Here is a 50,584-nt window from a genome sequence, read left to right as displayed (position 1 = left end):
AACAGCACGATCTGGAGCAGCTTGCGCTTTTCGGTCTCGAGGTTGGTCAGCAGGCGCAGCGCCTCGAGGCTCTCGACCGGGATCGCCTGCGCCTCGTCGAGGCACAGCAGCACGCGCTTGCCGGCCGCGGCCAGCTCGAGCAGGCGCTTGTTGATCGCCTTGAGCAACTGGTGCTGGTTGACGTTGCGGGTGAATACCACCTCGAGCTCGTCGGCCAGCGCCATCATCAGCGTGCGCGGCTCGAGGAAGGGATTGGGGATGTAGGCGGTGACGAAGCCGTCGTCGAGGGTGGCCATGAACTTGCGGCACAGCAGCGTCTTGCCGGTGCCGACCTCGCCGGTGATCTTGATGAAGCCCTCGCCGTTGCGGGCGGCCACGAGCAGGGTGTTGAGCGCCTCCTGCGAGTGCGGGCTGGTGAAGAAATACGAGGTGTCCGGCGTGATGCCGAACGGAATCTCACGCAAGCCAAAGTGCGCCGTGTACATGGCCGGACCCCGCGAAGTAGATGCGCCGTGCGGCGCGCGCGCGCATCAACGCGGCTCCGTCGCCGCGCGCGGATTGAGTTGGTCGATGCGCCGGCTGGCGTCGTCGAGTTCGGTGCCATAGGCGTTGGCGCCGGTGCCGTCGACGATGGTCGGCTTGATCAGCACCACCAGCTCGCGCTTCTGGCTGACCCTGCCCGTGTTGCGGAACAGCGCGCCGAGCCCCGGGATACCGCCCACGCCGGGCACCTGCGACTGGTCGCCGGTGGCGGCCTGGCGCATCAGGCCGCCGATGGCGATCACGCGCCCGTTCTGGCCGCGCACCATGCTGTCCATCTCGGAGGTGCTCGAGGCGGCCAGCGGCAGCGACACCGAGCCGCCCGCGCCGAGGTTGATGCCCTTGTTGACGGTCGAGACCTGGCTCACCGACGGGTGCACGTGCAGCAGCACGTTGCCCTCGCCGTCGATCTGCGGCGTGACGTCGAGCACCACGCCCGAGAAGAACGGCTGCAAGGTCACGCTCGGGGTGTTGGTGATGGCGCCGGCCAGGCTGCTGTTGACGTTGTTGGTGACGCCGGTGACGTAGAACTCGTCGGTGCCGATCTTGAGCACGGCCTTCTGGTTGTTCATGGTCGCGATGCGCGGGCTCGAGAGCACATGCACCGTGCCCTGCGACTCGAGGAACGAGATCAGCGAGGCGAAATTGGACGTTTGCAGGGCCAGCCCGAACAGCGAGCCGGCCGCGCCGGCCGCCGCGCCGATCGCGCGCCCGGTGACGGCGTTGAAGGCGGCCTCGCCGGTGCTGCTCAGCGCGCCCGGGGTGCAACAGGCGCCGGGGGCGGCCGGTTGCAGCGCCACGCCGGGCTGCATGAAGCCGCTTGAAACGCGCGCGCCGTTGTGGGAGGTCGAGAAGGCGGCCCAGTTGATGCCCATCTGGTAACTGTCGTTGAGTTCGACCTCGAGGATCTTGGCCTCGAGGATGACCTGGCGGTTGACCGACAACTGGGTCGCCTTCAGGTAGGCGTCGACGTTGCGCAGGTCGTCGGGCATGCCGCGCACCACCACCACGCCCGACTGCGGGCTGACCACGACCGTGCGTCCGGTCTTGTCCTTCTCGCCGGCGCCCATGATGGCTTCGAGCGCGAGCTTGAGCTCCTCCCAGAAGGCGCTGCTGGTGTTGGTGCTGACGTTGCTGCTGGCGCCGCCGCCGTTGTTGCCGTTGTTGCCGTTGTTGTTGCCGTTGTTGTTGCCGTTGTTGTTGCCGTTGTTGTTGCCGTTGTTGCCGTTGTTGCCGTTGTTGTTGCCGCCGCTGTTGTTGCCGTTGTTGTTGTTGCCGTTCTGCCCGTTCTGGTTGCCGCCCGCGCTAGAGACCGAGGTCGAGGACACCATCAGGCTCGAGCTGCCGGCGCGGTTGCCGAGCAGATAGTTGACCTGGAACACCCGCGTTTGCAGCGTCAGCGGCTTGATCGACACGCGCGTGCCCTCGATCTTGAAGTCGTAGCCGTACATCTCGCGCATCGCGTCGAGCGCCTCGGCCATGGTCACGTCCTTGAGGTTGGCCGAGACGGTGCCACTGACCTCGGGATGGACCAGCATGTTGTAGCGGGTGCCGACCACCAGCGAGTTGTAGAACTGCTGGACCGGCACGTTGTTGAAGGCCACATTGAAGCGCTCCTCGAGCGCCGCGCGCGCACGCGGCAGGCCCCTGCTGATCGATGCGACCGGCGGCAGCAGCGCGTTGGCCACCGCCTCGTTCGGGCGCGCCGCCGGCTGGGCCGCGCGCGCCGCCTCGGCGCGGATGTCCTTGCTGATGGCGTCGTAGGTGGCGTGCTTGGGCGGGGCGACGGCGGAGCACGCGCCGAGCGCGGCCGCGGTTCCGATCCAACCGGCAATCCTGATAAATTTTTGCATACGTTGTCGGTCTCTATGGTTGAACAGTTGCAATCGTGGCGGCCGGACGGTAAAGCTTGATCGTTTCCAGTTTGCCGCCGCGGCGCAGCACCACGTGGGTGCTTTCGATGCGGGCCAGCACGGCGCCGCCGACCCGGTCGCCCTGGCGCACGGTCTTGCCGTCGATCACGGCGACACGGCGCCCGCCGGGGCGCAGCGAAATGAGCAGGGACTGCAGTTGCGGGGTGCCGGCCGGCGCGGCGGCGGCGCCCGCGCCCGCGGGCAGGTAGAACAGCGGCGGCGGCCGGGTCGGGTCGTTCATCGGCTGCGCCCGCGCCGGCAGCGCCAGCGCGGCGCACAGCGCCGCGAGCGGGGCGGCGGCGCGCATCAAAGCTTGAGCCATTTTTTGTCCAGGTTGATGGTGTACAGGCTAAGCGTCAGGGTCGCGTTAGGATACTCGTCGACCCGCATCGCCGCGCTGGCCCAGAACACCTGGCCTTGCATGCGCTCGAGCGAGGCCATGTAGGCGACCATGTCGGAATAGCTCCCCTGCACCACCAGTTCGACGCCGTGCTGGTGCAGCAGCGCCGACGCCGCGCCCGCCGTCGCGGGCGCCGCGGCCGCCGCGTCGGTGGCGGCGGCCTCGCCGAGCGTGCGCAGCGACTTGAGCTTCAAGCCGCCATGCGCGCGCAGCATCTGTCCGAGCAGGGGGATCACGCGCTCGGGCGGCACCATGCCCTGCTGCAAAGCCATCAGCGAGGCCGACAGCTTGTCGGCCTCGCCCGTGATCTGTTCGAGCCTGGCGCGGTCGACCGCGTCCGGGTCGACCGTGTGGGCCTGGATCTTGAGCACGATCTCGGCCTCGACGCCGGCGATCTGGTCCTGGTTGTGCGCCATCTGGCTCAGCAGCGCCTTCTGTTTGGCGTACTGCGGATTGAGGTAGAAGAAAAACACCATGAACACGAGCAGCGCCGCGGTCGTGCCGAACAGGATCGCGCGCTCGCGCAGGGTCAGGCCGTCGATGCGCGCGCTCGCCAGCAGCCAGTATTTCTTCATGGCGCGCCCGCCGTGCGCGCCCCGGCGCCGTAGGCGTCAAGTTTGAAGCTCAGGTAGCGCCGCGGCGTCGCGCCGCCCTCCGCCGGGGCCGCCTCGGGCGCCTGCGCGATGTTGAGCGCCGAAAAACTCTTACCCTTCATCACGGGCTCCCGCGCCAGCTCGGCCATGAAGGCGGGGACCAGTTCGGCGCGCAGCGTGTTGCCCTTTACGCCGATCTGGGCGTTGGCGCCGCTGACGGTCAGCTCGGTGAGCCACAAACCGGAGACGGTGCGCCGCGCGAACGCCCGGAAGTACTCCGAAAAGCCGTTCGCGTTGCCGAAGTCGCCGCGCCGCAGGACGGCCGAGGCGCCCTGCAGCGCCGCCAGCCGCGCCGTCGCCTCGGCGATCTGGGCGCCGATCACGGGATCCCTCTTGCGTGGTGGAAATTGCACCTTCGCCAGCTCGCGCCGCCGTTCGGTCTCGGCCAGCAGCGTGGCGCTGGCGGCGGCCTGGATCTGGAGTCCGCGCACGCGGCGCGCGGCGTCGGCCGCCAGCAGCGCGCAGGCGACGCAGATGATGGCCAGCCCCTGCAGCATGGTGACACTGGAAAAGTATTTTTTCTGCTTCCGGAAAATCGGATTGAAGAGGTTGATTTGCTGGCTCACAGCACCCTCTCCTCGATCCGCAGCGCCGCGCCGAGGCTGCGGAAGAAGCGCTGCTGGTGCGCGACCTCGTTCAGTTCGGGCACCAGCGACAGGTCGAACACCTTGGCCAGGTCGAGCTCCTCGACCTGCATGTAGAGGTTGGTGGCGAGGTGGGCGTGCAGGCCGCACGGCGGCATCGGCCCGAGCACGAGCTTGGCGACGGTGATGAAATGGAATTGGCGGTCGAAGTGGTCGAGCGAGCGCTGCAGCTCGAGCATGATGCGCTCGAAGGCGCGCTCGCGCCGCTCGAGGTCGACCTCGTGCACCTGCTCGAGCGTGACGTCGATCCGGCGCGAAAGGTACAGTTCGCCGTTGTAGGTGACCGTGAGCAGCCCGCCTTCGTCCGTGAACGCGAGCATGGCCACGCCGCGCCCCTCGGGCGCGAGCAGGGCCGAGATGTTGCGCTGGGCCGTGTCCGGGATGTCGATCGCGTCGAGTTCGACGCCGGCGCCGACGAACAGGGCCTGGCGCGCCTCGATCACGCTGTTGCGCGCCGCCACGGCGAACATGGAATGGGTGCGTCCGGCCACGCTGGCGTCGGGCGGGATGTCTAGCACGTCGATGGTGGCGTCGTCGACATGGAAGTCGAGCATGTCCTTGAGGCGCCAGCGCACCGCGACCTTGAGCTCCTCGGGCTGGACGTTGGGGGCCTCGACCGCGAGCATCTGGTATTCGGCCACCGACAGGAAGGTCGAGCAGCGAAAGCGCGCCGCCTGCACCTCGCGCGCGAGCTTCTCGAGCGCGTCGACCGACTTGCCGGCGGCGCTCGGGTAGAACTTGGCCACCGTCACCTGCGGCGCCTTGGCGTCGGCGTGGCGCAGGCTGGCCGCGTGGACGCCGTCGGCGTCGAAGCCGATCGCCAACCACCCTGCGCCCTTCACCTTTTTACCGAATAATCCCATGCGCGCAATCCGTTACTGAATGTTTTGTAAGCAATCCGCCCTAGCTTGTTGATTATATTCACATTTAGTCCAAATTCGTCTGAATTTTTTCAATTGAGCAACCATTTAGTAACAAATTCGCGCGCAGGAGGAGGTCGGGCTTGGGGAGTCGAAGCGAAAAAAGTGCCGGGCGAGGACAGATTTTGACGATTTCGTGGTGCCGATGGCGAGCTATTGGAAGCGAGAACGGGTGGTTCGTCCAGCGCTTTTTGCGGCCGACGCGCCTAAAAGTATGACAGTCTCCTAGTAGGTCTCGCGGACATAGATAACCGGCCCTGACTTGTACACCCCGAAGGTGGCGCGCCCTTGTCCGGGCAGATAGTCGCGGCTCGACTTGAGCGTGACACTGCCTTTTTTGGTCGGGCGCAGGTTCGCCGGCGCCGCCGTCATCGGCCGGCGCAGGACAATCTTGCCCACCCCGCCGACGAGCTCGGCGCCGTCGAGGAAGTTTTCGCCAATGCTCATATTGTCCGCGTTGATGCCGTTGGGTCCCGAGCCGTCGTGGATCATCGTGAAATCGGTCCCATCGAGCCCGCTGCAATTGTCCAGTCCGTTGGTGAGGTAGCTGCCGCCCGCCCAGTACTGCGCCGTCATCTTGACGCCCATGTCGAGCAATTCGGAACCATAGGTGTTGGCGATGTTGAGGCGTCCGTGGCGCAGGATGGCCGGGGTCGCGCCAAGCTTCGCATGCGTGGCCGCGGCGGCGGCCGCGTTGACCGGGTCGAGCGTGAGGTCGGCCGCCTTGAGGGCGACATTGTCGCTGTCGACCGGCTTGACGCCGACCTTGAACGCGGCGAACGGCCCGACCGGGGCGAGCGGACGGAAAACGGTGATCGGCAGCCGGATCGCGCTCGCCACGCCATTGGTGAAGCTGCCGGTGACGGTATCGGCGCTGATGCAGGGATGGGCCTTTAGCGCCGCGCAGGCGGGGAACGGGGTGCGGGTCGGGGCCGCGTCGTCGATGGCGCGCAGGTTCATTTGCGCCGCCGGCGCGAACCGCGCGAACGTGCCCGTGTAATTGAAAGTGGTCCCGCCCGCGGCGTTGCGCGCCGTCAGCGTCAGGGTCGGCGCCATCGCCTCGCCCATGTAGGTGAAGGTCGAGGCAACCGGGCACGACAGGCTGCTGCGGTTGACCACCGCCGCGGCGCTGAGGGCGAAATGATCGGGAACGAAGCGGCCCACATACGGCGAGGCGGCATTATTGCCGAAATAGCAGCCGAATTTATTGCTGACCAGAACATTCGGATCGGCCGGGTCAAGGGTCGAATTCAACCTCGCGTCGCTGTAGCATTCGGGCGTGGCCTTGAGCCGGTCCACGTCGGCAAACGTGCCTTGGTCGTAGACCCCCCAGGGCTGGAAGCGGAAGTACCCCACCTCCGAATACGTGAACGCGTCGCCGCGCGCGGCCCAGCTGCCGCCGCTCAGGCTGCCCGCCGCGAAAACGCCGGCGACGCTGCCCTGGGTCGCGCCCGATGGCTGCACGCGGTTCTGGTTGATCAGGGGCACGCCATTGTAGCCGGTCACGGCCGTCACGGGACCGGCCGGCGAAGGTACGAACGAGGTCGGCGCGGCGGCCAGGCTGAACGCTTCCGAGCCGGCGCTGAAGACGTTGCCCGCCACGGTCGCGCTCGCGCTCACCCCCGCGGCGTCGGCGGTGGCGGGATAGGCGCCGGCCGACGTGACGCTCAGATTGCGCGGCCGCAGCGCGAAATTGTCCGACGAGCATGAGGTCACGCCATTGCTCGTGAGTATTTTTATGCGCGCGTTCCTGGCCGCCTGGAAATAGGGTGTCAATGTGATGGTGGCGCGGCCCGTGCTGCCGTTAAAGGCGAAATTTTGTCCCGGCGACAAGGCCGTGGTGCCGCACGGCTCAGCCGTGCTGACGGCGCTCGCGTCCATCACGGTCGCCGTCCCCGTCGCCGTCGACGAGGGCGCCGGCGCGCCGCTTGCGAGCGCGAGCACGTCGAGCGAGAAGGCGTTGCCGGAGAGCTTGGTATAGATCGACGAGTTGGCGTTCAGGGTCGGCTCGACCGCGTCGAACGTGCACGAATTGGTATTGAACACGAGCGCGCAATCGCCCACCGTCGCGCCGTTCTGGCACGTCAGGCTGGTGCCGGCCGGCGCCGTCACCGTGCCGCCCAACGTGAGCGTGCCGGTCGCGCTTCTGCGCACGGTGGCGGTGGCCGAACCGTTGTTGAAGGCGATCGGATTGGGCGACCAGGTGACGCCGGTGACCACCGTCGGCGTCACCGACACGGCGCCGATGTACAGGCTCGAGCAGGCCGCGTTGGCGCAGGCCTTGATCGTCACGGTCTCGGGCAGGCATGTCAGGGCGGTGCCGTCGTGCACGATGCGCACATGGTTGAGGGCGGGGGCGATCTGCACCGTGTAGGTGTTCGAAAGGCTCGCGCTCGTCGCCGTGGCCGCGTTGCCGACCAAGTCGAGCAGCGTCCCCAGGTTCTGCGTCAGGTTCAGCGCCAGCGTGCCCGAGACGCTGGTATTGGCCGTGACCAGGTAGGTCGTGCCGCTGCCCGTGACCGAGGTGATCGCCGAGCCGGCCGTGCCGGTGCCCGAGAGTGCGAATTTGGCGGCATCGACACCCGTGACGGCCTCGGAGAATACGACCTGCCAGGTCACCGAGGTGGCCGCGGTGGGGTTGGACGTCCCGCACAGGGCAGGGGTTTGGCAACTGATCGTGCCCACCGGCGCGGTGCGGTCGATGGTCAGCACCGCGCCGGTACGGCTGCCGTTGCCCGCGCCGGCGCCGCCCAGGGGAACCCCGCCGAGGTTGACGATGGTGTCGGAATCGGTCACGTTCAATCCGATCGTGCCACTGCCGGTTCCCGTGCTCACCGTCACCGTGTAGACCGTGCCATAGCGCGCGCTCCCGGTGGTGCCGATGGCAAAGGCGCCGCTGCCGTCGCTGCTGGTCACGGAAACGATCTCCGAGGTCCCGCCGATGCCGGTCTTGACCAGGCCGAAGTCGCCCAGCCTGACACCGTTCACAGGCTCGCTGAAACTGACGGTCCAGGTGACGCTGCCCGTGGTGTTGGTCGGGTTGGCCCCGTTGACGGCGATCGTGAGCACGTTTGGCGTGAGCGCGTAGCGGATGCCCGTGCAGTTCGGGTCGCGCGTGCCCTGGACCAGCAACTGCTGGCCGACCAGGGTCGGCAGGTTCATGTTGTAGGTCCAGTTATGCGTGCCATTGTACCGGTAGTTCGGCTGTATGCTGCTGTGGTGGCACGAAATGCCGCTGGTCGAGGTCGAAAAAATCGTCGAGCGCCACCACCAGCCCTCGGTGAGCGTCACATTGACCGTGACGGAGAAGGTGCCCGCCGGGATGGTGCGGGTCGCGACGCCGTTGATGGTGATGTAATTGACCGTGAAGGCGGCCAGCGCCGCCGGCGCCACGCACAGCCACAGCAGCAGGGCCGCGAGCGCGGCGCGCAGGCCGGGCAGGCGCCGCGGGCGGCGCGCCGGTTTGTCCCGGTCCTGTTCGGTAAGCATCGGAATCATCCCCGTCCCCTTCAGTTGAGCTCGGCCTGCAGGCGGCGTTGCGTGTAATCGCTGCTTGGACTGGCATTCGGGCAACCCGCCGCGCCCGGTTCGTTGCACGCGGTCGCGGTCAGGGTCCAGCGGTTGGTCGTGTTGCCGGCCGCGTTGCCCGGGTGGGCGGCGCAGGTGACCGTCACCGTCAGCGCCGCCAGGCTGGCGTCGGCGGGCAGGCGGAACGTGCTCGGCGAGGCGAAGCAGGCGATCGAAGGCGGCTGCACCCGCAATTGCTGGTACAGGCCCCATTGCATGCCCGCGCGCGCGGCCTGGTAGGTGCGCGCGCCGAGCACGTCGAGCCCGCTGCTGGCCTGCTGCACCGTGAACAGGCTCACCAGCGCCGCGGCCAACCCGGCCAGCACCACCAGCAGGAACACGGCGGCAATCATGCTCAGACCCCGTTGGCGCCGCGGCGCGCTTCCAGACTTCTTCGATCGGTTCATGGCGTGTTCTCGACGTGTACCTGCTGCAACAGCGTCATAGGCGGCGCGTTGTTGCCGTCATCGACCTTTTGCATCAGTTTGATACCCACCAGCCCGCTGTGCACATTGGCCAGCCCGGCATAGGTGAACTCGCAAGATGACAGATTACTTGCGAGCAAGGCGCCTTGCCCGAGCACGGCCGGCGCGGTCGGTTGCGCCGGCGCGATCGCGTAGTCCCAGTGACGGGTCAGTCTGCCGGTGGCGCCGTCGCAGGCGTAGGTCACGGGCGAACTGACAATATGGAAGCGGCGGCCCGGCGACCTCAGGCTCACCCCGGCGGCCGAGCTGGCCTGGGCGGCGAACGGATTGCTCTTGAGCGTGATCGTGCCGGCCGCGCTGTCGACCGATTCGATCGGGGCCCGGTTGCAGCCGAGCGCGGCCGCGCAGTCGGCATAGGCGTTGGCGGGCTCCTGGTCGGGCCCGAGGTTGTAGACGACGACCCAGTCGCCGGCGATCGGCGCCCGGCGGTCGGTCGGCACGCCGCCGACGACGGTGAATGCGTAGGCCGTCGTGTCGCTCCAACTGAGCACGGTGCCGGCGGTGCCGACATCGTCGTCGCCGAGGTAGCGCAGGCCGGCCTTGGTGAGCAGGAACTCGAGGTAGACGGTACTGCCGCTGGTCGTCACACGCACCGAATTGGGCAGCGCCAGCCTGATCTCGCGCGCCATGCGGCGCATCGCGTAGTCGGCCATGTCGGTCGCCTCGGCGCGCGCGACCGACTCAACGTAGCTCTTGACCGGCACCCTGACGAACACGGCGACGAAGCTGGCCACGATGCCGGTGATCACGATTACGACGATGGCCTCGACCAGCGTGAATCCGCGCGCGCGGCGCCGGGGCATGGGGCTGTGGGAAATGCGGGGCCCGATCATGGGACGCTGTTCGGCGCATGGCGCGTGCGGTAGCCGTCGAGCTCGATGGTGGGCCGCGCGCCGCCGTTGACGGCCACGCCGTAGGTGACCACGACCTTGATGCGCAACACGTCGGTGTTGGCGTCGTTGGCGCCCGCCGCCAGCGCCGGAATCGGCGCGCCGACCGGCCCGAGTTTCGGTTCGCTGTTGATCGTCACCTTGGCGGTGTAGTCGCCGCTGTAGTCCACCGCGGTGGTGCTGGCGACATCGGTGATGATGCCCGTTGAATCGCCGGCGGTGAACGAGGTGGAGGTGTTGAAACTGGCCACGTAGTCGTTGATGTTGTAAAACGGGCGCACCTCGCCGGGCAGCGGGCCGACCGCCTCGGGTATGGTGCAGTCGCCCACGTCGGCGGCGGTTTCGGCGGCCGAATCGTCCGGGTGGCAATAGGTGAAGCGCGCCAACTGGACCTCCTCGAGCAGACCCTCGGCGATCAGCAGCGCCTGCTTGCGCTGGAGCGGGTCGGCGCCCGCGCCGCTGGTGAGCTGGAACACGGCCATCAAGCCGAGCACGCCGACGCCGACGACCACGATGAAAATGATCAGCTCGATGATGGTCAGGCCGCCCTCGCCGCGCCTGCGGGCCGCGTTAGTGGACATAGCCGGTCTCCCGTTCCACGGTGGTGTCGCGGTTGCTGCCGCCGGCGCTCACGCGCACCGTCAGCGTGGTGAAACTCGACACCGTCGTCGGCGAGACGTCGGTGGAGGCGAACGGTTTTCCGATGGGGTCGAAGTAGAACGCGGTGATCCCGGGCAGCGTGGTCAGCGTTATATTGGTCGGCGGCGCCTCGCAATGCCAGGTGCTGTCGCCGCAGGCCGCTTTGGTGGCCGCGCTGTCCGAATTGGCGCCACCGGGGGCGCGCACGCGCGCGCCGGCCGGGCAGCCCGCGCCTGGCTGGTAGCACAGTGAGATCGAAGCGCCGTCGAGGCGCACATGGACGTCGCGGTTTTGTGCCACCGCCACTTTTTGCGCGTAGCGCAGCATCGCCCTGCCCTGTTCCGCGAAGACGGCGCTGTCGGTGACGCCGCGGTCCATGATGCGCGCGGCGGCCACCGCGCTGAGGATGCCAACGATGACGATCACCAGCACCATTTCGACGAGCGTGAAAGCGCGCGCGCGCCGTTTGGCGGCGGTTCTGATGGCGGCGTGTGGTCGGGTCTGTCGCATGGCGCCTCGATGCCCTTGTGGAAGGTTAGGCCCGCTTGGAGCGCAAAGCAAAACAGGCCAATCGCTTGGCCTGTCCGGTGCTGCACTAGCGAACGATCAGTTGATCGGAAGGCTTAGCAATTGGTTTCGTTGATGGCGCTCTGGACGATTGCAGGCACCGCCGTCACGGTTGGCGTGGTGTCCGCCACGTCGGCGCTCTGGGTCGCCTCGGTATAGGTGAACACGCACTTCGGATGCGCTGCGTCGGCCGACACCCACAGCGTGGTCGTGCTCGGTACGATCGGCGTGATGCTCGGATCATTGGTGGCGACGACATAGTCGTTGGTGTCCAGATTGGCCGCCGCCGCGATGCCGCCGGACGCCGTCGCCGATTGCGCCGCGCCGTCGCCGCCGACGTCGGGATAGCCGCCGAAGGTTGGCACGTTCGTGCCTTCGGCCGCGATCAGGGTCGGTGCCACCACCGCGCCGGCTGGGCCGCAGGCGGCGCAACCGAGCTTGCCGCCGGCGACGAGCCATTGCGCGTGCGCGGTAGCGCTGGCCGCCTTGACGCTGCCGACGGCGGCGTTCATCTTGGCCATGCGGGCCTGGGTCGACATATCAAACATGCGCGGCAGGGCCGTCGCTGCAAGAATGCCGAGGATGACGATCACAACGATTAACTCGATGATGGTGAAACCGGCCTGGGCGCGGTTGCGGATTGGCATTTGATATGTCTTCATTGTCGATCTCCTACAAACAGTTGTACTACGGAAAGAATTCAGCCTGAGCTTACTCGTTTATTTGACTTAGGGCAACACCCTCAATCGTATCGTGCGCGGGGTTCTCGGCATGTTCTGGGCCTTCGGCGTCCCCCGCCAACAGCACGCGAATCTTGAATCGAAGCTGCTTGGGTTGGTCGGTCTGGAGCTCTCCTCCAGACTTCATAATATACACGAGAAGCAATTTTTGGCGATCAAAATACCAGTTCCCGGGAGTAATTGTGAAACTCTGTGGCGAAAAATACTCACCAATATAATTAGATGGTTTTTCCGCCAACAGATCCATGGGGTTTCTGTCAACGAAGCTTGTCAATTCTTCAGTGCGGCCCTTGGCGATCAATTGCGCCGCCTTCATGTGGAGGGCGCCGCGCAGCGCGCCGAGCACCGTTTGCATCGCCGCCAACTCGGCTTGTTCGTTGTAAAAACTGACGCGTTTTAACAACGCCCCCGCCAGGATGGCGACGATCGCGACCACCACGGCCAGCTCGAGCAAGGTGAAGCCGGAGCGGCGCGCGCGCCCGGCATGCGCGGCGCCGCTCATTTCTTGAGCGCCGCTTTGCCGAGGTCCCAGATCGGCAGAAAAATGCCCAGCGCCAGGATCAACACCATGATGCCGAGGAACACGATCAGGATAGGCTCGATCTGCGCCGACAGCGACTTGAGCTCGTAGTCGACCTCGCGCTCGTACATGCGCGCGATCTCGTCCATGAGTTCGTCGAGCGAGCCGGTCTCCTCGCCGACGGCGATCATCTGCAGCACCACCGGGGTGAACACGCCGGCGGCGACGGCCGTGCGCAGGATGCTCTCGCCGCGCTCGACGCCGTCGCGCATCTGCTCGATGCGGGCGCACAGGTAGGCGTTGTCGACCGTCTGCGACACCGTCGTGAGCGCCTGCACGATCGGCACCCCGCTCCTGGTGGCGAGCGCGAAACTGCGCGCGAAGCGCGCCAGCGTCGCCTTCATGACGATCTTGCCGGCGATCGGCAGGCGCAGCTTGGTGCGGTCCCAGTTGTAGCGACCCTTGACGGTGCCCAGATAGCTGCGCGCGAAGATCGCCGCGCCGATGGCCACGGCGAAAAACAGCGGCCAGTAGGTGACGGTGAAATTGGAGAAATTGATCAAAATGCGCGTCATCAACGGCAGCTCGGTGTGGAAGCTGTCGAACACCTTCTTGAACGCAGGGATCACGAACGCGTTCACGATCGCCATCGCCACGCCCATCGCCACCACCACGAAGCTCGGATAGCGCATCGCCGACTTGACCCGCTCGCGCATCTCGCGGTCGAACTCGAGGTGGTCGAACAAGCGCAGGAACACGTCCTCCATGCGGCCGGTCATCTCGCCGACCCGCACCATACTCAGGTAGAAGTTCGAGAACACGGTCGGATGGCGCCGCATCGCCGTCGACAGCTCGCGCCCGGCGTCGAGCGAGTCGCGCAGGTCGCGCAGCACGGTGGCGAAGGCCTTGCTGGTGGCCGACTCCTGCAGCCCGGCCAGAGCGCGCATGATCGGCACGCCCGCCTTGAGCAGGGTGTACAACTGGCGGCTGAACAACTGCACGTCCATCGAGGTGACCTTGCGCTCGGTGAGCGCGTCCCACCAGCCGTGGCCGGCATCGCCGGTCGAGGCCGGCTTCTTGGCGTCGACGATCTCGATCGGGGTGATGCCTGTGCTAAACAGCGCGCTGGCGATGGCGCCGCTGTCGGCGCCCTCGAGCACGCCCTCGAGCATCTCGCCCCTGGAGTTGCGTCCCTTGTACGAGAAAAAGGGCACGCTAGCTCTCCTGCTGGTTGCTGATGCGCATGGCCTCGGCCACGGTGGTGCGTCCGACCGTGGCCAGGTGCACGGCGTGGCGGCGCAGGGTCTGGCCGGCCATCTCGGCCTTGGCCGCGGCCAGGAACACGGCCGGATCGTGGTGGTTGGAGGCGTCGACCACGGCCTGGGTCATTTCGAGCAGCTCGTAGACGCCGGTGCGGCCGCGGTAGCCCATGCCGTTGCAATGCGAGCATCCCTTGCCATGGAAAAATTTGGTGGTCTTGACCTGCTCGCCCAGTTCGATGCGCAGCCATGCCGACTCCGACGGGGTCGGTTCGTGCGGCTGCGAACAGCTCTCGCAGACCAAGCGCACCAGGCGCTGCGCGAGCACGCATTGGAGCGCGCTGCCGACCATGTAGCGCGGCACGCCCATATCCATCAGGCGCAGCGGGGTGCTGGCGGCGTCGTTGGTGTGCAGGGTCGAGAGCACCAGATGGCCCGTCATGGCCGCGCGCAGGCCGATCTGCGCGGTCTCCTGGTCGCGCATCTCACCGACGAGCACGATGTCCGGGTCCTGCCGCAGGGCCGAGCGCAGCACCTTGGCGAAGGTCAGCTCGATCTTGTCGTTGACCTGCACCTGGTTGATGCCGGGCAGCCGGTACTCGACCGGGTCCTCGACCGTGATCAGTTTCTTCTCGACCGAGTTGAGCTCGGCCAGCGCGCTGTAGAGGGTGGTGGTCTTGCCGCTCCCGGTCGGCCCGGTCACCAGCACCAGGCCGTTGGGGCGCTGCACGATGGCGCGGAATTTGGCGACCATCTCCTGGGGCATGCCGATGGCGTCGAGCTTGAGGTTCATGCCGCCCTGGTTGAGCAGGCGCATCACGACCGATTCGCCGAACTGGGTCGGCATGGTCGAGATGCGCACGTCGATGCGCTGCTGCTTGACCTTGATGGCGAAGCGGCCGTCCTGGGGCAGGCGCTTTTCGGAGATGTCGAGTTCGGACATCAGTTTCAGGCGCAGCGCCAGCGGCGTGGCGATCTTGAGGTCGGCCTCGGTCTGCAGGTGCAGCACGCCGTCGATGCGGAAGCGGATCTGCAGCCGCGTCTCCTGCGGCTCGATATGGATGTCGGAGGCGCGCACCTGGGTGGCGTCGTCGAACACCGACTGCAGCAGCTTGACGATGGGCGCCTCCTCCAGGCCCGGGTTGCTCGCCAGGGCGCCGAAGTCGACGAAGGCGTCGCCCACGTCCTGTTCGAGCTCGCGCGCGAAATCGGTGATCTCGCCGGTGCGCCGGTAGATGCGGTCGATCGCGGCGAGCACCTCGGTCTCGTTGACCACGGCCAGCTCGATGTTCTTCTTGACCAGGCGCGCGATCTCGTCGTACGCGAACAGGTCGGTCGGGTCGGCCAGGCCGACGAGCAGCACGCCGCGGCGCTCCTCGAGCACCAGCGCGCGGAAGCGGCGCGCCTGCGTCTCGGGCAGCATGCGCACGATGTCGGGATTGACGTTGTAAAACTTGAGATTGATGTAGGGAATGTCGAGCTGGCGCGCGAGCGCGCCCGAGATCTGCTCCTCCGTGACGAAGCCCTTTTCGACAAAGACCCGTCCCAGCTTGCGGCCGGAGCGTTTCTGGTCGGTCAGGGCAAGGGTCAGTTGCTCTTCCGAGAGCAGGCGTTGCTGGACAAGGATCTCGCCGAGACGGATTTTCTCTGGTCTTGCCATGGACTTCCCTTGAAAGTTATTTCTTCAGGGCTATTCTATGCCACAAATGCGGAAATTAACGTTTCGCGCCATATTTAGTGGGGATAAGTGTCGCAAGTGTGTCATTGCGCCATTGCGCGCGGCGGCGGCGCTGCGCTAAAGTCGGCGGGTCCGCCCCACCCTCCGTCGCGCATGAACATCCCCGCCCTGCACTTCCAACAAGTCGTCAAACATTTTTCATCCACGCCGGTGCTCAAAGGCATCGACCTGCGGGTGGGCCGGGGCGAGCTGTTCGGCCTGGTCGGCGTCAACGGCGCCGGCAAGACCAGCCTCATCAAATGCCTGCTCGATTTCGTCGCGCTCGACGCCGGCCGCATCGACATCGAGGGCCGGCCCCATTTGTCGCCGGCCGCGCGCGCGCCGCTCGCGTTCCTGCCCGAGCGCTTCATGCCGCCCTGGTACCTGACGGGCGGCCAGTTCCTCGCGACCATGCGCAAGCTGCACCGGGCCGGCTACGGGCCGCCCGCCGTCGAGCAAATGTTGGGCGCGCTCGCGCTCGAGCCCGATGTGCTGCGGAAAAAGGTGCGCAAGTTATCGAAAGGCATGACGCAGCAACTCGGGCTGGCGGCCTGCCTGCTGTCGGACAAGAAAATCCTCGTGCTCGACGAACCGCTCGGCGGGCTCGACCCGCTCGCGCGCGCCGCCGTCAAGCGGCAGTTGCGCCGGCGCGGCGGCGGCGAAACCGTCTTTTTGAGCGCGCACAGCCTGGCCGACGTCGAGCAGATCTGCGACCGCATCGCGATCCTGCACGGCGGCCGCCTGCGCTTCGTCGGCAGCCCCGCGGCATGCCGCGAAAGCTATGGCGGCGCCAGCCTCGAGCAGGCGTTCATCGCCTGTGTTGGCGAAGGCACAAGCGGCGCCGCGCACGGCTGCGCAAGCGCGCCACCGCAACGGGATTTGGCGTAATATTTTCCACTGGTTAAAGGATTTGAAGCGGACGGACCTGGCGCGCGCGCCAGTGCGGAACGCGGAAACACGCATGAAGAAATCGGCAGTGGTTTTACTATTCCCTTTGTTGTCCCCGTTCAGTGCCGCCCTGCTGGCCGGATGCGCCAGCCCGTCGCTGCCGGGTTCGCCCTCGCACGTCACGGCCGCGGCGCGGGTGCCCGGCGCGATCCCGGAGCCGGTGCGCCACAGCCGCGCGCTGGCGCCGCCGAAGCCGTCGCCGCGCCTCGAAACCTACAGCGTGAGCGTGCACAAGGTGCCGGTGCAGTCGCTGCTGTTCGCGCTCGCGCGCGACGCCGGACTCAACGTCGACGTCCACGGCGGGATTGAGGGCACGGTCACGCTCAACGCGCTCGACCAGACCCTGCCGCAGCTGCTCGCCCGCATCGCCAGGCAGGTCGACATGCGCTACGAGATCGAGGGCGGCGTCCTGACCGTGATGCCGGACGGCCTGGTGTGGCGCAACTACAAGATCGATTACGTCAATATGGCGCGCAGCACGGTCAGCAGCGTCAACATCGCGACCCAGATCTCGACCACCGGCGGCGGCGCGGCGGCCGCGCCCGCGCAAGCGGGCGCGCCGCCGACGCCCACGGGCCCTGCCCCGGCCGGCAACAGCGGCAACAACAATTCGACCACCTCGGTGACCAACCGCTCCGAAAACAACTTCTGGGCCAGCCTGGAGCGCAACATCCGCGACATGCTGCGCGACACCACCTTGAACGACCCGCCGACGGCCATCAGCGCCTCGGCGGCGCCGGCCGCCCCGGCGCAGGCGGGCGCGGCGCAGGCGGGCTCGGGCGTGGCGGCCGCCCCCGGCGCCGCGCCCGGGCAACCCCCCGACAATGTGCTGGCCGCGTTCGGCGCCCCCAGGCCAAGCGGCCTGGGCTCGGTCATCATCAATCCCGAGGCCGGCCTGCTGGCCGTGCGCGCGACCGGGCGCCAGCACGAAAAAATCCAAGCCCTGCTCGACCTGGTGCTCGGCAGCGCCAGGCGCCAGGTCATGATCGAGGCCACCATCATCGAGGTGCGCCTGTCGGACCAGTACCAGCAGGGCATCAACTGGTCGCTCGTCAAGGGCGCGCTGTCGTTGCAGCAAAAGCAGATCGGCAGCACCACGCTCGACTCGGGTATCGCGGTCGGCGCCACCCCGGGCCTGTTCTCGATCAACTATCTGAACCCCGCCTCGGCGCTGGGCAACATCTCGACGGCGGTCCAGCTGCTCGAGTCGTTCGGCACCGTCAAAGTGCTGTCGAGCCCTAAGATAAGCGTGCTCAACAATCAAACCGCGATGCTCAAGGTGGTCGACAACAATGTCTTTTTCACGATCAAGGTGACCCCGGCCGTGATCGGCCCCAACGGCGCCGTGACGACCCCGGCCACCTACGAGTCCAAGCTCGAGACGGTGCCGGTCGGCTTCGTCATGAGCGTGACGCCGCAGATCGCCGAGAATGACGAGGTGACCATCAATGTGCGCCCGACCATCACGCGCATCGTCGGCTTCGTTCAGGACCCGAACCCGGCGCTCGCGGCCAGCAATGTGGTCAGCCGGGTGCCGGTGATCCAGGCGCGCGAGGTCGAATCGATCCTCAAGGTGTTCAGCGGCGAAGTGTCGGTGCTCGGCGGCCTGATGCAGGACTCGGTCGACCAGACCCGCGACACCGTCCCCGGCGCCAACCGCCTGCCCCTGCTCGGCAAACTGTTCGCCTACCGCAACGAGACCGCCAGCAAGACCGAACTGGTGATCTTCCTGCGCCCGGTCGTGATCCGCGACGCGAGCCTGAACGGCGACTTCAAGAACTTCCGCTATCTGCTGCCGGCGCCCGGGGGCGGTTCGTGAGCCTGCTGCAGCAAGCGCTCGACAAGGCCGAACGGGCGCGCCAGAACAACGGCGCCGAGGCGCCGGAACTGGTGCTCGCGCCGCTCGAGCCGGCCGCCGCCGCGCATCCCGAGGAGAGCGCGCGCGGGCCCGTGCCCGAAGACGCCGCCGCGCATCCGGCCCGGCCCCGCCCCGCCCCGCCGCCCGCGCGGCGCGATCCGCGCATGCTGCGCCTGGCGGCCCTGTGCGCGCTCGGCGTGCTGGTGCTGGCCACGTTCGCGGGCATTTACTGGCGCTCCGTGCACGGCGGGGGTGCGTCGAAGCACTTGCCGATGGTGCCGATGCCGGGCCAGGGCGGCGTCATCGTCGCCGCGCCGGCGCCCTGGCCACAGGCGGCCGAACCGGTGGCGCAGTTGGTGGAGCCGTTGGTGGACCCGTTGCCGGAGCCGTCGCCGGAGCCGTTGCTGGAGCCGTTGGTGGCGCCGGCGCCGCCCGTCACCGAGGCCCCGGTCTCGGAACGCTTCGGCGGCGCCGCGCGCGACGAGCGCGCGATGGCGCCCCAGAACCTCGACGGCCCGCCGGCGGAACCCGCCGCGTCGGACGCCCCCTCCGGTCCGCCGCCCGCGAGCGCCGCGCTGCCGGCCGGGGCGCCCCTGGCGGCCGAGCCCCCATCGGCCGGGCCCGACGGCGGCGCGATCCGCATCGCCCGCGCCAGCACGCCCGAGCGCGTCGATCCGGCGCTCGAGGGCGCCTATGCGCAGTTCGCCGCAGGCGACCTGCGAGGCGCGCGCCAGCAATACGCGTCGGTGCTCGCGCGCGACCCCAACAACCGCGACGCCATGCTCGGCCTGGCCGCGATCGCGCTGCGCGAGGGCCACCCCGACCAGGCGCTGGCCCTGTACCAGCGCATGCTATCGCTCGACGCCAACGACGGCGACGCCATCGCCGCCATCAGCGCCCTGCGCCAGCTCGATCCGAACCGGGCCGAAAGCGGCCTGCGCCACGTGCTGCGGGCGACGCCCGACAACGCCCCGGTCCTTTTTACGCTGGGCAACCTGTACGCGCAGCAAGGCCGTTGGCAGGAGGCGCAGCAGGCGTACTTCCGCGCGTTCGCGGCGATGCCCGGCAACGCCGACTACGCCTTCAACCTCGCGGTCGGGCTCGACCGGCTCAACCAGCCCGCCCTGGCGCTCGACTACTACCGGCGCGCGCTGGCCCTGGGCAGGGACGGCCAGGCCGACTTCGACCACGACACGGTGCGCCGGCGCATCGCCGAACTCGAAGGCTGAGGACACCATGGCCGAACAGTCCAAAATCCCGCTCGGAAAGCTGCTGATCCAGAAGGGGGTCGTCAGCGAGGACCAGTTGCGCATCGCCCTGATCGAGCAGAAACGGGGCGGCGAGCCGCTCGGCAAGTTGCTCATCACGCTAGGCTTCGTGACCGAGGCCACGGTGCGCGAGGCGCTGTCGGAGAACCTGAACCAGCAAAGCGCCGACCTGACCAGCCTGGTGGTGGACGCGGTCGCGCTCAAGCTGATCCCGAAGGAGGTGGCCAAGCGCTACCGCGTGTTCCCCATCGTCTACGAGCGCGACAGTGACAAGCTGATCCTCGCGATGGCCGACACCAGCAACATCGTCGCGCTCGACCAGATCAGCGCGATGCTGGTCAAGGGCATCACGATCACGCCGATGCTGGCGGCCGAGTTCGACATCGCGCGCGCGATCGACCAGTTTTACGGATTCGAATTGTCGATCGACGGCATCCTGATCGAGATCGAGACCGGCGAGGCCACCGCCGCCGGCATGGCCGCCACGTCCGACGAATACAGCCAGCCGATGGTGCGCCTGATGGACGCGATCCTGGCCGACGCGGTCCAGCACGGCGCGTCCGACATCCATTTCGAGCCGGAGCAGAGTTTCCTGCGGATCCGCTACCGCATCGACGGCATCCTGCGCCAGATCCGCAGCCTGCACAAATCGTACTGGCCGGCCATGACGGTGCGGCTCAAGGTGATGAGCAATATGAACATCGCCGAGGCCCGCGCGCCCCAGGACGGGCGCATCTCGATCAAGTTCTCGGGCCGCCAGATCGACTTCCGGGCCTCGGCCCAGCCGACCTCGCACGGCGAGAACTTCGTGCTGCGCGTGCTCGACCGCCAGAAGGGCATCGTGCCGCTCGACATGCTCGGCCTGGCCGGCGCCGAACTTGCGCTGCTCAAGCGCATGATCGCGCGCCCCGACGGCGTGATCCTCGTCACCGGCCCGACCGGCAGCGGCAAGACCACCACGCTGTACTCGATCCTGAACCACATCAACACCGAGAGCGTCAACATCATGACGCTCGAAGACCCGGTCGAGTATCCGATGAACATGATCCGCCAGACCTCGATCAACGAGTCGGCCAAGATGGGTTTTGCCGACGGCATCCGCTCGATGATGCGGCAAGACCCCGACATCATCCTGGTCGGCGAGATCCGCGACCGCGAAACGGCCGAGATGGCGTTCTCGGCCGCGATGACCGGGCACCAGGTGTATTCGACCCTGCACACCAACTCGGCCATCGGCGCCGTGTCGCGGCTGCAGGACATCGGCATCCTGCCCGACATTTTGGCCGGCAATATCATCGGCGTGGTCGCGCAGCGCCTGGTGCGCCGGCTCTGCGTCCATTGCAAGGCGGGCGGCCTGGCCGACGCCGACGAGCGCCGCCTGCTCGGGCTGTCGCAGGCCGCGCACGAAGTCGCCGTGTGCCGCCCGGTAGGGTGCGATCGCTGCGCGCACCAAGGCTACAAGGGCCGGCTGGCGATCATGGAGCTGCTCCGGGTCACGCCCGAACTCGACGAGCTGATCGCCCGGCGCGCCCCGGCGCGCGAACTGCGCGCGGCCGCCGGCGCAGGCGGCTTTCGCGCGCTGCAGGACGATGGCGTGCGGCGCGTGCTCGAGGGCACCACCTCGCTGGCCGAGGTGGCGCGCGTGGTCGACCTGAGCGAGCGGCTGGCCTGATGGCGCAGTATGCCTACCGGGCCATGGACGCGGCCGGCCGCTTGGTGCCAGGCAGCATGGAGGCGAGCAACAGCGCCGACCTCGAGTTGCGCCTGCACCGCATGGAGCTCGACCTGGTCGACTTCCGGCCGACGGGGCGTCCCGCGCCCGGCTTCGGCCAGCGCACGGTGCGGCGCAAGGAGTTGATCAATTTTTGTTTCCACATGGAGCAGATGACGGCGGCCGGCGTGCCGATGCTCGAGGCACTGGGCGACCTGCGCGACAGTTGCGAACACGCGCGATTGCGCGATGTCGTCAGCGACCTGATCGAAAGCATCGAGGGCGGCCAGCCGCTGTCGCGGGCGCTGTCGCACCACGATCGCGTGTTCGACGGCACCTTCACCAGCCTGATCGCCGCCGGCGAGAGCAGCGGCAGGCTCGACGAGGTTTTGCGCAAGCTTTCCGAGAGCATCAAATGGCAGGACGAGCTCGCCGCGCAGACCAAGCGCATCCTGATCTACCCGCTCGTGGTCGGGGTCGTGGTGCTGGCCGTGACGTTCTTCCTCATGATCTTCCTGGTGCCGCAATTGACGGCCTTCATCGGCAACATGGGCGGCGTATTGCCGCTGCAAACGCGCGTGCTGATCGCCGTCTCGAGTGTGTTCATCAACTACTGGTACCTGATCCTGGCCCTGCCCGTGCTCGCGTGGGCGGCCGCCCGGCTCTGGCTGCGCCACAGCGAGACGGCGCGCTACACGGCCGACGGTCTCAAGTTGCGCCTGTTCGTGGTCGGTCCGGTGCTGCGCAAAATCACGCTGGCGCGCTTCGCGACCTATTTCGGCCTGATGTACGGTTCGGGCATCGCGATCCTCGATTGCATCCGTTTGTCCGAAGGCATCGTCAACAACCGCGTGATCGCGGCCGGCCTCGGGCGCGCCGCGCGCTATATATCGGAGGGGCAAAGCGTGACCGCGGCGTTCCAGAACGCGGGCATCTTTCCGCCGCTCGTGATCCGCATGCTCAAGGTCGGCGAGGCCACCGGCTCGCTCGACGCCGCGCTGCGCAACGTGAGCTATTTCTATCACCGCGAAGTGCGCGAGACGATCGAAAAGGTGCAAGCGATGATCGAGCCGGCCATGACGGTCATCCTCGGCCTCCTGCTCGGGTGGATCATGCTGTCCGTGCTCGGGCCGATCTACGACACCATCAGCCAGATCAAGACCTGAGGCGCCCGTGCTTAGCAAACAATTTTTCATCATCACCAACGAGCAGTTGAGCGTTTTCGGGTGGCGCCGCGGCCGCTTCACGCCGGGCCCGGCCTTTGGCGGCGACCGCGCGGGCACCGAGGCGTTCGGCGCCTGGCTCGCCGGGCACCGCGAACTGCCGACCTACATCGTGGCCGACGTCATCGAGGAGGATTTCCAGCGCCATCTGTTGCCCCATGTGCGCGGCACGGCCGGGCGCGCCCTGCGCGGGCGGCGCCTGGGCCAGCTTTATCGCGACACGCCGTTCAGGCATGCGGCCGTGCAGGGACGCGCGCGCGACGGCCGGCGCGACGACCAGGTGTTGCTGTCGGCGCTCACCAATCCGGCACCGATCGCGCACTGGCTGGGGCTGATAGAGGCGCACGCCGTGCCGCTCGCCGCGCTGTATTCGGCGGCCTTCCTGTCGGCCTCGCTGGTGCGACAACTTGGATTGGCGCGCCCCCACCTGCTGCTCGTGACGCAGCAGGCCGGTGGCCTGCGCGAAAGTTACTTCCAAGGAAACGAGCTCAAATTCAGCCGCCTGACCGCGCTCAGCGGGGGCACGGCGGCGCCATCGATGCTGGTGGCCGAGGTCGGCAAGACGCGCCAGTTCCTCACCAGCACCCACCAGCTCGAGCGCGAGCAGCAAATCGAGGTGACCATCATCGCCGACGACGCCGCCATCGGGGCCTTGGAACCTTTGTGCGATGACGGGCCACAGGTGCGCTGGCGTTTTGTCGGGCTGGCCGCCGCCGCGCACAGCCTCGGCATGGAGCACACGCCGCCATTGGCCGACCAACTGTTGCTCGCGGCGCTAGCGCGGCACGCACCGGCCAGCCACTTTCCGCTCGGCCCGCTCGGACGCTGCCACCGGATCTGGCAGGCGCGCGGCGCACTCAGGCTGGGAACCGGCGCGCTGCTGGCCGCCGGCGCGGTATGGACCGCGGCCAACCTGTGGGCGGCCGGCGTGGCCGATGAGCGGCACGCCGCGCTGCGCAAGGAGACGCAGGAGATCATGGCGCGCCACCGCCAGGCGAGCAAGGCCTTGCCGCCCAGCGTGAACGAGCCGGCCAAAATGAAGGCCGCCGTGCAACTCGAACAGATGCTGGCAAGCCACGGCCCGCATCCGGGGCCGCTGCTGGAGATCCTCGGCGCCGCGCTCGACCAGTTGCCGCAGTTAAAGCTAAGCTTGCTCGAATGGCAGGTGGCACGGTCCCCCGCCGCCGAAGCGGATGCGCCCCCCTCCGCGCGCAGCTTGGGGATCGGGGGCCGTCCGCCCGAAACCCTGCGTGTGCACGCCGCGCTCGCGCTCGACCATGGCAACTACCGGGAGGCGTTCAACAGCATGAACCGCCTGGTGTCGCTACTTTCGGCGCGGCCGGGATTGCGGGTGCGGATTGTCGCCGCGCCGCTCGAGGTCGGCCCGGGCGCGCGCCTGTCCGGCACGGCAGGGGCCGCCGTGCCCGAGGGCAAGGCGGGCTTCATCCTGTCTTTGGGCTGGACTCCATGAGGCGAACCGAGCCGCCCTCGGTGCGCCGGCCGCTGCTCATCTGCGCAGCGGCGCTGTTGGCCGCCGTTAGCGCGGTAGCCCTGAGCCACTATTTTGTGGGACAAGCGCGCGATGATTTGCGCCACGCGGCGCAAGCGCGGCAACTTGCCGCCGGAGGGCTTGCAGCGCTCGAGACCAGCAGGCGGGAGACCAGTATTTACCAGCCCCGCTTCATGCAGCTCGAGCATGCCGGCATGGTCGGCGACGAGCGGCGTCTCGCATGGACCGAGGCCATCCGGGCAATCCAGGCCGCGCGCAAGTTGCCGCCCTTAAGCTTTGGATTCGCCCCCCAGCAGGGAGTCGCCATGGACGTGCCGATGGCGCTTGGAGGCTACCAGTTGCGCGCGAGCCGCATGCAACTGTCGATGGGGCTGCTGCACGAGATGGATCTGTTCAATTTTCTTGACGCATTGCGCGAGCATGGTCTGTTCACGGTGCAAGACTGCAGCATCACGCGCAAGGAGGGGCCGGCCGGCTCGATCAGGACCGCCCGCCTTGCCGCCGACTGCACCTTGGTCTGGGTGACGCTGGCCGACAACCCCGGGGGCGCACGATGAAACTGATGTCATTTTTGCTTGCGGGCGCGCTCGGCGCCGGCTTGGCGCATGCGCAAACACCCGCCCTCGGCCGGCTGTTCACAACGCCGTCGGAGCGCGGCGAACTCGACGCCCTGCGCGCCGCCGATGGCGTCGCGCAGCCGGCGCCACCGCCAGCGGCCGTGCCGGCCCCGCCGCCGCCTCCGCTGCTGCTCAACGGAATACTTCGAAGCAGCAAGGGCAAGTCGACCGTGTGGATCAATGGCGTGGCGCAAAAGGATGAACAGAACGGCGTGTCGCCGCCCGGCACCAAACCCTCGCTGACAATGGAGCTCGGCACCGGCAAGCGCGTCAGGCTCAAACCTGGACAGCGGTACGATCCGGCACAGGATGGATTCAAGGATGTCGATGAACCGTAGGCGGCGCCAGCGCGGCGCCGCCCTGCTGATCCTGGTCACGCTGGCCGGACTCGGCGCCGCCACGCTGCTCATGGGCACGTTCGGACGCGCCAATCCGGACGCGGCCCGCGAGCGGCGCACGCTGCGCGCGCTGGCCCAGGCGAAGGAGGCATTGATCGGGCATGCGCTTGCCCACGGACGGCTGCCGCGCCCGGCGGCGTCCGCCATCGACGGCAGGGAGAACCCCTTGCCATGCAACGATGAGCAAAGTTGCACCGGATTGCTGCCAGGCGTCACGCTCGGCGTCGATCCGGTCGACGGCTGGGGCAAGTTGCTGCGCTACAGCGTCACCCCGGGCTTCGCCAATGCCGCCATACAAGGCGGCGCGCCGGCGCCAAGCAAGACCGTGCTCGACCGCGACAGCCGCGGCATGCCGTATTACGTGGCGGGCGAAGCCGCCTGCGGGCCCGATTCCCAGTGCGTGCCGGCGGTGCTGTTCTCCAGCGGCAAGAACAATCTTGGAACGAGCGTGGAGGGAATATTGCAGGCAAACAGTTCCGGCTCCAACACCGACGAAATGCACAACCAGCGGGCCGGGCGCCACTTTATGCGGCGCGCCGCGAGCGGCGACCCGCGCCTGCCCGGCGGCGAATTCGACGACATGCTGACCTGGATTCCGTTGCCGGTGCTGCTCGACAGGATGCGCGCCGCGCGCGCGTTGCGATGACCATGGGACGATCAATGCGGCAAACAATGCAGCCACCAATACCAAAGGGATTCACGCTGGTCGAAATGGCGCTCGTGCTCGTCATTGTCGGCTTCATGCTCGGTGGCTTGCTCACGCCGCTAAGCATGCAGCTCGAGCAGCGCAAGGCCAGCGAAACCCAAAGGGCGCTCGACGAGGCGCGCGAGGCCGTGCTCGGCTTTGCGCTGCGCAACGGCTACCTGCCCTGCCCCGCGGTGTCGGCCGGCAACGGCCTGGAGGACCGCAATGGCGACAATTGCAGCGGCGGCAAGCGCAGCGGCTTCTTGCCATGGGTCACGCTCGGCCTGCCCAAGCTCGACAGTTGGGGACACATCTACCGCTACAGCGTCACGCCGGCGTTCTCCAACAGCCGCGTCCTGTTCACCCTGGCGAGCCGGCGCGACATCGCCGTGGGCACGCGCGACGCGGGCGGGCGGCTGGTCGGCGCGACCGCCGTCAACGACATCCCGGCCGTCATCCTTTCGCATGGAAAAAACGGCTTCGCCGGGGTCAGCGGCGAGGGCGTGCCGGCCGGCGTCGATTCGGCCTCGAATCTGGACGAGCGCAGCAATGCCGGCCACGCGGGCATCGCCTTCGTCACGCGCCATCCGAGCGGCGACCCGGCCGCGCCCGGCGGGGAATTCGACGACATGCTGGCATGGGTCTCCCCCAACATCTTGTACACCCGCATGGTCGCGGCGCAAAAACTCCCGTGAGCGCGGTCTGGACCATCGCCGTCTTCACGCTGCGTGAAGCCATCGGCAGCCGCTTTCCCTGGCTCGTGATGCTCGCCGCCGCCGCCGCGCTTGGCCTGGCCAGCTTCGCCGGCGCGCTGGCCCTGACCGAAAGCGAACACATCACGCTTGCCCTGCTCGCGGCGATGCTGCGCGCCAGCGCCGTGTTCCTGACCGCATTGTTCGTTGTCGGCAGCATCGCGCGCGAGGCACAGGACAAAGGGCGCGAGTTGCTGCTGGCGCTAGACAGTGGGCGCGCCGGCTATCTGTTCGGCAAGCTGTGGGGTTTCGCCATGCTGGCGGCCACGCAGGCGCTGTTGTCGGGCGTGCTCGTGCTCGCGTTCGCGCCCCTGGAACAGACGCTGCTGTGGAGCGCGTCCTTGCTGCTGGAACTGTGGATCGTGGCCGCGTTCAGCCTGCTATGCGCGCTCGGCTTCGGCCAGCTGTTGCCGGCGCTGTTCGCGTGCGGCGCCTTTTATCTGCTTGCGCGCACGATTTCAAGCATGCAACTGCTTGCCGACGGCGTCGGCGGCCATGCGCTTGACGCGCTGGCCGCGCTGCTGCCCCACCTCGACGCATTCGCGCGCACCGAGTGGCTGGTTTACCGCAATGGCAGCATGGCCGAGCTGCTACCTCAAGCGCTGGGGGCGCTGATCTATATGGCGCTGCTCGTCATGGCCGGCTTGTTCGACCTGCACAGGAAGGACATTTGAAAACCCCGCGGGTGCCGCGCGCCGTCCGGATCGGATTGCTCGTCGTCGTCGCCGCGCAACTGCTGTGGCGGCTCACGCAAGCGCCGCCGGCCGCGCGCGCCGCCGTTTTGCAGGCGCCGCCGTCGTTGCCCGTGCTGCGCCTGATGGCGATGGGCGAGCCGATCGCGCTGTCGAAGCTGCTGATGCTCGGCGTGCAAGGCCACGACGACCAGGCCGGGATCAGCATTGCCTTGCGCGCGCTCGACTATGGGGTGTTGCGCGCCTGGCTCGAAAGGATCGTCGCGCTGGACCCGCGCGCGCAGTATCCGCTGCTGGCGGCAAGCCAGGTCTATGCCGCGGTGGACGACCCGGCGCGGGTGCGCGTGATGCTCGACTTCGTGTACGAGAGCTTCGGCGCCGACCCCGAGCGGCGCTGGCCCGCGCTCGCGCACGCCGCGCTCGTGGCCCGCCATCGGCTGCACGACCACGCGCTGGCACGCAAATACGCGGCGGCGATCCGAACCCGCGCGCGCGGGCCCGCCGTTCCCGCCTGGGCGCGCGCCCTGGAGGCGATCATGCTCGAGGACATGAACGAGCTCGACAGCGCCAAGCTGCTGATCGGCGGCCTGGTGCACGACGGCCTGGTCAGCGATCCGCGCGAACTGACCTGGCTGTCGGCGCGATTGGAGGCGATCAGCGCGCGCCAACAGGCGCAGGAAAAACGATGACCATATCGAACACCCAGACGCTTTTCCAATAGACTTGCGAAATTGCTCGAATGCCCTATCGGTGCGGGGTTTCCAGTGGTGGCTCATCAACATGAAAAAACGGGCATGTCCCACTCGTGGACATGCCCGCAAAGGAAATTACATCGGGCGCCGTTGCCGGCCGCCGTTGTTACTTTCCTTTTTTTATTTGCCTCAGTTAATTTTCAGCTGCGGCTTGTTGGTGGAATTGTTGTTGCTGTTAAGGGTCGTGTATTTGCCGGCGCTTTCCTTGAGGATGAAAGTCGCCGTGTCGTCGCCCGCCGCCTCCGCCTGCACGTAAGGGGTGACATCGATCTCGTAGTACTGCGCGGTGGCGCCCATGGACACACCGCCCGCCGCCGCACCCGCCGCCGGCGCATTGTTCCACGTCAGGCCGCTGTTGGTCCAGCTGTCGCCGGCCTGGTAGGCAGTCAGGGTGGTGGTGGCGCTGGCCGAACCATAGACCCGCAGCTTGGCGCTGTTGATCGTGCCGAGCAAGCCGAGGCTGAACTTCAGGTAGGAGTGGCGGTTCGCGCCGGCCGAATCGGTCTTGACGATCAGCAGCGCATCGGCGCCGTAGTTGTTGGCGGCGTTGCTGCCGTCGCGGGTGTAGGCATCGTCCGTTGGCGCCAGCGTCACGATCGTTGCGGTTCCCGACTGGGTGGTCGCCGACGCCGTGTTGCTGGCCAGGGACAGGTTGCCGGCCGCGTCGATCGCCTTGACCGTGTAGCTGTAGGCGGTCGATGCGCTCAGCCCGGTGTTGGAGAAGGTGGCGCCGGTTGGCGAGCCAACCAGCACCCCGGCGCGGTACACGCGGTAGCCGGTGACGCCGACGTTGTCGCTCGATCCGCTCCAGCTCAGGTTAATCTGGCTCGACGAGGTGGCCGTCGCGCTCAGCGCTGCCGGTGTGCCCGGCGCCTGCGTGTCGGTGGCCGCCGCCGTGGTCGTGGCGCCCGCCGTATTGCTGGCCAGCGACAGGTTGCCGGCGGCGTCGATCGCCTTGACCGTGTAGCTGTAGGCGGTCGATGCGTTCAGGCCAGTGTTGGAGAAGGTGGTGCCGGTTGGCGAGCCAACCAGCACCCCGGCGCGGTACACGCGGTAGCCGGTGACGCCGACGTTGTCGGTCGATCCGCTCCAGCTCAGGTTGATCTGGCTCGACGAGGTGGCCGTCGCGCTCAGCGATGCCGGTGCGCCCGGCGCTTGCGTGTCGGTGCTCGCCGCCGGCGTCGTGGCGCTCGCCGTATTGCTGGCCAGGGACAGGTTGCCGGCGGCGTCGATCGCCTTGACGGTGTAGCTGTAGGCGGTCGACGCGGTGCGTCCGGTGTCGATGAACGAGGTGCCGGCCGGCGAGCCGATCAGCACGCCGGCGCGGTACGCGCGGTAGCCCGCGACGCCGACGTTGTCGGTCGATGCGATCCACACCAAATTGACCTGGGTCGGCGAGGTGGCGGTCGCGGCAAGGCTGGCCGGCGCGCTCGGTACGATGCCGTCACTGCCGGGATACCCCTCGACGACCTTGAAGTCATCGTAGCGGGCAGCGGTGATCGTCATCGGGTTCCACGTCAGGGTCGGGAAGATCGCCGGGTTCTTCTGCGAGGCGCACAACTGGTCGTATCGCGCCTGCGTCAGGCCGGAGAAGGATGGCGCGGTGGTGGTGAGGCACTGCACCCGCTTGGTCTCGTTGCCGCCATGGAAGCTGCTGTAGAACAGCGCGTTGACCCAGGTCGCCGGGCTGTCCGGCACGGTCGACGGGCAGGTGCCGTTGCATTCGTCGCGCAATGCGACGTTGTTGATGATCAACGTGGCCGAACTGCCGTCCGAGCCGTCGATCTTGAGGTACTCGGCGCCGTTGCCGCCGACCGGGATCGGATCGCCCGAGCCATCGAGCACGTTGTTGCCGTTGGAATCCTTCTGGTACACCACCGCGTTGTTGTCGTTGACCTTGACCGCCAGCGTGATGGTGTACCAGACACTCGGCTTGAAGCGGAATTTGGTGCTGACCGACGGGATCTGGCCCGGCACTTCATAGGGTGGCTCGCCGTCGACATGGTCGATCAGGGTGTTGATGCCGCAGCTGCCCGACGGCCGGCTCTGGTCATACGAATAGAGTTCGACGCGGCCGTTGGCGCGCCACATCAGGCGCACGCTCCAGCTCGAGCCGGAGCGCTTGGCGCTGCCGTCTTCGGTGCAGCCGCTGTCGAAAGCCTTGGCCGCCAGGCCAGGCAGCTTGCCGCCTTTGGCAAAGTCGAAGCCGGGCTCGAAGTACACCTTGTAGGTCAGCGTGTAGGCCTTCGACGGCACCGGCGTCGCGGTCGCGCCGCTGGTGCCGGTGGTCGAGCCGCTGATCATGATGTTGGCCTGAATGACGTCGGTGGCCGTGTTGGAATGGGTCGCATCCGAGGGGGTCCAGATCACCTTGCCGCTGCTGTCGGTGGTGAATACCGGGTTCGACGCCGGCTGCTTGTGGATGCCGTCGAAGTGGCGATAGACCTGGCGCAGGCAATTGGAGCCGTCCTGCCCGCAGCCCGCCGTGACCAGGATATTTTCGGGATGCGCGGTCGGCTTGGCGCTATCGAGGTTGTTGTCCCACAGTGCGTTGGGCGGCAGGCCATTGAAGCTTTGCAGGTAGCGCACGGTCTGCGCCTGGGTGGTTCCGCAGGCGGCGAACAGCGCGGCCAGCGTTAATGCGTATTTGGTCAGTTGCACAGCATGTCTCCTAACTATTTGAAAAGTCGGTCCGGCGCCGCACGTCCCTTCCTATGCTGGAAAGCTACCTGCGGCGTGGCGTAAAACGCGTAGTAAACGTTTAACTAAATTCAGCCTATCAGAGCCATTTTTGATTGTCAAACAAGGTTTGCGATTTGTAAGAAAATTGCGTTGAATGTCGTGAGTATTGTGCGGTTAACGATTACTCCCGCATACCTGGAAGTTTATGGAAATCACGTTAATCGATTACCTAAAATCCGCGCGAACCCCGCAAGGTCTAGATTAAAATCCAATAAATATGGAGCCCGAAGGCATCCGCTTGCGATGTGCGGCATTGCCATGCGCCAAACCGCTTCTCGCAAGCGACCCTGACTGTCGGCGCGGCAGCGCGCGCCAACGGGGGGGAAAGTGATGACGGGATTCAACACCCGCCACCAGTCCGGCGCTTTTCCTATAGACTTGGAAAATTGCTTTAATGCTCCATCGCTGCGAGGTTTTCAATGCAACAAGTTCAAATCCGCCAAACCGGTTTCACACTCGTCGAGATCGCCATCGTGCTTGTCATCATTGGGCTGCTGCTTGGCGGCGCGCTCAAGGGACAGGGCCTGATCGACAGCGCCAAGGTCAAGAACATCATCGGGCAAACCAACGCGCTGTCGGCGGCGGTCAATGCCTACCAGGATAAATTCCGCGCGCTGCCGGGCGACGATTTGCGCGCGACCAGCCACCTGCCGGGCGCGACCAGCAACGGCAATGGCGACGGACAGATCAGCGAATACCTGGGCGCGCCGCAGCATCTCGCGCTGGCCGGGTTCATCACCGGGTCCTACAATGGCACGAGCGATTTCATGAGCAGCGCCCAAGGCGGCGCGGTCTATGTATTCAACGACGCGGTCGGCGGACGCGGCGGCAACGGCGTGCGCATCGACAACCTGCCCGATACGTTCGCGCAGCAGATCGACAGCAAGCTCGACGATGGAATCGCCACCACCGGCGCGGTGCGCGCGACGGCCCCGTACACCAACGACGGGACGATCGTCAGCCGCACCGCCCTGTTCTTCTAAACCAGATCCCCAGCAACAAAAAAGTCCATGTCCACCTCCCCCGGCAAGCGACGCCGTGTCTTCCTGATGCGCCACGGCAGCGTCACCTACTTCGACGAATCGGGCCGGCCGGTCCTGCCCGAATTCGTCCCGCTCAACGCGCTCGGCCGCGAGCAAGCCAGCGCCGCCGGCCGCGTGTTCGCCGAGCAGGACATCCGCTTCGACCGGGTGATCGTCTCCGGCCTGCCCCGAACGGTCGAGACCGCCACGCGCGCGCTGGCCGAGACCGGACAGCAGATCGCGCTCGAGGTCTGGCCCGAGCTGGTGGAAATCCAGGGCGGGCGCCTGTCGAGCATTCCCGATGCGGAACTGCGCTCGGCCTTCATGGGCGTGTTCGAGGGACTGGTCAGTGAAAGCCAGCGCTTCCTCGGCGGCGAGTCGGTCGGCGAACTGATGGACAGGGTCCATCCGGCCATGGCGCGCCTGCGCGCGGATACCGAGTGGGACACCGTGTTGCTGGTCCTGCACGGCGGCGTCAATTGCGCGATTTTGTCGCTCGCGCTGACCGGACAACGGCTGTTTTTGGGCGCGCTGTCGCAGACTGCCGGCTGCATCAACGCGCTCGACGTCGGCACCGACGAGGCCGACTGGGTGGTGCGTTTTGTCAATTACACACCGCCCGCCCCCCTGCAGCAACAATCGCGTGAAACGGCGATGGAGCAGTTGTTCGCGCAATACAAAAAAACGGACTGAGAGGTTGAGAGTCTTTCGATCATGCCCGCTCAGCACGCCAGAAAGCGCCAGTTCGTCGTTGCAAATGCTCGTCATAGCCCGCTATGGCTGTGCTTTGCGTCTCGATCTGCCGCTTTCTGGCGGGCTGCTCGGACACTCCCGAAAAACTCTCAGCCTCTGAGCCGGCGAAATAAATAGCACGGGCGTTCTTTTAATGCGCTAGAATAGTCATCAAACTATCAGCGGGAGACGCCATGTTCGAAGAAATGATGGGCACAAAACCAGTGTCGGAGCGCCAGAAATTCGACGTCGACGCGCTCGCCGCCTATCTGCAAGAACATGTGCCCGGCTACCCGGGCGGCCCCTTGAGCGTCGAGCAATTCAAGGGCGGCCAGTCGAACCCCACCTTCAAACTGACCGCCGGCGCGCAGCACTATGTGTTGCGCACCAAGCCGGGCCCGGCCGCCAAATTGCTGCCCTCGGCGCATGCGATCGACCGCGAATACCGCGTCATGGACGCGCTGCAAAAGGCGGGCTTTCCGGCCGCGCGCCAATACGCGCTCTGCACCGACGAGGCCGTCATCGGACGCGCCTTCTACATCATGGAATTCATCGACGGCCGCGTGTTGTGGGACCAGTCGCTGCCGGGCATGACCCCGGCCGAGCGCGGCGCGATCTACGACGAGCAGAACCGCGTGATCGCCCAGTTGCACATGGTCGACTACAACGCGATCGGCCTCGGCGACTACGGCAAGCCCGGCAATTATTTTCTGCGCCAGATCGAGCGCTGGACGCGCCAGTACCAGGCCTCGGCCACCGAGACCATCGACGAGATGGACCAACTGATCGCCTGGCTGCCGAAAAACATCCCGGCCGGCGACGACACGGCGATCGTGCACGGCGACTTTCGCCTCGACAATATGATTTTCCACCCGACCGAGCCGCGCATCCTCGCCGTGCTCGACTGGGAATTGTCGACACTGGGCCATCCGGCCGCCGACTTCTCGTACCACTGCATGAGCTGGCACATTCCGCCGGGCCAGTTCCGCGGCATCGCCGGGCTCGACCTGGAGGCGCTCGGCATTCCCACGCAGGAGCAATACATCGCGCGCTACTGCGAGCGCACGGGCAAGGTCATCCGCGCCGAGGATTTCAATTTCTATCTCGCCTACAACATGTTCCGCCTCGCGGGCATCATGCAGGGGATCATGAAACGCTACGTCGACGGCACCGCCGCGAGCGCGCAGGCGCTCGAGAACGGCAAGAAGGCGCGCCCGATGGCCGAGCTTGGCTGGCAGTATGCGAACGGCAAGAAAATCTAACCACCATCAAGGACAAGACATGGATTTCGACTACTCAGAGCGTTGCAAACAATTGCAGGCGCGCCTGCTCGCGTTCATGGACGAGCACATCTATCCGAACGAAGCCGCCTTCAAGCAGGAGATCGACCGCAACGGCGTTGAAAAGGGCAACCGCTGGATCCCGACCGAGCTGATCGAACGGCTAAAGCCGCTCGCGCGCGAACAGGGCCTGTGGAATCTGTTCCTGCCGAAATCGGCGCGCGCGCCCGAGGGCCTGTCGAACCTCGACTACGCGCCGCTGTGCGAGATCATGGGCCGCGTGGTGTGGGCGCCCGAGGTGTTCAACTGCGCCGCGCCCGACACGGGCAACATGGAGACGATCGAGCGTTACGGCTCCGAAGAGCACAAGCGCGACTGGCTCGAGCCGCTGCTGCGCGGCGAGATCCGGTCGGCGTTCGCGATGACCGAGCCTGGCGTTGCCTCGTCCGACGCGACCAACATCGAAACGCGCATCGCGCGCGACGGCGACGACTACGTCATCAACGGCCACAAGTGGTGGATCTCGGGCGCGGGCGACCCGCGCTGCAAGGTGTACATCCTGATGGGCAAGACCGACTTCGACGCGCCGCGCCATGCGCAGCAGTCGATGATATTGGTTCCGACCGACACGCCGGGCATCACGGTCAAGCGTCCGCTGCCGGTATTTGGCTACGACGACGCGCCGCACGGACACTGCGAGATCGTCTACGAGAACGTGCGGGTGCCGGCTTCGAATCTGCTGCTGGGCGAAGGGCGCGGCTTCGAGATTGCGCAGGGGCGCCTCGGACCTGGCCGGATCCACCACTGCATGCGCTCGATCGGCGTGGCCGAGCGCGCGTTGGAGCTGATGTGCAAGCGCCTGAACCAGCGCGTCGCGTTCGGCCGCAAGATATCGGAACAGGGTGTGTGGCGCGAGCGGATCGCCGAGTCGCGCATCAGAATAGACACGGCGCGGCTGCTGACGCTCAAGGCGGCCTCGATGATGGACATCGCGGGCAACAAGCACGCGCAGGCCGAGATCGCGATGATCAAGGTGCTGGCGCCGAACGTGACGCAGCAGGTGCTCGACTGGGCGATCCAGGCGTACGGGGCGGCGGGCGTATCGGACGATTTTCCGCTGGCGGCGCAATGGGCCGGCAACCGCACGCTGCGGCTCGCGGACGGCCCGGACGAGGTGCACCGCAACGCCATCGCCAAGCTCGAGCTGGCCAAACACGGCTAACCAACTCTATACCCTCAGTTTCAAACCCGCGTCTGACCCCACTTATGAAATATTTCACAATCGGGGTCAGACCCCGGTTGTGAAATGTTCCCAACCAATTACACAGCGCCCTCTAAACTGGCCGGCGCGGCCGCCAATTTCTTAATTGGGGTCTGACCCCAGTTATGAAATATTTCACAATCGGGGTCAGACCCCGGTTACGGAATGTTTTCGGGAGACGGGTCCGCGCCCTCCGAGATTGTTTACGTGAAGCAGCGCAGCAGCAGGTCGGCCGCGCAGACGGGCTTGTCGCTGCCTTCGCGCTCGACCACCACGCTCCAGCCGAGCTGGGCGCCGCCCTCGATGTCGTCCATCGCCCGCAGCGTCAGGCGCGCGCGCAGCCGGCTGTCCACCGGCACCGGCGCCGGGAAACGCACCCGGTTCAGGCCATAGTTCAGGCCCAACTTCACATCCTTCATCGCGAGCGCCGATTCGAGCATCGCCGGCAGCAGCGACAGCGTCAGGAAGCCGTGCGCGATCGTCGTCTTATACGGCGACTCGCGCGCGCAGCGCTCGGCGTCGAGGTGGATCCACTGGTGGTCGTTGGTGGCGTCGGCGAAGGTGTCGATGCGCCGCTGGTCGATCTCGAACCAGTCGGAGACGGCCACCTCAACGCCGATCAAGTCCCGGAAATCGGCAAGATGGCTGATCTCACGCATGCAGCCCCTCCGCCGGGCGCCGTCCGAACATGCCCATCCCTTCGATCGTGCACACCAGTTCTCCGCGCTGGTTGCTCGCCGCCCAGCGCGACCACACCACCCCGCGGTCGGGCCGCGAGGCCGATGCCTTGACCTTGGTCGTCCGGTACAAAACGCTGAGGGTGTCGCCGGCATGCACCGGCAGCAGCCAGCGCACCGCGTCCACGCCGGGCGAGCCCATGCTCGACGAGGCGCTCATCAGGCCATCGACGACCATCCGCATCATCATGCTGCAGGTGTGCCATCCGCTCGCGATCACGCCGCCAAATATCGAGGCCTCGGCCGCCTCGTGGTCGATGTGGAACGGCTGCGGGTCGAATTGCGTGGCGAAGGCGATGATCTCCTCCTCGCTCACCAGCCGTGTGCCCAGGTCGATCTCCTGGCCGACGAAAAAATCCTCGAAATACCAGTCGTTCTTCTTCACGCTTCGCCACCCTGCGCAAAACCGGGCAGCGCCATGAAGCGCGCCAGGTGGTGGTCGGAGTCGCCCAGCGTGAGCTCGATCATGGTGAGCCGCTTGAAGTGGTGCGCGGCCGGCAGTTCGTCGGTCACGCCCATGCCGCCGTGCAGTTGCACCGCCTGCTGGCCGACGAACTTGAGCGCCTGCCCGACCCTGAACTTGGCCGCCGAGACCGCGCGCCGGCGTTCGTTGGCGTCGTCGCCGCCCAGCTTGACGGCCGCCAGCAGCGCCATCGAACGCGCCTGCTCGAGGTGGATGTACATGTCGGCCATGCGGTGCTGCAGCGCCTGGAATTTGCCGATCGGGACGCCGAACTGGCTGCGCGTCTTGAGGTACTCGAGCGTGGCCTCGAAGATCGCCTCCATCGCGCCCAGCGCCTCCGCGCACAGCAGGCCGGCGCCGTAGTCGGCCGCCGCCTCGAGCACGCTCCAGCCGCCGCCCGCCCCGCCCACCAGGGCGTCGGCGCCGACGCGCACCCCGTCGAACACGATATCGGCGGCGCGCTGGCCGTCGAGCGTGCGGTAGTCGGTCACGCGCACCCCGGCGGTGGCGGCCGGCAGCACGAACAGGCTGATGCCGTCGGCGTCGCGCTGGGCGCCGCCGCTGCGCGCCGAGACGATCAGGCTGCCCGCCTGCGCGCCGTGCAGCACCACGTTCTTGCGGCCGTTGAGCACGTAGCCGCCGGCCTCTAATGTGGCCGTCGTCGCGATGTCGCACAGGTCGTGGCGCGATTGTTTTTCGCCCAAGGCGCAGGCCAGTTTGAGTTCGCCGCCGGCGACCTGCTCGAGCAGGCTTGCGTGGCCGCCGCCGCGCCGGAGGAATTCGGCCCCGAGCACGGTCGCGAAATACGGCTCGACCACGAGCCCGCGCCCGAGCTCCTGCATCACGACGAACATGTCGACCGCGCTGCCGTTGAACCCGCCCTGCTCCTCCGGCACCGGCAGCGCCGTCATGCCCAGTTCGGCCAGCGTGGCCCAGGCCGCGTCCGAGACGCCGGCCTCGGAGCCGATGATTTTCTTGCGCGCCTCGAAGCTGTAGTCCTTGCCGACCCAGCGTTTGAGCGCGTCGCCGAACTGCTGCTGTTCTTCCTTGAAGTTGAAGTCCATGTTCAGTTCCTCACAGGCCCAGGATCATCTGGGTGATGATGTTGCGTTGGATTTCGTTCGAGCCGCCGTAGATGGAGGTCTTGCGGAAATTGAAGTAGTACGACAGCAGCGGCGCCGCGTCGTCGTCGTCGGCCACGCTGCGCGCGCGCTCGCCCTCGAGGAAGGCCGGGTCGAACGGCATCGCCATCGGCCCGGCCGCCTCGACCATCAGCTCGGTCAGGCTTTGCTGGATGTCGGTGCCGCGCACCTTGAGCACCGAGGCCTCCGGCCCCGGCGCCTTGTGCGCCTGCGCCAGCACCCGCTGCACCGTCGTTTCGAGCGCCATCAGCTCGATCTCGAGCGTGGCGACCTTGGCCCCGAACATTGGGTCGGCCAGCAGCGGCTTGCCGTTTTTTTGCTCGGCGCTGGCGAGCCGCTTGAGGAAGCCCAGTTCGCGCTTCGAGCGCCCCACCGCGGCGATGCCGGTGCGCTCGTGGCCAAGCAGGTATTTGGCGTAGGTCCAGCCCTTGTTCTCCTGGCCGATCAGGTTCGCCACCGGGACCTTCACGTTGTCGAAGAAGACCTCGTTGACCTCGTGGTCCTCGTCGAGCATGATGATCGGGCGCACCGTCACGCCCGGCGCGTGCATGTCGATCAACAGGAACGAGATGCCCTCCTGCTTGCGCACGCCGGTGTCGGTGCGCACCAGGCAGAAGATCATGTCGGCGTGCTGGGCCAGCGTGGTCCAGGTCTTCTGGCCGTTGACGATGTAGTGCTCGCCCACGCGCTCGGCGGATGTCTTGAGCGAGGCGAGGTCGGAGCCGGCGCCCGGTTCCGAATACCCCTGGCACCACCAATCCTCGCACGACAATATGCGCGGCAGGAAGTGGGCTTTTTGCTCCTCGTTGCCGAAGGCCATGATCACCGGCGCGACCATGTTCACGCCGAACGGCAGCACCTGGGGCGTGCCGGCGCGCGCGCACTCGTCGTCGAAGATGTGGCGCTGCACATGGGTCCAGCCCGGGCCGCCGTGCTCGACCGGCCAGGCCGGCGCGACCCAGCCCTGCTTGGCCAGCGTCTTGTGCCAGCGCACGTAGTCGTCCTTCGACAGGCGCAGGTGGTGGCGCACCTTGTGTTGCAGGTCGGCCGGCAGATTGGCCTCGAGGAAGGCGCGCACATGGTCGCGGAACGCCAGATCCTCGCTCGTATAGTTCAAGTCCATACCGTCTCCTTGTTATCGCCGGGCAAAAAAAAGCACGACCGTTCACAAGGATTGTACCGCAAAAAAAATGCCTTGCGTGGACGATATGTCCACGCAAGGCACAGGTTTTTTATGGCGCGGGTCAGGCCTAGTTGGAGGCCCCCTTGAGCGCCGCCTTGTACAGCATCACGCGCGAGGCCAGGCGCGAGTCGGTCGCGAGCATGCTGACCTGGTCGCTCAGAATATGGGCCGCTTCGGTGAGCATGACGTCCTTGGCGTCCTTGGCCGCCTTTTCGGCCGCCAGCTCGGACGCCAGATTGCGCTCGTCGGCCTGCAGGCCGTCGTCCTGGCGCGCCTTTTTACGGGCCGCCGCGGCGGCCGGGGACTTGGCGTTGCGCACGCTCACCTGGCGCGCCTCGCGCAGCTTGGCGCGCGCCTCCTGCACGTCGCGCTCCTTGCGGCGCACGGCCTCGTTGAGCGAGATCGCGTTTTCCTTGCGCAGCTTGCGCACCTCGGCCAGGTCCTCGTTCAGGTAGATGAAGTCCTTGTCCTTGGCGATGCGCGCCTCGTGGCGCTGCTGCAGCGGGGCCACCACTTCGCGCTGGTCGCCGGCCGGCACAAAGCTGGCCGCCTCGATCGAGGTCCATGGCAGCGCGTTGTCGAAGCTCGACTCGCCGTACGTCTCGAGGTCGGCCAGCACCGGCATCTTGATGTCGGGCGCGACGCCGCGCAACTGAGTGGTGCCGCCGTTGATCCGGAAGAACTGCGCCGTGGTCATCTTGATCTCGCCCAGGCGCACGTTCTCGTCGAGCCGTTTGAGCGACTGCACGGTGCCCTTGCCGAAGGTCGGCTCGCCGATGATCAGGCCGCGGCCGTAGTCCTGGATGGCGGCGGCGAAAATTTCGGATGCCGAGGCCGAGCTGCGGTTGATCAGCACGCCCACCGGGCCGTCCCACGCGATGCCGGCGTTGGTGTCGACTTCGACGGTGACCTTGCCGCCCGCGCTGCGGTGCTGCACCACTGGGCCCTTGTCGATGAACAGGCCGGTCAGCTCGATCGCCTCGTCGAGCGAACCGCCGCCGTTGTTGCGCAGGTCGATCAGGACGTTGTCGACCTTGGCCTTTTTGAGTTCGCCGAGGATGCGGGCGACGTCGCGCGTGGCGCTCTTGTAGTCGCGGTCGCCGCGGCGGCGCGCCTCGAAATCAAGGTAGAAGGTCGGCAGCGAGACCACGCCGACGCGGCGCGTCATGGCGCCGTCGCGCACTTCGATGATCGACTTCTTGGCGGCCTGCTCCTCCATGCGGATCTTCTGGCGCGTGAGCGTGACGATCGTGTGCTTGGCGTCGGTGCCGGCGTCGGCCGGCAGCACGTCGAGGCGCACCTTGGAGTTCTTGGCGCCGCGCACCAGCGGCACGACGTCGTCGATGCGCCAGCCGAGCACGTCGACGAACGGCGCGCTGCCCTGGGCCACGGCGACGATGCGGTCGCCCACTTTGAGCTTGCCCGACATGAAGGCCGGGCTGCCGGCGACGATCTCGCGGATGACCGTATATTCGTCGCGCGTTTGCAGCACCGCGCCGATGCCTTCGAGCGAGAGGCGCATCGAGATGTCGAAGTTTTCGGCCGCCCGCGGACCGAGGTAGTTGGTGTGCGGGTCGATCGAGGTCGAGTAGGCGTTCATGAAGGCCTGGAACACGTCCTCGCCATCGAGCTTGCGCACGCGCTTTTGATAGTTCTCGTAGCGCTTGTCGAGCGTTTCGCGGATCGCCTTGTCGTTCTTGCCGGCCAGCTTGAGGCGCAGCCAGTCGTTCTTGACGCGCTTGCGCCAGATGTCCCGGACCTCGTCCTCGTTCTTGGGCCACTCGGCCTTTTCGCGGTCGAGCTGCAAGCTCTCGTTGATGGTGAAGTCGGGTTTGGTCTTGAGCAGTTCGCGCGAGTAGGCCAGGCGCTGGGCGAAGCGCTGCTGGTACAGCGAGTGGATGATGAACGGCACGCGCAAGTCTTCGTTCTCGATCGCGTCGTCGAGGCGGGTGCGCATCACCGAGAACTGCTCGATGTCGCTGGCCAGGAAGATGAGCTTGTCGCCGTCGAGCGATTTGAAATAGCGGTCGAAGATTTTCGCCGACATGCCGTCGTCGAGCGGCATCGCCTTGTAATGGTAGTTGGTGAAGAAATGCGCCGTCATCAGCGCCGCCTGCGTCTGGCCCGCGACCGGCTTGAGATTGATCGGGCCCACCGCTTGTTTGTTTTGTGCCATGGCCACTTCGGTGGACACGGCGAAGGCCATCATGGCGATCAGTAGTTGCTTTTTCATTCGATGTTTCTCCGAGCGTTATCCGGTGTATCTGCGGGCATTTGGTGCGATCCCAAGTGCGCCTCGAGGCAATCATTCCTCACTGTACGCGATTCTAACAGGATCGCCAGTTTGCAGAGCCAGCTTGAAGCAAGCGCGATATGCGCACTTACACCCGAGCTTAACGACTTTCCCGGTCGACCCTCACGATTTTACAAATTGAAACAGAGTCCGCGCGCCGCCCAGGGCCAGCCAGCCGGCACCGGCGAGCGGCAACAGCAAGGGCCAGGAGCGCCGGGCGACACGCCAATCGGCGCCCGATGGCCAGAAAGACAACCACTGGGGCGCCAGCGCGAGCGCGATTGCCAGGTCGGCCAGTTCGAAGCGCCAGCCGGGGCCGGTGCGCCACCAGGCCACGGCGAACGGCAGCGCGATGATCAGGAACGGCGCCAGCGCGGCGGGCGCGGCGTTGTACCAGCGCACCCGGGTCAGCGTGACCGAACCGAGCTGCCAGTGCTGGCCGGCGCGGCGCGGGATCACCGACAGCGAGCTCGGGCGCGCGCCCGTGAGCCAGCCCACCCAAAAGTGCGCCAGCTCGTGGCACACGGTGCCGGCGACGGTGAACACGAAGAAGAAAGGATGGCTGCCGGCCAGCGCGCGGATCACCAGCGCCAGGCCGGCCGAGGGCAGCAGATAGAGCAACAAGTCGCCGTGCCGGCAGACGATGGCCGGCGCCAACGCGCCGCAGTCGAAGGCGGACATGGTGGGGCTCAGCCCGCGTAGAAGCAGCGCCCGCAGGCCTGGAAGTAGCGTTCGTTGCCGCCGATGCTGACCTGCTCGCCCTGGCGGATGCGGCGGCGCTGCGCGTCGACGCGGATGTTCATCGTCGCCTTCTTGCCGCAGGCACAAATGTTTTTGAGCTCTTCGATGTCGTCGGCCAGGGCCAACAGGTAGGCCGAGCCGGGAAACGGCTCGCCCATGAAGTCGGTGCGCAAGCCGTAGCAGATGACGGGCACGCCCCTAACCTGGGCCAGCTGGTGCAATTGCTGGGCCTGGACGGTGGAAAGGAATTGGGCTTCGTCGACGAGCACGCAGGCGACCTGCGGCACGCTGGCCAGGAAGTCGGTGTCGCCGTCGAAGGTGTCGACCTGGCGCTGCGGCCCGAGGCGCGAGGTGACTTTGCCGACGCCGTAGCGGCTGTCGATGGAGGCGGTGTAAAGCAGCACTTTCTGGCCCTGCTCCTCGTAGTTGTGGGCCACTTGCAGCATCGCGGTCGACTTGCCGGCGTTCATCGCCGAATACCTGAAGTAAAGTTTTGCCACTGCCCGCTCTCGCCAACGAAAGAGCGCGATTATAGCAAGGCCGGCAATGGTGGGGGATCAGAGGCTGAGAGTTTTTCTGACGTGCCCGAGCAGCGCGCCCGAAGGTGGCCGATCGAGGCGCAAAGCACAGCCATAGCTCGGGCTATGGCGAGCATTTGCAACGACGAGCGGGCGCTTTCCGGCGGGATGGAAGGGCATGGTCGAAAGACTCTCCGCCTCTTAGTTGTCGTGCTGTTTGATCAGCCAGGCCATGACCAGCAAGCCGGCCAGCAGCATGGTGTAGCTGTCCGCCTCGGGCACCGCGGGCGCCGCATTGTTGGCGGTGGACCAGTAGGCGGCGCCTGCCGGATCGACGCTGGCGGGCCCCACTGGCCGGGTCGACGCGACGCCGATGAGGCTGTCGGCTGTCGAATCGGCCAACTTGAAGGCGTGCGCGCCGGCGCCGCCCCCGGCCATGGCGGCCGGGAGCACGAAATCACCGCCCGTCGCGACTTTGGCGGCCACGGCGAGCCGGTCGAAGGCGCCACCGCCTTGCACCGGCCCCGTGCTGGCGGCCGGCAAACCGGCCTCGCTGGTGTAAACGATGGTTTCGGCGCCAGCCGCCGCGCTCACGGACAGCAACAACGCCAGGGAAAGGGATCTAAGGGCCGGCGGCTTCGTGGTCAAGATTTGCACTCCTGTGGGGAAAATACGGTGAAGGACGTGATGCGTTTGCCTTTCCCAGTAAACAGTAATTTCCCACGGATTACAATTGAAATAACATTAATCAACGACTACCTTGAGCGACGATAAACCGTGCCGCACCTACTGGCCAGGGTGGTATTTCCGCGCCAGGTGGCGCTCGATATCGGCCTTGTAAAACAGCACGTCCTTGAATTCGCCCTTGCTGTACATCTCGGCCTGGTCGTTGAAATGGGGCGAGGCCGGATCGCCGCTCTGCCCGCCCGCGAGGATGCTCTTGGCGCGGACGCGCGGGCCGAACTCGACCGCCGCCACGAAGCTGTTGCCGCGGTCGCCGTAGAGGCGCTTGGTGGTTTGTTTGGCCGTCATGCCGAACGACGCCAGCGCGCCCCAGGCCGCCGAAGGGAACGCCACCGGATAGCTCGGCTTGCTGTCGTCGTACTGCTGGCGCACATCGCCGCTGACGCGCTGGAACCGGTTGATCTGGCCCCACGGTGTCTGCCAGCTGCCAAAGTCGGCCTCGAGCTTGGCGCTGGCGCGCGCCAGCGCCTCGAGTTGCTCGCGCGGCGCCACGTTGGCGCCGATGTAGTCGTGCACCGGCACCCTCATGGCGCCGGCCGCGGCGGCGGCGCGCGCCACCATGTCCTGGCCCCAGTAGATGGCCAGCGAGGTCGGCACCGACTCGACCGAGTAGCGCGTGTCCCAGCCGCGCAAGGCCGCCACCTGGGCCTGCAACCGGGCCCTGAGCGGGTCGTCCGCAGCCAGCCCGTCGTAGGCGCGGCCGAGGTTTGCGATGAGCCGCTCGAAGCCGGGCAAGGCGGTGTCGTAGGCGCTCGCGATCAGGCTCTCGAGGGTGAAGTCCTTGCGCTTTTCGAGCACCCGCGCCGCGTGGACGCCGCGGTGGTTTTCGGGCAGCGTCCACATGTACGACGGATAGCTTTCAATGCGCGGGCTGCTGGCGCCCGAAGCCGAGAACGGCCAGTTGTTTGTGTTGAGGATATACCCGCTGGCGGGGTTCAACAGGGTGATGGTTTCACCGATCCGGTGCAGGCCCTTCCATTCGGTGGCCGGATCGCTGCCGTCGACCGGCAGCTTCCAGTCGAAGCGCACATCGCGGCGCGGCACAAAGTTACCGTGGAAGTAGGCGATATTGCCGTCCCGGTCCGCGAACACCGTATTGTTCGAGGAATTGGTGCGCAGCTCCATGGTCTTGGTGAAGGCCGCATAATTTTTGGCCTTGGTGCGCGAATACGACTGCATCAGCGCCTTGAGCGGCTCCTCCATCAGCTTGACCGCGATCCATTTGCCGTCGGCGGCGCGCACCACCGGACCGTGGTGGGTGAAGTAGGCGGTGATGGTCTTGCTGTCCATCCCGCCGGCGCCCTTGAATGGCAGCGTGATGGCCTCCGCGCGCACCAAACGCTCGCCGCCGCCGTATTTATAGAAATACCTGCCGTCCTTTTCGACCACGGTCTCGCGGTATTCGTCGATCACGTCGCCGCCGCCGGAGGTGTGCATCCACCCTGCCCGCTCGTTGAAACCCTGGTACACGAAAAACTGGCCCCAGGTGACGGCGCCGTAGGCATTGAGACCCTGCTCGCTGACCATGTGCACCTCGGGCCGGAAGTAGAACGAGGTGTGCGGATTGATCAGCAACAGCGCGTTGCCGCTCGCGCTCAGTTTGGGCGCGATGGCAAAGCCGTTCGAGCCGCGCGGCTCGGCGTTGGCATTGAAGCCGGAATCGGCCAGCGCGGGCTTGCCGCCCTTGCCGTAAAACTGCTCGAGCCGCGCCAGGTTGATGTCTTCGATATCGCCGCCGATGCTGCCCTCGCTGAAAGCGAGCGCCATCCATGGCTCGAAATGGGTGATCAATTTCGGTTTGACTTCGGGATGCGTGTGCAGGTAAAAATTGAGGCCGTCCGCAAACGCCACCATGAGCTTCTTGAGCCATGCCGGGCTGTCCGCGTACTTGGCCTTCATGTCGGCCGGCCTGATGAACAGCTTCATGCGCAAGTCGCTCCAGAGCGCCGACTCGCCCTCGACTTCGGCCATGCGACCGAGCGCCGTGATGTAGTTGCGCTCGACCCGGTTGAAGTCGTCCTCGGCCTGCGCGTACAACAGCCCGAAGACGGCGTCCGCGTCGCTCTTGCCGAACACGTGGGGAATGCCCCATTTGTCGCGCAGGATGGTCACGTCGGAGGCCGATTTTTTCCAGCGCGCGTGCTCCTGCGCGGTTTGCGCCTTGAGCGCCGACTGTGGCGCCGCGGTGGCGCCGAGCATGGCGCCGAAGGCGGCGCATCCAAGCAAAGTCACAACGGCGAGGCGGGTTTGGAACATCGGATGGTCTCCTGGTGAGGATTGCCGGATCGGGTGCTGCGTTTGTTCGGCGTTTGTTCGGCGTTTGTTCGGCGATTACTCGGCGATTACTCGGCGTTCAATCTGCGATCGGCGCTGCATCGGGCGCTCAATCGGGCGCTCAATCGAGCGCGGCGAGGCGTTCCCTGAGGACGGCGTTTTCGGCCGTGAGGCTGCCGACCTTTTCGCGCAGCGCGGCCACTTGCGCGCGCAATTCGGATTCGGCATCGGCGGGCGCCTCCTTCGGAGGCCGCGCCGCGGCCTTTTGCTCGCGCACCTGCCGGGCCGCCTGCTGCAACTCCTTGCGCCCGCCCGCGACGGCGGCGTTCTGCACCGCCTCGGGCAGCGAGGCGACGTTGGCGGCCGCGTTGATCGAGATCGTGCCGGAACGAACCGCTTCGACCAGTTGCGGCGTGGCCGCCTTCTGGATGCGCTCGATCTGGCCGATCGTGTTGGGCGAGACGCGGGCCGCCTTGGCGACGTCCTCGCGCGTGTTCCATGGCGGCGACGCCGGCGCCGGCGCCGCGTCCGCGGCATCGGCTTGCGGCTCGGCGGCGCGCTGCGCGGCGACGATGTCCTTCTTGCGCAGCGCGAGCACGCCGCGCTGGTAGTCCGAGACGCTGCGGCGCGCCAGGTGGTTATCGATCATCCACAGCATCACATCCTCGAGCGAGGCGAAGGTGGCGTTTTGCACTGTGTTGAATGCGATGTTGTGGCGCTGGCAGATCGCGTAGCGGTTATGCCCGTCGATGAGCACATCACCCCACAGCACAAGGGCGTCGCGGCAGCCCTCGGCCAGCAGGCTGCGTTCGAGCGCGGCGTATTCGTTGGAGGTCAGTGGATCGATGAAGGAACGCAGTTCCTCGTTGATGGTGATGTTCGCAGCGTTGTTCAATTCTAGTCCTTGGATGGTCGGCGGTGCCGGGCTGAATGCTACACCATCCGGGTCGCGATGCGAAAGTGGCCGGATGGGCGGTCCCGGCCTCGTTCACGGCATCGACGAAAAAAAACCCAGAGGCCTGGGTTTTTCAATTCAATACATGGTTGCTTGGTGCCGGAGCCGGAATCACATTCTCCTATGCGGATGTTCGGAATCTAGAGGAAATACCAACAAAAATACCAACAAATTGGAATGTGGCTTTCTATCGACACGGCAAGGTCGGGCGCGCTCGCGGGTGGCTTACTATGCGCGACGTACTGACTCAATCTGGCTGATCGTGTCCCGATGATCGGCGGCTAACGCCCCGAAGCCGACCTTTGCGCGGAGGACGTAGGCGGTCCTGTTGAGCATTATTTTGATGCTCTGATACCGGGGACGGACTAGTGTAGAGTCGCACCTTGGACCAACAACCTCTTCCGAGATCATGCATCGCACTTTGACAGCCCGGCTGACCCTTGTAGTGTTCGCTCTGACCGCCGCCCATGCGAGTATTGCCTCGATTGGAGGATCTGCTGGGTGCGGCCGATCTTCTGCGGCCAATTCGAACAAGGTTTCGCTGGCATCGATGCGCAGCGACGTGCCGTTGTATGTGATGGAATTTTCCGGGCGCTTGGTGAAGATGAAACTGGGGTCGGGAGAGAGAACGCTCTTGTCCGATCACCGCTTTTACATGACGCCGACCCTTCTGCCTTCCAGGGACGGGCGCTGGTTGAGCTACAACGGCGTGCTCAAGGGGACCGGGAAAACCCAGTACTGGATGTACGACCGGCACAAGCAGAACGATCATCTGGTGTACGAACATCCCGCATGGGGTGGTGGCATTCCGGGCTTTTCACCGGACAGCCGTTATCTCGCAATCAGCGCGAGCCACGACAGCCGCTGGACGGATACCAGCCGCGTTGGCATTTTTCTGTTCGACACCACAACAATGCGTCTGATCGCCGTCCCGTTCCCGCCCCTGCGTGTAAACAGGACCGCATACGTATCGGCGGGCTGGTCGCACGACGGGAAATCACTGCTGATCCTGATGCGCAACATGGCGACCAAGGAAGGCTTCGACTATTTTTCCTATCGTATCGCGACCGGGCGGCTGGAGAAGCTAGCGGGCCGATACAACCGGTCCGCGATACGTCACGAATTCTTGCGCGGGGCGCGCGTCATTCCCGCATACGAGGATCTCGTTCTGCCCTCTAGCCTGGGCGGGCAATCGGCATGGAATGCGGGCCACACACTCCACGCCCACTTCGATAACAGTCGGGGCGCCGATCCCTACCAGCTGATTGTCACCAGCGATAAAGGCGTGGCCCGGCCGGTCGCTGTAGGGCGCTATACGCACTGCGAGGGCCGCACGCTGGTTATCAGCGGCTGGCTCGATGAAAGGCATTTGGTGTTTAGGGACTCGGTGAACTATTTTATTTTCGATGCGCAGACCGGCACGACTGCGCACCTGTTTAATGAGGATGACATGTCGATTCAATTCACCTGGTGAGCATCCCTGACCATCCCATACCTCGACGCTTGCTCAACGCCCTGCCGCCACTGGACGCTTAGAGCATTTTGGGTCCCGTTTTTTTCGCCGGGCCATGATCAAAACTGAGCACCCGCGCAAACTGCCACTCCCCGTCGTTGAGCAGCAAGGTACTAGCCCAACTACGCTTAGACATCGCGGCCATCGCGGCCGTCAGCATCTGGCCGATCTCTGCCGATCCCTGCCGATTGTACTCGACGGCACGTTGGGTCGGGCGGCTCGGCAGCTGACGCCCCAATCCTGCCCCTCGCTTCTCAAGGCTCCAGCGACACGGAAATGAAGTTTCTTGATCCACTGAACGGTCACTCCCGACCATTTTATTTGTGGCTCATCGGAAATACTGTCAGAATAACGCGGAAATGGTTTGCATGAATATAAGGAAAACCATGAGCACTTCCGCCAACGCTGGTCTGTCTGCCGCGCGCAAAATCAAGAATGACAAGTACTTCGCAATGAGCTTCTGAGAGGAACGCAATGAGATTCGGATGGAAAACTCGAGTTGGGCTGGTTGTGTCAGCCGTTTGGCTCTGTCTTGCCCTCTTAGTCTCTGACGACGACCACCGCGTAGGCCAAGTCCTCGGGTTTGGTATCCTTCCGCTCGTGGTCCTCTGGGGTATCGTTTGGACTGTTGCGGGCTGGCGTGCCCAACGCCCGACAAAACCTGCGATGCCCGAAGCGACGGCCCTGGAAGCGAAAACGAAACGCAGTCATCGGATTCGAACTTTCATCGCTGTCGTAGCAGTGCTGGTAATCGGTTTGTTCGCCGCCACAAGCCAGTTTCAGGCTGCGGACAATGATGCCGGAGGAAACGCAGTCGGGTACTGGTTCGGCGAGTGGCTGGTGTACGGCCTCTTCGCATACGCGGTGTTCCGCCTTCCTTCCCGGATGCCTCCAGGATTCGCAGCCGTCCTGGCAGCACTCTTTGTGGTGGGCGGGGTCAACTACAAGACGTATGCCTCGATCAGCGAAGAACGCCAGGCGTTAGTTTCGCTGGCGCGGGCGGCCCCGCTAATGAGCAAACTCCAGTCCGGCGGAAAGGTTAGCGACCAAGAGGTCAAAGATGCTCAGGTTGGGATGTTGGAGCCACTAATGCTGGCGCAGGCCGCCTACAGCCGAGAACTAATCACGATTACCGCCGCCTTCACCAAAGTAGTCTCCGGCCTCCAGGTCGAAACGATGCTCACGCCAACGTCACTGGCGTCACCAAGCATCCGTGCCCAAACCCGCGCAATGCTGAGCGTGTGGCAGCAGTCCACCGGCGAATACAAGAGCCAGTTGGATGCAGCTACCGCCCGTGGCAAGCTCGGCATTCAGGCGGCGCAGTCGCAGATGCCTGCTGCCATGGCGGGGTCTGCTTTGAAGGGGTTCGAAGAGTCCTCGGCCCAGCTCAGTGCCTACGTCGACGCACTCGTCAGTTCAGGGAAGGATACCAGCGGCACGATCACGGCCATTCTCGATCTAATGGACTCTATCCCAGGCCGCTACGTCGTCGATAAAGGGCCGCCGGTTAACCTTTTGTTCCATGACGAAGCGAATTTAACCCAATATCGCCAGTTGATGAATGAGATGGTGGCAGCGAGCCAGCGCGAGACGGAAGCGCAGGCCAGCTTCGTCAAGACCCAATCTGATCGAACAGACAAGCTGACCGACCTTCTGAAGCGCTAACGCTACTTTGCACGCGCGCCTTGTTAATCACCCCGATGCGGTAGCGCGCATTCAGCCAGGCGCGGTCAATACCGAAGTTGTCATTGACCTTAGCGGAGGCGGCTCGATTGCCGCCATCATCACCAAAGAAAGTGCCAAGCATCTTTGCCTGGCAGTGGGTGCTGAGAGTACGGCTATTTTCAAGGCTTCGAGTGTGATCGTAGGCGTGCCTACGTAGCGCATACTGTGTGGTAATCCGGAGCCCCAGAAAATGAAGGCCCGCTAATGGCCGATTGCTGTCAATTGTACTCGACGGTAGCAAGCGTCTACCGGTGGGGCAGCTATTCGGCTAGGAGGTTAGATACGTCTGCCGACTCATCCGAAATGGCCCGACGGAATATTGCCCCAGGAGCCTCATAGTTCACTTTAAAAAATTACTGATTTCCGTCGCCTGAGCCATAAGCGCGGCAACCTCTCTTTTCAACTCCCGCGTTCGCCTGTTGAACGATTCCGGCTTGTCGGCATTGGAACTGCTGCGCGCCTTGCCTGCCGCCGTGCTAGGCCCTGTAGAGCACTCCCAGGGCCTCCAGGTTCGGATTAGTGCCGCTTGCCGTGCCCGTCGCTCCGGTGTCCATCCGTTCGCCATGCTGCGCCTCCAATAGTTCGTTTCGATTGATTCACGATTTCCCGTGCGCGGGTGCGCCTGCGCGCGTACTGGTCGCGTTATCGCCGCCGTTGTTCACCTGCTGCTGGCCGGCGATGTTCTGCTGATGGACGAACGTTGCTTGCCGTGGGTTCTTCACTTCGGCCAGAGTTTCAAGCGTTGACCTGCATTGCGCCTGCGCCTTTAACGCCAGCCGCATATAGGTTTCGGTGGCGCTCAGATGTTCGCCCATGTTCAGCGCGGCTCTTCTTGCAAGCTCATTGAACACAGTGTCGAGCGTTGCCGCCTGCGCGATTAACGTCGCTTCCAAATCAGACAAGTCGCCACTCTTTACCCGAGCGATCTTTTCCCTCATCACCCCAACGGCTTCGGACAATTTCAGCACGCCAAATGACCCGCTGGCGAAATTGGACGATGTAACGGAGTTTGCGATGGCGGAGGACAGGCCCAGTTCTGCCTTTTGGCGCTCCGGGCTCTTTCCTTCCTCCTCTGTTACGGTTAGCACGTTCGCCGTGCTCGCCTTCGGTACGATGGCCTTGCTATTTGTCGTGCTTGCCATTGGATCCTCGTTTTAGGTCACTGTCGGTTATGTAATCATGCCCGCGTTGCGGTATGGAGATGGTAAATCTATAGAGGTGTACACGAGGCGTACTAGTCGGAAGCCGAAAACAAGCCGTTTAAGTACGCGTGGCGTACCTAAAGGCTCTCTTTGATCATGCGCCTAGTACACGTGGTGTACCTAAATCAGCATTTTTCATCGACGTAGGTACACGTGGTGTACTGGCCAGGGCTGTCGCACCAAAAGTCG

At 65.8% G+C, this 50,584-nt stretch carries 45 protein-coding genes and 1 pseudogene; 19 read left to right on the top strand and 27 right to left on the bottom strand.

Features of this window, described 5'->3' with window-relative positions:
- From C7C56_RS14345 to C7C56_RS14275, 15 genes are all read right to left on the bottom strand, one after another.
- On the bottom strand, nt 1-485 hold a 485-nt coding region (locus C7C56_RS14345; RefSeq protein WP_146204488.1), incomplete at its 3' end, for an ExeA family protein.
- Nucleotides 486-530: 45 nt separating this feature from the next.
- Nucleotides 531-2,393 carry a type II secretion system protein GspD gene (locus C7C56_RS14340; RefSeq protein ID WP_106758059.1) on the bottom strand — a complete coding sequence of 621 codons (1,863 nt, stop codon included), beginning with the start codon at nt 2,391-2,393 and terminating at the stop codon, nt 531-533.
- A 13-nt stretch (nt 2,394-2,406) separates the two neighbouring features.
- Nucleotides 2,407-2,775 carry a general secretion pathway protein GspB gene (locus tag C7C56_RS14335; protein WP_229458776.1) on the bottom strand — a complete coding sequence of 123 codons (369 nt, stop codon included), beginning with the start codon at nt 2,773-2,775 and terminating at the stop codon, nt 2,407-2,409.
- A complete protein-coding gene (locus C7C56_RS14330; RefSeq protein WP_106758057.1) occupies nt 2,760-3,428 on the bottom strand; it encodes a hypothetical protein in 669 nt (222 codons plus the stop codon). The genes C7C56_RS14335 and C7C56_RS14330 overlap by 16 nt, the downstream gene beginning before the upstream one ends.
- Entirely contained in the window at nt 3,425-4,072 is a 648-nt protein-coding gene (locus C7C56_RS14325) for a PilN domain-containing protein (protein WP_106758056.1), read from the bottom strand. The genes C7C56_RS14330 and C7C56_RS14325 overlap by 4 nt, the downstream gene beginning before the upstream one ends.
- The gene (locus tag C7C56_RS14320; protein ID WP_106758055.1) at nt 4,069-5,013 is read right to left on the bottom strand and encodes a type IV pilus biogenesis protein PilM; all 945 of its coding nucleotides are present in this window, start codon (nt 5,011-5,013) and stop codon (nt 4,069-4,071) included. The genes C7C56_RS14325 and C7C56_RS14320 overlap by 4 nt, the downstream gene beginning before the upstream one ends.
- Nucleotides 5,014-5,295: 282 nt before the next feature.
- Nucleotides 5,296-8,568, bottom strand: a complete 3,273-nt coding sequence (locus C7C56_RS14315; protein ID WP_146204487.1) for a DUF8613 domain-containing protein — start codon at nt 8,566-8,568, stop codon at nt 5,296-5,298.
- Nucleotides 8,569-8,579: 11 nt separating this feature from the next.
- The gene (locus C7C56_RS14310) at nt 8,580-9,044 is read right to left on the bottom strand and encodes an agglutinin biogenesis protein MshP (RefSeq protein WP_106758053.1); all 465 of its coding nucleotides are present in this window, start codon (nt 9,042-9,044) and stop codon (nt 8,580-8,582) included.
- Nucleotides 9,041-9,955 (bottom strand): prepilin-type N-terminal cleavage/methylation domain-containing protein, encoded by a 915-nt coding sequence (locus C7C56_RS14305; RefSeq protein WP_106758052.1) that lies wholly within the window; start codon nt 9,953-9,955, stop codon nt 9,041-9,043. Before C7C56_RS14305 ends, C7C56_RS14310 begins: the two co-directional genes overlap by 4 nt.
- Nucleotides 9,952-10,593, bottom strand: a complete 642-nt coding sequence (locus C7C56_RS14300) for an MSHA biogenesis protein MshD (RefSeq protein ID WP_106758051.1) — start codon at nt 10,591-10,593, stop codon at nt 9,952-9,954. The genes C7C56_RS14305 and C7C56_RS14300 overlap by 4 nt, the downstream gene beginning before the upstream one ends.
- Entirely contained in the window at nt 10,583-11,161 is a 579-nt protein-coding gene (locus tag C7C56_RS14295; protein WP_106758050.1) for a pilus assembly FimT family protein, read from the bottom strand. Before C7C56_RS14295 ends, C7C56_RS14300 begins: the two co-directional genes overlap by 11 nt.
- A 113-nt stretch (nt 11,162-11,274) precedes the next feature.
- Nucleotides 11,275-11,880: a prepilin-type N-terminal cleavage/methylation domain-containing protein gene (locus tag C7C56_RS30495; RefSeq protein ID WP_181373182.1), complete on the bottom strand. Its 606-nt coding sequence runs from the start codon at nt 11,878-11,880 to the stop codon at nt 11,275-11,277.
- Nucleotides 11,881-11,929: 49 nt separating this feature from the next.
- A complete protein-coding gene (locus C7C56_RS14285) occupies nt 11,930-12,460 on the bottom strand; it encodes a type II secretion system protein (protein ID WP_106758048.1) in 531 nt (176 codons plus the stop codon).
- Nucleotides 12,457-13,692 (bottom strand): type II secretion system F family protein, encoded by a 1,236-nt coding sequence (locus C7C56_RS14280; RefSeq protein WP_106758047.1) that lies wholly within the window; start codon nt 13,690-13,692, stop codon nt 12,457-12,459. The genes C7C56_RS14285 and C7C56_RS14280 overlap by 4 nt, the downstream gene beginning before the upstream one ends.
- A 1-nt stretch (nt 13,693) precedes the next feature.
- Nucleotides 13,694-15,397, bottom strand: coding sequence for a GspE/PulE family protein (locus tag C7C56_RS14275; protein ID WP_106758046.1), 1,704 nt, complete (start codon nt 15,395-15,397; stop codon nt 13,694-13,696).
- Nucleotides 15,398-15,568: 171 nt separating this feature from the next.
- Here C7C56_RS14275 and C7C56_RS14270 point away from each other — a divergent pair, with 171 nt between their 5' ends.
- The 12 genes from C7C56_RS14270 (at nt 15,569) to C7C56_RS14210 (ending at nt 27,805) form a co-directional block, all read left to right on the top strand.
- Entirely contained in the window at nt 15,569-16,342 is a 774-nt protein-coding gene (locus tag C7C56_RS14270) for an ABC transporter ATP-binding protein (protein WP_106758045.1), read from the top strand.
- Between the two features lie 73 nt (nt 16,343-16,415).
- Nucleotides 16,416-18,221 (top strand): type II secretion system protein GspD, encoded by a 1,806-nt coding sequence (locus C7C56_RS14265; protein ID WP_106758060.1) that lies wholly within the window; start codon nt 16,416-16,418, stop codon nt 18,219-18,221.
- Nucleotides 18,218-19,489: a tetratricopeptide repeat protein gene (locus C7C56_RS14255; RefSeq protein ID WP_181373181.1), complete on the top strand. Its 1,272-nt coding sequence runs from the start codon at nt 18,218-18,220 to the stop codon at nt 19,487-19,489. Before C7C56_RS14265 ends, C7C56_RS14255 begins: the two co-directional genes overlap by 4 nt.
- A gap of 7 nt (nt 19,490-19,496) precedes the next feature.
- Nucleotides 19,497-21,200 carry a GspE/PulE family protein gene (locus C7C56_RS14250; protein WP_106758042.1) on the top strand — a complete coding sequence of 568 codons (1,704 nt, stop codon included), beginning with the start codon at nt 19,497-19,499 and terminating at the stop codon, nt 21,198-21,200.
- Nucleotides 21,200-22,405, top strand: a complete 1,206-nt coding sequence (locus tag C7C56_RS14245) for a type II secretion system F family protein (RefSeq protein WP_106758041.1) — start codon at nt 21,200-21,202, stop codon at nt 22,403-22,405. Before C7C56_RS14250 ends, C7C56_RS14245 begins: the two co-directional genes overlap by 1 nt.
- 7 nt (nt 22,406-22,412) lie before the next feature.
- A complete protein-coding gene (locus tag C7C56_RS14240) occupies nt 22,413-23,933 on the top strand; it encodes a hypothetical protein (RefSeq protein ID WP_106758040.1) in 1,521 nt (506 codons plus the stop codon).
- Entirely contained in the window at nt 23,930-24,529 is a 600-nt protein-coding gene (locus C7C56_RS14235; RefSeq protein ID WP_106758039.1) for a hypothetical protein, read from the top strand. The genes C7C56_RS14240 and C7C56_RS14235 overlap by 4 nt, the downstream gene beginning before the upstream one ends.
- Before the next feature lie 5 nt (nt 24,530-24,534).
- Nucleotides 24,535-24,927, top strand: coding sequence for a hypothetical protein (locus tag C7C56_RS14230; RefSeq protein WP_181373180.1), 393 nt, complete (start codon nt 24,535-24,537; stop codon nt 24,925-24,927).
- On the top strand, nt 24,911-25,633 hold the full coding sequence (locus tag C7C56_RS14225) for a hypothetical protein (RefSeq protein WP_229458775.1): 723 nt from the start codon (nt 24,911-24,913) through the stop codon (nt 25,631-25,633). The genes C7C56_RS14230 and C7C56_RS14225 overlap by 17 nt, the downstream gene beginning before the upstream one ends.
- 26 nt (nt 25,634-25,659) lie before the next feature.
- On the top strand, nt 25,660-26,367 hold the full coding sequence (locus tag C7C56_RS14220) for a prepilin-type N-terminal cleavage/methylation domain-containing protein (protein ID WP_106758036.1): 708 nt from the start codon (nt 25,660-25,662) through the stop codon (nt 26,365-26,367).
- The gene (locus C7C56_RS14215; RefSeq protein ID WP_106758035.1) at nt 26,364-27,098 is read left to right on the top strand and encodes a hypothetical protein; all 735 of its coding nucleotides are present in this window, start codon (nt 26,364-26,366) and stop codon (nt 27,096-27,098) included. Before C7C56_RS14220 ends, C7C56_RS14215 begins: the two co-directional genes overlap by 4 nt.
- Nucleotides 27,095-27,805 carry a hypothetical protein gene (locus C7C56_RS14210; RefSeq protein WP_106758034.1) on the top strand — a complete coding sequence of 237 codons (711 nt, stop codon included), beginning with the start codon at nt 27,095-27,097 and terminating at the stop codon, nt 27,803-27,805. Before C7C56_RS14215 ends, C7C56_RS14210 begins: the two co-directional genes overlap by 4 nt.
- Before the next feature lie 192 nt (nt 27,806-27,997).
- Here the strand turns inward: C7C56_RS14210 and C7C56_RS14205 are convergent, their stop codons facing one another.
- Complete coding sequence (locus tag C7C56_RS14205; RefSeq protein WP_106758033.1) at nt 27,998-30,529, bottom strand: fibronectin type III domain-containing protein; 2,532 nt, start codon at nt 30,527-30,529, stop codon at nt 27,998-28,000.
- A 500-nt stretch (nt 30,530-31,029) separates the two neighbouring features.
- Here C7C56_RS14205 and C7C56_RS14200 point away from each other — a divergent pair, with 500 nt between their 5' ends.
- From C7C56_RS14200 to C7C56_RS14185, 4 genes are all read left to right on the top strand, one after another.
- The gene (locus tag C7C56_RS14200; protein WP_106758032.1) at nt 31,030-31,593 is read left to right on the top strand and encodes a type II secretion system protein; all 564 of its coding nucleotides are present in this window, start codon (nt 31,030-31,032) and stop codon (nt 31,591-31,593) included.
- 27 nt (nt 31,594-31,620) lie between these two features.
- Entirely contained in the window at nt 31,621-32,325 is a 705-nt protein-coding gene (locus C7C56_RS14195) for a histidine phosphatase family protein (RefSeq protein ID WP_229458774.1), read from the top strand.
- Nucleotides 32,326-32,558: 233 nt separating this feature from the next.
- A complete protein-coding gene (locus C7C56_RS14190) occupies nt 32,559-33,626 on the top strand; it encodes a phosphotransferase (protein ID WP_106758030.1) in 1,068 nt (355 codons plus the stop codon).
- Nucleotides 33,627-33,645: 19 nt separating this feature from the next.
- A complete protein-coding gene (locus C7C56_RS14185) occupies nt 33,646-34,866 on the top strand; it encodes an acyl-CoA dehydrogenase family protein (protein ID WP_106758029.1) in 1,221 nt (406 codons plus the stop codon).
- 242 nt (nt 34,867-35,108) lie between these two features.
- On the opposite strand, the gene C7C56_RS14180 is transcribed toward C7C56_RS14185, so the two are convergent.
- From C7C56_RS14180 to C7C56_RS14135, 10 genes are all read right to left on the bottom strand, one after another.
- Nucleotides 35,109-35,564, bottom strand: coding sequence for a MaoC family dehydratase (locus C7C56_RS14180; RefSeq protein ID WP_106758028.1), 456 nt, complete (start codon nt 35,562-35,564; stop codon nt 35,109-35,111).
- Complete coding sequence (locus C7C56_RS14175; protein WP_106758027.1) at nt 35,557-36,027, bottom strand: MaoC family dehydratase; 471 nt, start codon at nt 36,025-36,027, stop codon at nt 35,557-35,559. The genes C7C56_RS14180 and C7C56_RS14175 overlap by 8 nt, the downstream gene beginning before the upstream one ends.
- Nucleotides 36,024-37,169 carry an acyl-CoA dehydrogenase family protein gene (locus C7C56_RS14170; protein WP_106758026.1) on the bottom strand — a complete coding sequence of 382 codons (1,146 nt, stop codon included), beginning with the start codon at nt 37,167-37,169 and terminating at the stop codon, nt 36,024-36,026. The genes C7C56_RS14175 and C7C56_RS14170 overlap by 4 nt, the downstream gene beginning before the upstream one ends.
- A 10-nt stretch (nt 37,170-37,179) precedes the next feature.
- Entirely contained in the window at nt 37,180-38,370 is a 1,191-nt protein-coding gene (locus C7C56_RS14165; RefSeq protein WP_106758025.1) for an acyl-CoA dehydrogenase family protein, read from the bottom strand.
- A 127-nt stretch (nt 38,371-38,497) separates the two neighbouring features.
- Nucleotides 38,498-40,663 carry a carboxy terminal-processing peptidase gene (locus tag C7C56_RS14160; protein WP_106758024.1) on the bottom strand — a complete coding sequence of 722 codons (2,166 nt, stop codon included), beginning with the start codon at nt 40,661-40,663 and terminating at the stop codon, nt 38,498-38,500.
- Nucleotides 40,664-40,846: 183 nt separating this feature from the next.
- Entirely contained in the window at nt 40,847-41,404 is a 558-nt protein-coding gene (locus C7C56_RS14155; protein WP_106758023.1) for a hypothetical protein, read from the bottom strand.
- 8 nt (nt 41,405-41,412) lie between these two features.
- Nucleotides 41,413-41,964 carry a thymidine kinase gene (locus tag C7C56_RS14150; RefSeq protein ID WP_106758022.1) on the bottom strand — a complete coding sequence of 184 codons (552 nt, stop codon included), beginning with the start codon at nt 41,962-41,964 and terminating at the stop codon, nt 41,413-41,415.
- A gap of 219 nt (nt 41,965-42,183) precedes the next feature.
- Nucleotides 42,184-42,630: a hypothetical protein gene (locus tag C7C56_RS14145; protein WP_146204485.1), complete on the bottom strand. Its 447-nt coding sequence runs from the start codon at nt 42,628-42,630 to the stop codon at nt 42,184-42,186.
- Between the two features lie 138 nt (nt 42,631-42,768).
- Nucleotides 42,769-44,982, bottom strand: coding sequence for a penicillin acylase family protein (locus C7C56_RS14140; RefSeq protein WP_106758020.1), 2,214 nt, complete (start codon nt 44,980-44,982; stop codon nt 42,769-42,771).
- Between the two features lie 139 nt (nt 44,983-45,121).
- Nucleotides 45,122-45,895 (bottom strand): hypothetical protein, encoded by a 774-nt coding sequence (locus C7C56_RS14135; protein WP_106758019.1) that lies wholly within the window; start codon nt 45,893-45,895, stop codon nt 45,122-45,124.
- A 469-nt stretch (nt 45,896-46,364) separates the two neighbouring features.
- Between C7C56_RS14135 and C7C56_RS14130 the strand changes: the two genes are divergently transcribed.
- The 3 genes and pseudogenes from C7C56_RS14130 to C7C56_RS14115 all read left to right on the top strand — a co-directional run.
- A complete protein-coding gene (locus tag C7C56_RS14130) occupies nt 46,365-47,429 on the top strand; it encodes a TolB-like translocation protein (protein WP_146204484.1) in 1,065 nt (354 codons plus the stop codon).
- A 705-nt stretch (nt 47,430-48,134) separates the two neighbouring features.
- Nucleotides 48,135-49,133, top strand: coding sequence for a hypothetical protein (locus C7C56_RS14120; protein ID WP_146204483.1), 999 nt, complete (start codon nt 48,135-48,137; stop codon nt 49,131-49,133).
- A gap of 40 nt (nt 49,134-49,173) precedes the next feature.
- Nucleotides 49,174-49,350, top strand: a pseudogene (locus tag C7C56_RS14115) (TOBE domain-containing protein); the annotation flags it as partial.
- 439 nt (nt 49,351-49,789) lie between these two features.
- Here the strand turns inward: C7C56_RS14115 and C7C56_RS29375 are convergent.
- On the bottom strand, nt 49,790-50,335 hold the full coding sequence (locus C7C56_RS29375; protein WP_219933164.1) for a hypothetical protein: 546 nt from the start codon (nt 50,333-50,335) through the stop codon (nt 49,790-49,792).
- Nucleotides 50,336-50,584 lie beyond the last annotated feature (249 nt).

Origin of the sequence: Massilia glaciei (assembly GCF_003011895.2) — a bacterium.
Taxonomy (GTDB): Bacteria; Pseudomonadota; Gammaproteobacteria; order Burkholderiales; family Burkholderiaceae_D; genus Telluria_A; species Telluria_A glaciei.
This window is presented reverse-complemented; position numbering and strand designations above follow the sequence as displayed.

What these genes read in the sequence shown, in the direction of transcription:
- C7C56_RS14340 (WP_106758059.1), bottom strand. Translation starts at nt 2,393, where the DNA reads ATGCAAAAATTTATCAGGATTGCCGGTTGGATCGGAACCGCGGCCGCG.
- C7C56_RS14335 (WP_229458776.1), bottom strand. Translation starts at nt 2,775, where the DNA reads ATGGCTCAAGCTTTGATGCGCGCCGCCGCCCCGCTCGCGGCGCTGTGC.
- C7C56_RS14330 (WP_106758057.1), bottom strand. Translation starts at nt 3,428, where the DNA reads ATGAAGAAATACTGGCTGCTGGCGAGCGCGCGCATCGACGGCCTGACC.
- C7C56_RS14320 (WP_106758055.1), bottom strand. Translation starts at nt 5,013, where the DNA reads ATGGGATTATTCGGTAAAAAGGTGAAGGGCGCAGGGTGGTTGGCGATC.
- C7C56_RS14315 (WP_146204487.1), bottom strand. Translation starts at nt 8,568, where the DNA reads ATGATTCCGATGCTTACCGAACAGGACCGGGACAAACCGGCGCGCCGC.
- C7C56_RS14310 (WP_106758053.1), bottom strand. Translation starts at nt 9,044, where the DNA reads ATGAACCGATCGAAGAAGTCTGGAAGCGCGCCGCGGCGCCAACGGGGT.
- C7C56_RS14305 (WP_106758052.1), bottom strand. Translation starts at nt 9,955, where the DNA reads ATGATCGGGCCCCGCATTTCCCACAGCCCCATGCCCCGGCGCCGCGCG.
- C7C56_RS14300 (WP_106758051.1), bottom strand. Translation starts at nt 10,593, where the DNA reads ATGTCCACTAACGCGGCCCGCAGGCGCGGCGAGGGCGGCCTGACCATC.
- C7C56_RS14295 (WP_106758050.1), bottom strand. Translation starts at nt 11,161, where the DNA reads ATGCGACAGACCCGACCACACGCCGCCATCAGAACCGCCGCCAAACGG.
- C7C56_RS30495 (WP_181373182.1), bottom strand. Translation starts at nt 11,880, where the DNA reads ATGAAGACATATCAAATGCCAATCCGCAACCGCGCCCAGGCCGGTTTC.
- C7C56_RS14285 (WP_106758048.1), bottom strand. Translation starts at nt 12,460, where the DNA reads ATGAGCGGCGCCGCGCATGCCGGGCGCGCGCGCCGCTCCGGCTTCACC.
- C7C56_RS14275 (WP_106758046.1), bottom strand. Translation starts at nt 15,397, where the DNA reads ATGGCAAGACCAGAGAAAATCCGTCTCGGCGAGATCCTTGTCCAGCAA.
- C7C56_RS14270 (WP_106758045.1), top strand. Translation starts at nt 15,569, where the DNA reads ATGAACATCCCCGCCCTGCACTTCCAACAAGTCGTCAAACATTTTTCA.
- C7C56_RS14265 (WP_106758060.1), top strand. Translation starts at nt 16,416, where the DNA reads ATGAAGAAATCGGCAGTGGTTTTACTATTCCCTTTGTTGTCCCCGTTC.
- C7C56_RS14250 (WP_106758042.1), top strand. Translation starts at nt 19,497, where the DNA reads ATGGCCGAACAGTCCAAAATCCCGCTCGGAAAGCTGCTGATCCAGAAG.
- C7C56_RS14245 (WP_106758041.1), top strand. Translation starts at nt 21,200, where the DNA reads ATGGCGCAGTATGCCTACCGGGCCATGGACGCGGCCGGCCGCTTGGTG.
- C7C56_RS14235 (WP_106758039.1), top strand. Translation starts at nt 23,930, where the DNA reads ATGAGGCGAACCGAGCCGCCCTCGGTGCGCCGGCCGCTGCTCATCTGC.
- C7C56_RS14230 (WP_181373180.1), top strand. Translation starts at nt 24,535, where the DNA reads ATGTCATTTTTGCTTGCGGGCGCGCTCGGCGCCGGCTTGGCGCATGCG.
- C7C56_RS14225 (WP_229458775.1), top strand. Translation starts at nt 24,911, where the DNA reads ATGTCGATGAACCGTAGGCGGCGCCAGCGCGGCGCCGCCCTGCTGATC.
- C7C56_RS14220 (WP_106758036.1), top strand. Translation starts at nt 25,660, where the DNA reads ATGCAGCCACCAATACCAAAGGGATTCACGCTGGTCGAAATGGCGCTC.
- C7C56_RS14200 (WP_106758032.1), top strand. Translation starts at nt 31,030, where the DNA reads ATGCAACAAGTTCAAATCCGCCAAACCGGTTTCACACTCGTCGAGATC.
- C7C56_RS14195 (WP_229458774.1), top strand. Translation starts at nt 31,621, where the DNA reads ATGTCCACCTCCCCCGGCAAGCGACGCCGTGTCTTCCTGATGCGCCAC.
- C7C56_RS14190 (WP_106758030.1), top strand. Translation starts at nt 32,559, where the DNA reads ATGTTCGAAGAAATGATGGGCACAAAACCAGTGTCGGAGCGCCAGAAA.
- C7C56_RS14185 (WP_106758029.1), top strand. Translation starts at nt 33,646, where the DNA reads ATGGATTTCGACTACTCAGAGCGTTGCAAACAATTGCAGGCGCGCCTG.
- C7C56_RS14180 (WP_106758028.1), bottom strand. Translation starts at nt 35,564, where the DNA reads ATGCGTGAGATCAGCCATCTTGCCGATTTCCGGGACTTGATCGGCGTT.
- C7C56_RS14170 (WP_106758026.1), bottom strand. Translation starts at nt 37,169, where the DNA reads ATGGACTTCAACTTCAAGGAAGAACAGCAGCAGTTCGGCGACGCGCTC.
- C7C56_RS14165 (WP_106758025.1), bottom strand. Translation starts at nt 38,370, where the DNA reads ATGGACTTGAACTATACGAGCGAGGATCTGGCGTTCCGCGACCATGTG.
- C7C56_RS14160 (WP_106758024.1), bottom strand. Translation starts at nt 40,663, where the DNA reads ATGAAAAAGCAACTACTGATCGCCATGATGGCCTTCGCCGTGTCCACC.
- C7C56_RS14155 (WP_106758023.1), bottom strand. Translation starts at nt 41,404, where the DNA reads ATGTCCGCCTTCGACTGCGGCGCGTTGGCGCCGGCCATCGTCTGCCGG.
- C7C56_RS14140 (WP_106758020.1), bottom strand. Translation starts at nt 44,982, where the DNA reads ATGTTCCAAACCCGCCTCGCCGTTGTGACTTTGCTTGGATGCGCCGCC.
- C7C56_RS14130 (WP_146204484.1), top strand. Translation starts at nt 46,365, where the DNA reads ATGCATCGCACTTTGACAGCCCGGCTGACCCTTGTAGTGTTCGCTCTG.
- C7C56_RS14120 (WP_146204483.1), top strand. Translation starts at nt 48,135, where the DNA reads ATGCCCGAAGCGACGGCCCTGGAAGCGAAAACGAAACGCAGTCATCGG.
- C7C56_RS29375 (WP_219933164.1), bottom strand. Translation starts at nt 50,335, where the DNA reads ATGGCAAGCACGACAAATAGCAAGGCCATCGTACCGAAGGCGAGCACG.